Origin of the sequence: Endozoicomonas sp. ALC020, assembly GCF_049275935.1 — a bacterium.
Classification (GTDB): domain Bacteria; phylum Pseudomonadota; class Gammaproteobacteria; order Pseudomonadales; family Endozoicomonadaceae; genus Endozoicomonas_A.
Genome location: NZ_CP184830.1, coordinates 6,559,949 through 6,617,619, shown reverse-complemented (window position 1 = coordinate 6,617,619; position 57,671 = coordinate 6,559,949). Strand labels below are relative to the sequence as shown.

The following is a 57,671-nucleotide window of genomic DNA, read 5'->3' as shown; positions in this document are numbered from 1 at the left end:
AAGCGTCAGGAGACTTGGGTGATCCCAGCAAAGGGCTACCCACAGGAGTAGAACTCAGTTCAGGGTCGATGAGCATATATTCTGTGCGATCAATACGAGAGCGCAGTATATGCACCCGCCAATATTGATTACGGGTGGTAGAGGTCTCTCTCGAACTCTGGGCAATATCTCCCAGCATTTTGAAATAATGTTCATACTTTTTGACCTGTTCGACATTTTCCAGAAGGCTGCCCGAGGAAGCTGAAGCTAACGTCGAAGAGAAAAGAAGGAAAACTACGAATTTGGTATATTTGTTCCAATAATTACGGGACAGAAACAGGTTAAGGAAGAGCACATAAACCGTGATCTTTCCCAGAATAGCCATGGATCCCGAAAATAATTTAGTCAATTTACCGCAGATAGTTCAGTCGTTATTTATTGATGCCTGGCCTTTAGCTTGCCTTTAGAAAGTTTCCCTTCGGTTCTGCTACCTAATGCCACGTGTATCCTTGAACGGTCAAAAATTTATATTTATGAACACTCCAGATTAGACCAGTCTTTCACCGAATAGGATTGTAAATGTTTAATTTATTTTTTGGTTCGTTACTCAAGTGACTTTTTAGCAAACTTTTAAATACTTTAACGAAACTCACGGAATTCTCCGTCCGTAGCTTCTTATCGGGAGCTTAGCCACCTTTGGCAGTCTGGATGGAAATGGTTTATGGAGGACCGAAGCCTGCAAGGGCTTTGAAGAGAGGTTGGAAAGTGTCCCGGATAGTGGTGAGGTGTCAGTGCACCGGGCTTGTCGAAGGTTGTGGCGAAGATTGTGGCACTTTGCTTCAACAAACCTGGCGCGAGCTAACGCCTGGTTGGCACTGGTATATTTTGATGATCAGGTTAACAGACCTGCACGAGCCAGTTGCCAGCGTTTTTGCTGTTCCTGCATGGACGATTTCATCTCTTCATATTGCTTATGAAGCTCTGAGCTTTCCCAGTTCTGTTTCAGCTCCCGGGCTTTGTGTTCAACCCACTTCTGACGAAGTTTGTTCCAGTCATGCCAGGTGCTGCTCACCAGTTCATACTGTTCTTCCAGCTTTTGCAGGGCAATCTGGCATGTCAGTTTCTGGCTGGCATATTTGTACTGCATATCGATCCGGGCTTTTTCAATCCGATAATCACTGACCCGCTTCAGTTTGCCAGTCAGGCCGATTTTCGAGAAGCCGAAGATCAGCCACTTGGTGGGATCAAAATGCCACCAGCGTATGCCGTTGCGGTAATCATACTGAAAAATATGGTGGTAGTTGTGATAACCCTCACCCCAGGTCACCAGAGCCAGGATGCCGTTATCCCGGGCGGTATTTTTATCGGTGTAAGGGCGCTTGCCCCAGATATGAGCCAGAGAGTTGATAAAGAAAGTGAAGTGATGACTCAGCACCAGTCTCAATACCCCGCCCAGAAGAAGCATGGCAATAATATCGCCCATCAGCAATCCTGCCAGTGTTGGTATAAACAGGTTCATCAACAGTACCAGTGGCACATAGTATTTATGCTGCCAGACTACAATGGGGTCTCTTTGCAGGTCCTTGATATTAGAAAAATCACCGGCTTTTGGGTCATAGTCACGAAGCATCCAGCCAATGTGGGAGAACCAGAAACCACGACTTGCAGAGTAGGGGTCTTTGTCGTGATCGTCGACAAAGGCGTGGTGGCGGCGATGACCAGAAGCCCAGTTCATGATGCTGTTCTGAATCGCCATGGCACCCCAGATTGCAAACCAGAGGCGCACTGACCAGTGAGCTTCATAGGCCTTGTGAGACCAGAGGCGATGGTAGCCAGCAGTGATAGCAGTGCCATTAAACATCAGGATTAAGCCGGCAACGATCCATTCACGGAGTTCAAAACCATGGGTAATACCGTACCAGGGAACAAGGGTGACCATGGCAAAAAACGTTAGCGAAAAAAGTAACGTGGTCACCCAAATGCGACGGGGTTTCTCCATTATGCGCTCATAAAGTCTTTGTCTAGGAGTCTTGATTCTCGCACAATGTTGCCAAGCTGTTAAGGCGTAATAGTCGCTGTGATCCCTGGTGCATACTTTTTATTCGTTGGGTTGATCGGTGAGTTGATTAATCAACCAGGCAGCCAGTCTGGCTGTGCGCAGGTCTTGATCAAATTCAGGGTTGTATTCAGCAATATCCATTACCCTGACTTTTGCGCAGTCCTTGATGGTCTGCAGAAGGGTTGCTGTCAGGTCCAGTGGAATGCCCCTTACAGCCGGAGCACTGACCCCCGGAGCCTGGTAAGAGGGAAAGGCATCCAGATCAATGGTTAAATAAACATGATCCACCATAGAGGTGAAACAAGTGAGTTCTTCGATCAGAAAATCGAGGTTATCCCGATGAATCTGATCATCGGTGATGTAAGCCACATTGAGCGCATCGGCCCGTTCGAACAACGCCTGAATGTTACTGCTGCGGCTGATACCAAGACACAGACAGTGAAAATCGAGATTCTGATGCTCGCAGAACTGAGCCATCTGCCAGAAGGGGGTTCCGGAACTGGCGCCTTTCTCTGGCTTTCTCAGATCAAAGTGGGCATTAAAATTGATCACGCCAATATTCAATCCTTTGGGGGTCTTGTGATCCTGGGTCAGAAAGTCTGCCAGACCTTTAAAGCTTCCCCAGGCTATTTCGTGTCCCCCCCCCAGACCAACAGGCAGCAAGCCTTCCATGAGGGCTTTCACCAGTGTTTGACTGAATTGATTCTGTGCACCCTCCAGATCGCCATCCTGACAGTGGACGTTACCCAGCTCATAAAGTCCATCGTCCCGGTTCCAGGGGAGATTGGCGAGGCATTTTCGAATCAGGTCCGGGCCATTGGCGGCACCCACCCTGCCATGATTGCGCCTGACGCCTTCATCACAGGCGAGCCCCAGCAATGCCAGGCCGCTGGAGCCTGAGTGTTCTGAGAAGGGTTTAATCTTCTGGTGCCAGCGTTGTGTCTGCTGCGGGTCGCCATCGTAATCTACCCATCCGTTCCAGATTTCGGGTTCTACAGGTTTTAACTCAGACATGAGAAGTAGGCACTCTTACTGTGAAATACCGCCCCTTAGGGCTTCAGCAGCATTCAGTGATCCGGGGAGGCGGTAATACCGGTTCAAAGCTGTTTTTGTCTCAGGCTCCCGGCATCATCTGGTTTCACCGTTACGAAGCGCGAGCGAAAGTTTTTCTCCGAAGAGGCAGGCTACCAGCACCATGGGTATGTCTGACTCTCGAGGTTTTTCAACTGGAGGGAGTCGTGGTTTGTTCAGAAAATAAAAAGCTACTCGCAATAATGTAGCAACTGTGGCGCTGTTCTCCACTGATTTCGTGCCTTCTTCACGGCTCTCACATTAAACAATCTTCAGGAATTGTAACTTCAAACTCATCTGACACACCCGGATTGTCGGAAGGAGACAGTCGTACATTACTACGGTCATTTTGATTCCTGTCCAAGAATTGCAACTTTATACCAAACGGAACCAATACGAATTCGAAGCGTTTGAGCTTCAACATCGAAGCTTTCGATCTTAATCCGTGTGCTCAGATACCTCCCACCACACCTGTGTGCCATAAAATGCAGATCATCCAGTTTAAAAATGGTTGCCGTCTCACAAGAACATGATTCATAAGATAAGGGAGACGTAACTTTGTAGACCTGGTATGCGTATACAGGTAATGATATGAGAAAAACTGATGCCAAAAAGAGCTTTCTTAAACTCATCTAACACACCTGAATTGCTAGGAGCCTGACCGAGAATAGACTGCCCTACGCGGTAACTGCTCCTGTGTTTCTCTAGCTCCTGCATCCATGCAGTCGTGCGGTTGCGATAAATTGGTCTAAAAATTTCTCGCAATCCTCGCTACGGTCGCTCAAGTTCGACAGCTAGGTTGATGAGCGCCTGGAATGAACGTTTACCTGCCGGATTTCGACGCATGAGCTCTCTGCAGGGTTGCTTTGCTGACTGTAAAAGACTTATGCAAAAAAATAGGCGGTTGCTGTCCATAAACAAGCCGCTAGTGAAGCAGCAAATATTGCCGGAATGATCTGAGACTTAACATGATCCATCAGGTCACAGCCAGTGGTCATCGAGCTTAATATGGTTGTGTCAGATATAGGTGAACATTGATCTCCGAACACACTTCCGTTCAATACTGTGGCGAAACATACCATCATAAACAGCTTTGGATTTGCTAATGACTGTGATTGCGCGATGGCCCAGGCAAGAGGCATGGTAAGGGGGAAGGTGATTGCATAGGTTCCCCAGCTGGTACCCGTTGAAAAGGCAATGATCATAGTCATCAGCTGTAAAATTACCGGCAATAACCAATAGGGAAGCTGCTCGCCGAGTAGCGACACGACATATGATCCTCCGCCAACTTCCTTGCTGATACTGCCAATGATCACCGCAAGCATCAGGATGACCGAAGCAACCACCACACCTTTTAACCCATCACCAAAACCTTCAACGACATGGGTTAATGACATACCTTTAGCGATGGCAATGGAAGCAGAGAGCAATAAAGCGACTCCGAAGGCCCAGTTAACTTTTGGAGTGCCCAGGTAGATGAACGTTAAGACAGCGATAGCAATCAGACTGACCAGAGGAATAATGAATTCCAGAACATTCGGCCTGTAATTTTCGGGGACTTTCGGTGTTTGTAGTTCGGTGGTGCTGAGGGGTGTTGCACCTGGAGCGTCCAGCTGACCGGTTTCCAGAGCCCTTCTATGTGCCTTTTTCATGAGGGAACCGGAAAAACAAGTAATATTCAGACACAGTAAAAGTGTTCCGGTAACGGCCAAAATACTATAAAAGCTGAAAGGCACACTGCTAAAGAAAAAAGCTAAACGATCCGCTTCCGTTGCCAGAAATGATACACCGGGCACAAAAATTAATGCCTGCACGTAAGTAGGCCACGCGTTGAATGCCAGTACAGAAGCAATGGGAGAAGCCGTTGAGTCGACAATGTAACTCATTTCTTCATGGCTGACTTTCGCTTTATCAGCAATTGGACGTATAGTAGTACCTACCAGTACGGTACTTATTGTCCCACCCTGGAAAAAGAGAACACCCAGTAGCCAGGCGACTATTTTTGCGGAACGTTCACCCTTTACAAAGTGTTTGGTCATAAAGGTGGCAAATGCTTGTGCAGCGCCCGTTTTGGACCAAACCCCCAAGAGGCCGCCAAGAAGCCATAAATACAGCAATAGTATTGATGCAGTGCCTTTTTTAGCCAGGTTGGGAATAATCACTTTGTCAGTCAAATCGTATTGACCGAGCATAATTGCACCAACAATGATGCCACCCAATAAGGCTGTTAATGGCTCTCTGGTGATCAAGCACAAGGCTATTGTTACTAATCCGGGAAGAAGCGACCAAAAGCCATAATGAAAAGTCGGCTCGAGCAATTCGTGATTGCCTTCATATTTGTGGCTAACATTAACTGCAGCCAAAACCCCTAACACAAAGATTATCAACGCAAAAACATTATAATTCTTCATTGACTATACCTTTTTTGCTAAAAGAGCTCAGATGGATTCAAGCAATAAGTGCAATAGCCTGCTCAGTTTAGACCTTAGCCGGGTTCGTCTATCGAGAAACTTTTCTGGCATAATTTCTGGTGTGGCTCTTGTGTTCAGCTTACAGGGGGCGGCAGAAGCGATCGCTCTGGCCGGTTGCGGAATCGGGTCAATCAGTGCAAGAAACGTCGTGCTGCCGGAGGATCGTCATTTGAGTGGTTTGCAGGCAGCGGCTGCTTCAGCGCGAGAACTCACAGGTTATTGTTCTTCTTCTTCTTCTTCTTTAAACACCGTTATAGCCTGGCCTTCATCACCGGCATAAACAACAACGATTTCTGCAGGCTCATCCGATGTGTTCACTCCGTAATGCCACTCATCTACCATCTCAACCAGCGCATCACCGGCTTTCAAGTTCAGTTGCTTGCCATCAGACAATCGAATCACCGTTAATTCACCTTTAACCAGGTAGCCTGCATTGATAACAGGGTGCTTGTGAATGGGCAGTCTTGAGCGTGGGGCGATGGTAATACGCAGTACACGGACTTCAGGGTTCTCAAGGGTGACACTTTTCAGAAGGGTACCATCCCAGCTGGTTGTGCTGTGAGCCAGCACTTCAGTAGAAGACTTGCCAGCAGAAAAAGTGAAAGAACTACCAAGAGTCAGAAATAGAACCGCGCTTCTGAAAACGGTTTTCATTATGATTTTACTCTGGGGAAGTTTAATAATTTTACATCAAATAAAGATGAATTCTGACCTGTTCAGGTGCAGGGGGGGTGGCAGTTTTAATTATCCTTATGCAGGCACAGTAGTCTATTTGTTGATATTGATCAGTGCGATATCGACAGGGGGGGATTTGTAGCCCTAAGGACATAACTGACAGGCTTATTCAGCCGATATCCTGCCGATCACAAAATTAAAATAACAGATCTCAGTTGGTCAACAGACTGACTTCATCAAGCAGTTCTTTCAGTCGCTCCATTTTTTCCTGACTTAAACCCTCGGTTAGACGGCTATAACTGTTTTCCACCATAGGGGTCATCTCGTCCAACAGTTTCCTGGCTTTAGGAGTAGCTTTGACCAAAATACGTCTATGGTCTTCTGATGATTTGCGGCGGCTGACATAATCCTGTTGCTCAAGACGCTGGATAATGCCTGTCAGACTCGGGCTCAGAATGCAGCAGGCATCAGCCAGCTGTTTGGTCTCCATCTCGTCGGTGTCGTTCAGAACCCGCATCACGCGCCATTGCTGTTCGGTAATGGAGTGTTCTTGCAGCATGGGACGGAAGAAGCTCATGGCAGCCTCTCTGGCCTTAAGCAATTTGAGTGGTAGAGAATCTTCGTACTTGCGCATCGTGTTCAGTTTACAGCTAATAACTATGATTGGCGGATTGTGTGCATCTTGTTCAGGATAATCAAGACAATGATGTAATTAATTACACCGTATTTATCCGTACTCGAAAAAATCTACAGGTAATCATAGTCGTTTCTCTAAAGGGGGGATGTGGCCGGAGTGTTCGCTTTCATGGGGGTGTCGGAAATATATAGGATTGTACACGTGCGGATGAGTATATTCTGAAGTACAGGCTCCTGGCCTGATAGTGTGAAAAATAATCAATGGGTGTGCAGTTCTGGACGATACTGATATATTGAAGCAGACTTCAGGTCGTTAAATACCTGGGTTTTAGTTTCAATCGGAATCCTGCATATTATATGGGTATCACTCTTTTTGATTGCGCTGACATGACAACAACAAACACCCGGGAGTGCTGATCATGGCAACGGTAGCCTTTATCGGTCTTGGTAATATGGGAGCGCCCATGGCGGCTAATCTGATCAGGGGCGGTCACGATGTGAGTGTATTTGACCTTGTTCCCGAGGCAGTGAGTTCTCTGGCCACTCTGGGAGCAAGAGCAGCAGCCAGTGCAGAGCAGGCATGTTCCGGAGCCGGGTTTGTTATTTCCATGTTGCCCGCCAGTAAGCATGTAGAAAGTCTCTACCTGGATCAGGGTTTGCTGGATTCCGCTCCCACTTCTGCCATTCTTGTCGACACCAGTACCATTGATGCGGACACCGCCAGAAAGTTGTCGGCTGCTGCTGCCGGGAGAGGGAGGTCAATGATTGATGCGCCTGTGTCCGGTGGCGTTGCTGGTGCGACTGAAGGTACTCTGTCGTTTATGTGCGGAGCCGCCGACCCTGAAGTGTTTGAAAAGGTGAAACCGATACTTCTGGACATGGGTAAGAATGTTTTTCTGGCCGGTGGACCAGGAGCTGGTCAAGTGGCCAAAGCCTGCAATAACATGTTGTTGTCCATCTCAATGATTGGTACCTCGGAGGCGCTTAATCTTGGAACCAAAAATGGCCTTGACCCAGAGGTACTTTCCAACATCATGCTGGCCAGTTCAGGAAAAAACTGGGTACTGGAGGTTTATAATCCATGTCCTGGTCTGATGGAAAACGCTCCGGCCTCCAGGAATTATGAGCCGGGATTTATGAGCGAGCTGATGTTGAAAGATCTTGGGTTGGCAATGGCGGCTGCCACTAGCAGTGAGGCTATGACCCCTTTGGGTGGCCTTGCTTATGAGCTGTATAACCGCCATGTTTCCGGGGGAATGGGCAAGAAAGATTTTTCCAGTATCTTCCGGGCCATAGAAAGCTTGCAGCCAGAAAGTTAATCATTGGCTGCTGCGGATACCGGATGTTTCAATTTTAATAAGACGCTGCTTGTACAGCCCACCCAGTGCCATTTTAAAGGCACGTTTGCTGGCTCCGAAGACCCGTTTGATTTCAGCAGGATCGGTTTTATCGTTCATAGGAAAAAAACCTCCGGCAACTGCCAGTTTGTCCATAATCTGTTGACTGAGAGAGTCCAGCGCCTGTTGATCAAAGCCGGGCTTTTTCAGACAGAGGTCTATTTTTCCATCCGGTCTGATACGCTTGATATAACCCTGTACTTTATCACCCGGTTTGACTGAGTCGTTTGCTTCCTGGCTGAAAAGCAGTCCCTGGTGTCTGTTATTGATAATGGCCATATAGCCAAGGTCGGTTTTATCGTAAATCAAAAGGGATACAGGTTGGCTGTTCTGGTACTCTCCTGCTGAGCGATCAATGAACTTATGCAGCCTTGAGGATCCTACGATGCGTCTTGTTTCTTCGTCCTGGTAGAGATAGACAACATAGTGTCCACCTTCGCGCATACGGGTTTTTTGTTCACGAAAGGGGACCAGCAGATCCTTGCCCAGATTCCAGTCCAGAAAGGCTCCAATCGGATTGACTTCTTTGACTTTCAGCGCTGCAAACTCACCAACACAGGCCAGTGGTGTTTCTGTCGTTGCGATCAAATGGTCGTCGGAGTCAAGGTAGACAAAGACATCCAGTTCATCTCCAATATTGCAGTCTGCAGGGGCATGCCTTTTGGGTAGCAGGATTTCATCAAACTGTCTGCCATCCAGAAATACGCCGAAGCCTGCTTTACCGACGACTTTCAGGCGATTTTTCTGGCCAACTTTAACGTATTTTCCGGACATATCTGTGCCTTTGAGCGAAAGGTGAGAAGTCAGAGTTTTTTCTCCCAGAACAGGGCGTGTCCGAGCTGTTCATCCAGTTCGAAACCCGAGAAGCCAAGCTTTCGGTAAGCAGCCTGTGCTACATGATTCCCTTCCACAACTTCCAGCGTGATTTTGCAGCACTCTTTTTCTCTGGCGATCTGTTCAATTTTTTCGAAAAGTTTTCTGCAAAGGCTTTGACCTCTGAATGACTCATTAACGACCACATCATGGATATTGATCAGAGGTTTGCAGGCAAAAGTAGAAAATCCTTCCAGACAGTTGGCCAGAGCGGCTGGTTGTCCATCAACCAGACAAAGTACCGAAAATGTGAAAGGACGTTTTGACAGTTCCTGAATCAGATGTTCTCTGGTGAAGCTGCTTAGTGGCATTCCTCCACCCATCGGGTCTCTGGCGTAGTGGTCGAGCAATTCAATAATGGCCTGACCATGATCAGGGTTTGAATAATCGGCTACGAAAATATCGGGCATGAAAATGACTTCTGGTAGATAAAGCTAAACAATCAGGAAAAGTATTCTTGCATAACGGGCCTTGAATGGATAGCAGTCTGACAGGGTTCCGAGTCATCTTATCAAGTAACAGTGAAGAGTAACTTCTGTGGCTTATGGCCCGGAACTTTTTATTCTCTACCGGGTCAAAATTATAACGATTAGCGAGAAATCTAACATGGAGGTTAGAATTATGACCCCTTCCTGTGTAGCCGGGGCAAGCGGATACCCGGTGTCTTTAAGGCCTGAAAATACTGCGCCAAGTCGCGTTGGTGCTATCTGGCGCACCATCACCGGCGCATTCAGATGTGTTGGCTGCACGAGTGATGATGCTGTGTTGCCCGGTAACCAGAGATATTCAGCAAGTCCTCCAACGGATTTGAAGGACAGAGACGTTAAAGGAATATCTTCAAACCCCCTGGATTTACCAGGCACTGATGACCATGCAAAGGCGTTTAAAGAAGTTGTTCGCAGAATTAAGACAGACCAACAATCATTGATCATGGAAAAGGTTAATGCCATTACCAAAGATCATCTCAAACAAATTGTCCAGTGTTGTCGCAAGCCAGAACAAATCACTGATGAACAACTCAGCTTTTTTAAAACTGATACCTTTGCCTATGCAGCGCTCCGTGCATTTCGGGAAAAGAAAATCAGCGGCAATGAATTTGCAACCCTGGTCACCCTGCAGGGCGTTTACCTGGAAGGTATCCGGGATATAAAATCATTTGAAATTGTGCATCATAAGCTGTTTGACGGTAACAGAAACGCTAATGAAGCCAACTGGGGCATCATTGCGCTTTCACTAGAAAGGTCAAAGTGGTTTTTTAACGGTTCTTCTTTTGATGTGAGTTCCATCATCGAGAAAATGAAGCGTTTGCTTGAAAAAGCACCTCCGGTTGAGGCAAGTTTCTGGAGCTGCACGTATCCGGATTCCTCAGATAAAGACAAAGGGCTGCGTACGATGTATAAAGTCCTGTCAAACAGAAACTTCAACGTTTTATTAGTTGACTGGTGGTGGACTGGTTGGGTGATATGCCCATCCATCACGTTGCGACAGGCTTTTATTGACAGTTTTTGTCAGGAAGAAGCCCATAAAATCAATCCAGTGATCGGGGCCAGTTCGCTTGAAGATATCAGAACCGGCGGGCTGAAAGGATTCAGAGACATGGCTATTCCGTTTCCTGGTCACCCTTTGCCAAAAACTGCTGACCACATAGTTGCTCAATGGATTCTCGAGTTTATGCAGCATGATTTTTATCATGCAGTGCGAGCCAGTATGTTAAAAAATGCGGATATCCATTTAATCATTGCCATTGCCGATGTTGTGAGAAAGATCAAAGCATCCTTCAACAATGAGTACCGCAGGGTAACCCGGCTTTTTCAGCAGCGGGAAGAAGAATTTGAACACTCTATTTCCAACCAGCTACAGAAACAACGAGGCAGAATGAGAAACGATTGGCAGAAGAGTGAAGAGGTGGTCAGTATAAAAAATACACTCGAATATCTGAAACGGACCAGAAAAGCCCTGGGCCAGTTTGCATTTAACCTTGAAGATCTGGATACCCATAAACCAACGTGGGATATAAGTTCGTATAATTATGATAAAGAACGATGCAGAGAGCACTTGTCAAATATTCTGCTTCAATTGAACAGCGGTTCGGGAAAACCCTGGAGTGAGTTACTGAGTGAAACCGATGCTGGTATTGTCGGTCAGTGCATTATTCCGATGATTTCCGGTAATTTGTCTAATCCCCTGGAGTTGTATAATCATTTCTGCCGCAAGATTGATTCGGAAATAAGTTCTGGTTCCAAAAAGCATCTCTCAAAAGAAGAGAAACAGAAATACCTGGCCAGAAGTAAAAAGTTGATTGAACCGCTGAATCCATCGGTTAAACTGGATCAGTCGCAATGGCCAATTTTTCTTCGGGAAACAATGAAAAATGGAGTGCATATTCCAAACTCCGAGCTTGATTAATGAATAAATGAAATTATGCAATTTGTTGATTTTTTTTGATTGAACATACAATCAATTAAAACATCCGGTACGGTCAGCGTCTGACCCAGTGACTTTCATACAGGCAGTTGTTTGGATAGTAAACGTCTAATGTCGTGCTAAACCCCTTATGGGTATAAATGACAGTGGATTCTGCACATAGCAAACGGTTATATTTATATCCCCTATCGATATATTTGATATTTCTGTGATGTTATGGATCTGAGCCTGTACCCGCAATTAATAGCCATGGTCGTTGTTTTCCTGGGAGCTTTGATCCAGGGCATGATTGGTTTTGGTATGGCAGTGGTAGCCGCTCCCATTCTTTTTGTTGTTGCGCCATCTCTGGTGCCGGGCACTCTGATCTGCATGGCAATGTTGCTGTCTCTGTTGACGTTCAGAAAGTATCGGGGGGCACTGGATCTGGCAGAGATGAAGTATGCTGTGGCTGGCAGAGTTCCGGGCTCACTGCTGGGAGCTTATCTTCTGGTAGTGGCCTCCAGAGAGCATATGAGCCTTTTTATAGGTGTGGCTGTTCTTATGGCTGTCATTGTGAGTCTGTTTTCTGTAAAAGTTCGGGCAACCAGGTCCAGTTTGTTTGTTGCCGGTGTTATTTCTGGCATCACAGGTACAACATCATCTATTGGCGGACCTCCGATAGCTCTGGTCATGCAGAATGAAACCGGGGACAAAATTCGGGCCAGCATGTCCATTTATTTTGTTTTCAGCAGTGCGATCTCACTGATATTTCTATCAGCGGGTGGCATGGTGGGGCTCGATGACTTTAAGGATGCCCTGATGCTGGTTCCACCCGTATTGTTGGGGAGTAAAATTGCTTCCCATCTATCTCACCGGATTGATCAAAGAATGATTCGCCATGCCTTGCTGGTTCTTTGCAGCATTGCCGGTGTCAGTGCTATTGCTTCCGGTGTTCGATAATCGATCTTTTCAGGTCATGCAGAGCCTGCGTGCTCTGCTGGTAGCGGCTGGTTGACTTTAGTTTTGGTGTCTATTACGATCCTAGGGATGCGCTGATTTGTCTTGGCTTGCGGGCGCTATAGAAATACCGCTAAAAGAAGGGTTTATGAACGAATTCATGAAAAACCACTCTGTTTAGCACAGGGTGGTTTTTTTTTGCCCTTGAAAAAGAGGTCGTTTAATCGACCTGAAGGCTGAAACTTTCGAGTGGGCAGTAGATACCTGATCAGGTATTTATAACCAGCTCTCACGCAACCCGCCAAGGCAGAAGAACTGATTGAACTCACTGAGTATAACTCAGGCAGTCATGCACTGATTGTATCTGAATCAGGCAGGAGTGATGATGATAGAACTGAAAAACCTTACCAAGGTGTTTAAAGCAGGAGGCAAGGAGGTCAGGGCTCTGGATGACATTAATCTCAGTGTCCCGGAAGGGTCAATCTACGGTGTGATTGGCTCAAGTGGTGCTGGTAAGAGTACGCTGATTCGCTGTGTCAATATGTTGGAGCACCCCAGCTCGGGTCAGGTCATAGTGGACGGTCAGGATCTTACTCATCTGGCCGGAAAGGGCCTGCGCCTGGCTCGTCACAATATAGGGATGATTTTCCAGCACTTCAATCTACTGTCGAGCCGAACGGTTTATCAGAATATTGCTCTGCCACTGGAACTGGCCGGTGCCAGTAAGCCTGAAATAGAAACGGCGGTGGCTCCTCTGCTGGATTTGACCGGTTTGAAAGAAAAGCGGGACAGCTATCCATCCCAGCTTTCAGGAGGGCAGAAACAGAGGGTGGCTATTGCCCGTGCCCTGGCCAGCAAGCCCAGAGTTCTCCTGTGTGATGAAGCTACCTCGGCACTGGATCCTCAGACTACGCGATCGATTCTGGCACTTTTGAAGGATATTAATCGTGAGTTGAAAATCACTGTGTTGATTATTACTCACGAGATGGATGTTGTTAAAACCATTTGTGATCGGGTTGCGATACTAAGTCATGGTCAGCTGATAGAAGAAAATGATGTCGAATCTTTTTTCCTGAATCCAGAAACGGAACTGGCGAGAGAGTTTGTCCGCAGTGCTATCCACGAAAAGCCGGCGGCTGAAGTGGAAAGTCGTTTTCAATCAGAGCCAAAAGAAGGCTCAAGGCCGGTTGTGCGGATTACCTTTGTCGGGCAGCGGGTAGTGGAGCCCCTGATTACCCGGGCGGCGAAGCGGTTTGGTACTGATTTTGTCATTCTGCAAGCTGACATTGAAACCGTTCATGGTAAGTCCATGGGGTTTCTGATGGTAGAAATTATGGGCGAGGAGTCAGACGTTGAGGCTTCCATGAAATTTCTTAAAGACAATGTGCAGGTGGAGGTAGTGGGCTATGTCAGCTGATTCCTGGCTTCTCCTGGGGAAGGCGCTTTGGGAAACCCTTTACATGACAGTAGTTTCTGGCGGACTCAGTTTCCTCTTTGGTATTCCGTTGGGTGTGTTGCTATATATTACCAAGCCCGGACGTATTAAAGAAAATGCAGCTTTAAACTCAGTGCTGGGTGCCGTCGTTAACGCTACACGTTCTGTGCCGTTTATTATACTGCTGGTAGCGATTATTCCTCTGACTCGCCTGCTGGTAGGAACCTCTATCGGGACAACGGCCGCGATTGTGCCGCTGACCCTGGCAGCTATCCCTTTTGTTGCCCGTATTGCTGAAGGTGCTATCAATGAGGTGCCTTCTGGACTGGTGGAGGCAGCCCAATCCATGGGCGCAACGCCTTTGCAGATTGTCAGTCGGGTATTGTTGCCTGAAGCACGTCCCGGGCTGATTAATGGTATGACCATTACTCTGGTGACCCTGGTCAGTTATTCGGCCATGGCGGGAGCCATTGGCGGTGGTGGTCTTGGTGACCTGGGTATCCGCTATGGCTACCAGCGTTTTGATGGCGTCATCATGCTCGCCACTGTGGTGGTGCTTATTGTGCTGGTTCAGTTGATACAGAGCATTGGCGACCGTTTGCAAAATTATTACGACAGAACTCGCTGAGTGTTTGTGAATTAAACCATTGCATGGGACAGGTTGTTTCAGTGCTTTGTCCCGAACTGGTTGAATGGAGAAGTGAAGAATGTTTGCAGTCAATAAATTAAAAGCACTTGCAGGCGCAGTGCTTATGGTCGCCAGTGTCCTGCTGGCGGGGTGTGGCTCTGAGAATTCCCCGGAAGGTCCTTTGAAGGTAGGCGTTATGGCAGGTCCGGAGGCTGACGTTATGAAAGTGGCCGCTGACATTGCTAAAAAAGATCATGGAGTGGATGTTGAATTGGTCGAATTTTCTGATTACGTCTCTCCCAATGTGGCTCTGGCAGATGGTTCTATTGATGCTAATGCCTTCCAGCACAAACCTTATCTGGACAGCATGATTCGTGATCGTGGTTTCAAGCTGGCGGCTGTAGGTAATACTTTTGTGTATCCGATTGGCGCATACTCCAGAAAAATCAAGGATATCAGCGAGCTCAAAGATGGAGCCAAAGTGGCTATTCCAAACGATCCAAGCAATGAAGGCCGTACACTGATCCTGCTGGATAACAAGGGCTTCATTAAACTCAAAGACGTCAGTAATCTTGAAGCGACACCGGCTGATATTGTTGAAAATCCTAAAAACCTTCAGTTCATTGAGTTGGATGCTGCCCAACTGCCTCGCTCTCTGGATGATGTTGACCTGGCTTTCATCAATTCAACCTACTCTGTGCCTGCAGGTCTGCTGCCAGGGCGAGATGCACTGCTGGTTGAAGGTAAGGACTCACCTTATGTCAATCTGATTGTGGCACGTGAGGATAATAAAGGGGATCCTCGCATTCAGACTCTGGTTGAGTCTTACCATACTCCGGCAGTGGAAGAAAAAGCCAGGGAGTTGTTTAAAGGCAGTGCAGTTCCTGGCTGGAAGTAATTTGTTTTCCTCAAAAGATCTTGAGTAGCTTGTGAGAAAGCCCGCTGATTTCAGAGGGCTTTAGCTTGTTTGTTCGGATTTTTAGGGTTGTTCTCTGGGTTATTTGCTCTTGTTTTACGAAAGTTTCCGTGGTGCCTATTCCGCAGGGCGTAAAGTTTGCTAAGATAACCCGTTATTTTCTTGTGTCGGCCCGTCAAGTCAGCGCTGCTCATCCGAATTATGGGATCGAATGAGTAAGCTGGCTCGCTCGGGAGCTCTTTTCCTTTGCATGAGGCGGGGGGACTTCATGGCTGTAGTTGCCAAAAAGTCATCCATGATTTTTTTCTCGGATCCATCTGACCACTACTGTCACAGGGTTCGTATTGTTCTGGCCGAAAAAGGGGTCGCGGTAGATATTCAGGATGTGAACCCTGAAAATCTGCCTCAGGAACTGTCTGATCTCAACCCGTATAATAGTCTTCCAACTCTGGTTGATCGTGAGCTGGTGCTTTATGAGCCGAGCGTCATGATGGAGTATCTGGATGAGCGTTTTCCTCATCCACCACTGTTGCCGGTTTATCCGGTCAGCCGTGCCCAGAGCCGTCTGATGATGCACCGCATCCAGAAAGATTGGTGCAGCCTGGTAGATGCTATTACGGATCCAAAAACCAAAGAGACGCCTGCGGCCCGTGCTCGTAAAGAGCTTCGTGAAAGCCTGTTGTCCGTAGCGCCTATTTTTGCTGAAAAGCCATTCTTTATGAGTGATGAGTTCACCCTGGTGGACTGCTGTGTAGCCCCAATTCTCTGGAGGCTTCCCGCGATGGGCATTGAACTGCCCAAGCAGGGGCAGGCGATCCTGGATTATGCTGAACGTTTGTTCGAGCGCGAATCCTTCAAAGAAAGCCTGTCTGAAATTGAAAAAGAGATGCGTGAAACTCTTTGATTTGAACTAGACCCTGGCAGTCTGGCTGCCAGGGCTAAATAATCTGGCCAAGCAGCCATGAGCTGAGAGTATCTTCGAATCTTTGACTGTCAGACGATTGTTCCAGGCAGCCGATGCTCTTGGCAGATTAGAAGTGTTTTCTCTGTTTCAGGGGCTGTCGCAAAAATGGTGCACTTCGCCGATACGGTGTTAAAAAGTGACCTGCTTTGCTTGCTGCTTTTCGAAACCCTTATCCACGGAGAGGGTCAGGGGACTTCTTCTATAGTGGCTATTGATGGCTCCTGGGTCAGACAGTTGTCGGGAGTTAGTCTGGATGGAGACATATTATGACAATGACCAGCAGTCGCCCTTATATTGCCAGAGCAATCTACGACTGGATTCTTGAAAATGACTGCACCCCATACATTCTGGTGGATACTGCCCGTAAAGGGGTAGAGGTGCCCAGAGAGTATGTTAAGGATAATCAAATAGTCCTCAATATTTCCCCGGCAGCAGTGCGTGCCATGCATATGGGAAATGATGTTATTACCTTTGATGGTCGCTTTGGTGGTGAGGCATTGACCATAGTGGTTCCTGTTGAATCGTTGATGGCCATCTATGCCCGTGAGAACGGTCAGGGTATGGTATTTGAAGTTGAGCCTGTTGCCGAGTCGGAAGAGCATGTGTCTCCTCATTTTGAGCTGGAGGCTGTGTCGGGTCCGGAGTCTCAGGAAGCCTCCGTTGAAAAAGAAGAGCGGTCCGAAAAAACTCCCCGTAAGCCTGGCAAGCCGAATCTGAAAGTTGTTAAGTAAGTCGGGGCTTAAAACTCTGCGGTTTATTTTTTGGTTTGGTTTTTCTGACCAGGCTGGCTTCGCTTTAGCAGGGTGTTCTGGTTATTATTTCCCGGTGTTTGGTAATCGGAATAGTTATACCAGTCGTGCTTTCTAACTCCCGTGATGAGCGTGAGGCGTCATAGCCTTAGCTATGGCGACGTCGCCAACGCAGGATTAAGGCTCAAATCTTCAGCCCAACAGGGAGTTAGAAAGTTCGATTGGTATTAGAAGAGGTGTTGATGAACCTGGCTATTATTAGCGGAAGCCACCGTAAGGAATCCCAGAGTGCTCGTATCAGTCATGTGCTCAAACTGCGTGCACAGGCACTGGCGCTGTTTGATCAGGTAGATATTCTTGATCTGGCAGAAAATCCTCTGCCATTGTGGGATGAGTCCATCTTTTCTGGCAATAAAGAGTGGAAGTCCCTTTTGGCTCCCTGGAAAGCCAGATTAAACGACAGTGATGCGATTATAGTGGTGTCGCCGGAGTGGAATGGCATGGTTCCTTCAGGTCTGAAAAACTTTTTCCTGATCTTCGGGGCGCAGCAGTTAGGACATAAGCCAGGCCTGATCACAGCTGTGTCTGCTGAGCAGGGCGGTTCTTATCCCGTTATGGAGTTGCGCTCAAGCAGCTATAAAAATTGTCGTCTCTGCTACATTCCAGATCACCTTATTGTACGAAATGTGGCTTCTGTTATGACGGGTGAAGATGCAGAAGCTGATCGCCAAATGCAAGAGCGTATGGATTACAGTCTTGTTGTCCTGAAAGAGTATGCACTTGCGTTGAAAGGTGTGCGTGAAAGCGGTGTTATTGATCACAAGACTTTCCGGAACGGTATGTGAGTTTCATTCAGAGTGCGTTCATTGCGCTCTTCCCCCCTCCTCTTCGGTGGTTATTCTCTCGTCTGAAAATGTGCGCTTGATAGGCTGAGAAATCCCGGATTTTTGGTTGCAGGTCTGAAATCCTTTTCTAAGCTATGGTCATGGTTATACAGGAGTGTTTTATGAAGCGCAGCAGTCTGCTTCTCATTCTGGCTATCATCGTTCTCCTGATCGGACGATCAAGCCCTGTTACCAAAGATAGTCGTTCAATTACGACGAAAGACGCTCCTCGTATGAATCTTATGGATTCTTTTTCGGAACTCTGCAGTAGTCTCTTGGTTGAACTCACTAGCCTTTATTCTGCTTGGACGCCCATCTCATAAAGTTTAAAAAAAGCTGCTTGCCGTTATCGCCGGACACTTCAGGGTGAAACTGTACGCCAAGTATCGGGCGGTCATTGATGCTGATCGCTTCTACGTCGTAAAACTCCGACTCTGCCAGGATCCTTGTGTTCGCTCCTGCCTGAATGCCCTCGCAATGATCCTCTTTAAAGAGAGGGAGTGCTGGAAGGTCTTCAAAAAGGCCATGCTTTTCAAGAATAATGATGCTGTCTTGATCTCGTCTTTCCTGTCCCCTGAAGACTTGGCCACCATGTATCAGGGCGATTGCCTGATGACCAAGGCATATACCGAGGGTGGGTGGGAGAGGTTCCCGAAGGAATTCAAATTGTTGCATTAACGCCTCTGTTTTCTCAGGGCTGTCAGTAAACAGGAATGGACCGCCGGAAATAATGACGGCTGTTGCCTGTTTGAAATTGAATTGATTGGCGCTTTTCAAAGCAATAGTTTTGGAAGCTGTGCCCAGACTGGAAAGGGTCTTTTTTATCTCGGGAGTTGTGTTACTGCCGCAATCAATAACGATGACCTGGTTGGTTTTGATCTGATTCATCATACTCTCGGGAAATAAGGATGAGCGTTTATCAGGGGCTTTATACCAATTGAACTTTCTAACTCCCTATTGCGCTGAAGATGTCACTGGGAAGAAATAAAGGAAGAGGGAGCAAGGCGCAAGGCTTTCCCCTCATTCGATTACTGAATATATTCAAAGACTTTGACTATTTTCTGAACACCGCCAGTGTTTCTGGCAATATCCACTGCTGCCTGTGCCTGTCTGGGAGTAGTCAGTCCCATCAGGTAGACAGTGCCTTTTTCTGTATTGATCTTGATGCGGTCTGCAGAAACTTCTTCACTCTGGATCAGGTTCGCTTTCACCTTGGTGGTCAGCCAGGAGTCATTGCTCTGTTCAAGCAGGCTGGCATTACTGCCCAGAGTGAGTTCGTTGTAGACCTTGTCAACTTCTTTCACATTCCCGGCGGTTTCTTCTGCAAGGCGCTTAAGTTCATTACTGGATACCTGTCCGATTAAAAGCACGGTGCCATTGAAGCTGACGATTTTAATCCGGCTGTCTTTAAACCGTTCATCGGCTTTATTAATGTTAACGGCGGCTATGGTTTCGATGGTCTGGTCGTCTATCAAGTTGCCCCATGAGCGTTCAGTGGGGTCTGTTCGGATGGGGTCTTCATTGACGCTGCCGACAATGGTCGCACAGCCCCCCAGCAGAAAGAGTGAGCTAGTTAAAATCAGAGCGTTTAAACGCTTCACCTTGTTACCTCCTGGTGGGGGATGAATTAAACGTAGTCAGTCTTATAGTCAAAATAGTCTTTCATCGAGACTTACTCTCCGGAAAACAGGAACTCATCGACCAGGTCACACAGGCAATGAACGACCAGTTTATGAACTTCCCGAATACGTGGAGAGCTATTATCCGGAACCCGGATTTCAATATCTTCCGGATGCAGTAATCTCGCCATATCGCCACCGCTTTTACCCGTCAGGGCAATGACCTGGATATCGCGATCATGAGCGGCCTGAATAGCTTGAACGATATTGGGACAATTGCCCGATGTCGAGATCGCTAAAAGAATGTCGCCTTGTTGCCCCAGTGCCCTGATTTGTTTTGAGAAAACTTCGTGAAAGCTGGTGTCATTAGCGATTGAGCTTAATATCAAATTGTCGGCGCACAGAGACATGGCTGGTAATGAAGGTCTTTCTCGTTCATAACGATTGAGCAGCGCGGAAACAAAATGCTGGGCATCTCCTGCGGAGCCGCCGTTTCCGCAGGCCAGGATTTTTCCTTCGTTAAGAAGGGTTTGCACCATAAGCTCGGATGCCTGGGCGATCAGGGGAGGCAAACAGTCAGCGGCACGAATTTTGGCGTCAATGCTGTCTGAAAAATGTTGTGTAATGCGCTCATGCATGTCTCAAAATCCCGAATAGTTCGACGCCGTGCGTTTCGCAACTGGCATTTTCTTTCGCTATGGGCATTAGAAAACCGTGAAAGCCTCATGAGTTCATGGCTAGCCAGGTACTTAATAGATCAGTTAGTTTACCGTGATTTTTTTTTCATTACCCCTTTTAAATACCATCATCCATTGGGGAAGTTAAGAGCGAGTGATGTTTACGCATTTTATCAGTTGTCAGGTTGCATACAGGTTTAAAAAATACCTTTGATCCATTCTATAGGCTTTTCGGAGTTTGCGTCATCATGGATGGATGCATTTTTGAGCAAAAGTGCATCGAAGCGGCAAAGCCTGTGCTGGTGGTTCGAGTGCAGGGCGAGAAAGTGATTGGCTGCTTTTCTGATTTTATTTTGCTTGCGGTAGGTAATGGACTCGGCAGCTGAACCAAATTGTGACTGTGATCTGAATCGGACTTCTACAAAAACCAGTGTTTCTTTTTCGAGCATGATCAGATCTATCTCTCCTGCTTTGCAGGCATAGTTTCTATTGACCAGCTTCATGCCCCGGGCTTTGAGGTATTCCAAAGCCCGGTTTTCTGCGCAAAGCCCCTTATTATTGAGAAGCTTTAATTGCCAGAACATCAGCTTTCCTTTGAATCGAAACAGGCAGTGCTCTCAGTCGACCATCCCGGAAGATTTGCCAGGAAAGCTCCCTCACCACATGGTGTTTGTTGTTAATGCTAAGCATGCCTGTCAGTCCTTCCAGACGACTGCCTGGCAGACTGGCAAGTTGTTGCAGGCGGGGATACAACTTAAAAGCGTCAGCTCCCATGGCGTAAAGACTGCCATACTGGCCTTTTGAGCTGCTCCAGGTGGCTTTTATATTGGACTCGAGACTGCTTTTCTGGCCAGGCAGGTACCAAGTCATTACAGGGATTCTGAGGTTGTTCAGATCCTGATCTCTGCCAGGGTCGACTCTACCGGAGTATGCGCTGGAAGTGGCATAAACAGGCAGCTTGCCAGCGAACTGGTAAGAGAGGGCAGGCTTGAGCTGGCGAGCTTCCTTGGGGTGGGAAGGCATGTAGATCATGTCAATATCGTGTCTTCTGCGGGGAGTAAAGCCCAGTGGCTCTCTCAGAACTCTGCTCAACTCTTTGGCACGTTTCTGGCTTTCGTCAACCAGCAGCGCCTGACCAGCCAGTTGGCTGAATTCGGTCTTGTTGTTGAATTTAGTAACACCGGCCACCTCGCCACCGAGTTTTGTCCATTCGGACACAAAGCTGTTGGTGGCTCTGTCACCCCATGAAGTCTCCGGGCGAAGTATCAGTACACGATGGTGTCCATCCAGAATGCCGCGGCGGGCCACAGCTCTGCCTTCATCTTCGATGGATAGACCGTACTCGAAGAAGCTGTTCTTTTGTCCGGGGTTGCTCCTGCTGTCTTCGAGGTTGTTCAGTGCAAGAATTGTAAGGTTGTCGGGCGTATTTTCTTTTAACAGGCCGACGTTAGTTTTATCCAAAGGACCGATGATCAGTTTGGCACCTTCATTTTTGGCTTGGTTAGCCAGCTCGACAACGTTCTTGCCGTGAGTGTCCAATATGCTGACTTCGGGTAGGGTCTCATCAGCAAGATTCTGGTGATAAGCAGCGAGAAAGCCGTCGCGAATGGCTCTGCCTGCAGAGGCCAGTGGGCCGCTGACAGGAAGAAGAAGAGCAATTTTGTCGGGCTGCTGAGTGTTGGCTGTCTGAAGCGCACTGATGTCTTTCGGCAGGTAGGTTGTTGCAGGGTGGCCAGGCCAGCGAGTTCGCCAGTGGCTCAAGTCGGCCAGTTGCTCGCTCACGGATTTGCCCGGGCGGTAAATCAGGGCAAGTTGCAGCCAGCCTTTCATGGTTTTGTTGTTAGTCTGACTGTCCAGGCTGATCAGGCGCTCTTCAGGTGCGTTAAGCAGGGTTTCCCAGAAGGCGTTGCGGCTTTTGGGTTGTTGGTCGAGTTCACTTATGTTGGACAGCATGCTCCATTCATCCAGCGCTGCAACGTACTCCCCGAAGCGGTTATACGCGCGTGCTTTGAGGATATGGCTTTGATCCAGAAGCCCGGTATTGCTGCTGTTAATGACGACAGCTCGATCCAGCCAGACAAATATTTCCCGGTTCTGCCCTGCCTGCTCAGCAATGCGGGCTCTTGCCACGGCCATTTCTGCTTTCAGAGTCTCGGGTAGCTCTTCATAATTCAGGCTGTCCAGAATGGTTTTTGCCCTGCCCATCTGGTTGTTGATCAATTGCCCGGCGGCCTTGATTTTGAGTCTTGCGCTCTCCGGAAATGAGCTGCGTTCGGCTCGTTCCAGCAGTTGGTCTGCTCCTTCCGGGGCCAGTTCGTGGGTGGGTGCAGGCAGTTCAGCAACTTTGCTGGGCTGTAATGAGCACCCCGTAAGCACTGCGCTGATCAGCAGTGTATTGATGAGAATGCGTTTGGAAAGGTTCTGGCTCATAAAATCGGAGTCAACGACCGAACTGTTTTTGATCTCCCTATTCTACCTCAACAGGGTCATTGCGTCAGCCTGATGGGCGTGGTTTGAGAAATCAGTTAGCTAAGGATTCTGTCAACGACGATATGATAAGAGTAAACTCATGGTCGTTTGATTCTTAATACTTCCCTTGCTATGAACGACCTTCATACTGGATAAATTGGCTGGCAGGATATGTCTGAAAGTGCACTTTTTGTTGTTTCGACCCCCATTGGTAATCTCGATGATATGACACCAAGAGCCACTGAGGTGCTGAAGCAGGTGTCAGTGATTGCGGCGGAAGATACCCGACACAGTCGCAAGTTACTCAATCACTTCGGGATCGATACCCCCATGATTCCCTGTCATGAGCATAATGAACGGCATCAGGCAGAGGTGTTGCTGGCTCGATTGCAGCAGGGTGATTCTGTGGCATTAATCAGTGATGCCGGAACGCCCCTGATTTCAGACCCGGGTTTTGTATTGGTGCGAATGGTCAGGGAGCAGGGTATTAAAGTGGTGCCTGTGCCAGGTGCCTGTGCGCTTGTGGCGGCTCTCTCGGTCAGTGGTTTGCCAACAGACAGGTTCTACTTTGAAGGCTTTCTACCGGCCAAATCCTCTGGTAGAAAGAAAAGGCTCGAAGCGCTGGGTGCGATGACCAATACCTGGGCTGTGTACGAATCTACACACCGAATTCTGGATAGCCTTGCTGATTTTCGGGAAGTGTTGGGTGGAGACCGGTACGTTGTGTTGGCCAGGGAGTTGACCAAAACATTTGAGACGGTGCTGGCGGGCAAGGTAGAAGCGTTGGAGAAAATACTGCAGGAAGACTCCAATCAGTGTCGTGGCGAGTTTGTGGTTTTGGTAGAGGGGGCTGAGGAGCAGAAGCAAGAGGCTGTTGATCCTGAAACCGCTAAATTACTGCAACGGCTGCTGCAGGAGTTGCCCGCTAAAAAAGCCGCTGCCGTGATTGCAGATGTTTCCGGGTATCGCAAGAAGCAGCTCTATGAGCTGTCACTCGCAATGAAATAAGTTGTAATTGATTCAGATAATAAGTTTGTGAAATGAACGAATTGCAGTGAGGGGAATCATTCGGTAGTATTCGCCGCCTCGAGTTGGCCGGGCAGTCGCTGTCAGTTACTGTTTCAGTATCTGGTGGAGGAAAGTCCGGGCTCCAAAGGGTACGGCGCCAGGTAACGCCTGGGGGGCGAGAGCCTACGGAAAGTGCAGCAGAGAGCAGACCGCCTAAGTCACCATGCGGTGACCGGTAAGGGTGAAAGGGTGTGGTAAGAGCGCACCGCGTGACTGGTAACAGTTCACGGCATGGTAAACCCCGCCTGGAGCAAGACCAAATAGGAATCCTGAAGGTGTGACCCGCACTGGATTCGGGTAGGTTGCTTGAGGTGCCTGGTGACAGGCATCCCAGATGAATGATTGCCCAGACCTGTCTTCAGGTTGGACAGAACCCGGCTTACAGGCCAACTCGAGATTTACTTTTTCTTCCGCTATCCATTACCCGAATCTAACCGGAAACGGCTTTTTCAGGTGTCACTGACCGGTCAGCAGATCGCTGGTGCTTTGGGTATCAAAATCGTCAATTGTCTGAAATTTTTACAATTTTTTTCGGGCGCTTTTCCTGCTTCATGGGCTTAAACAGCTCTCCTCTTCAAGCTGCTCATTTTTATGCGCTTTTTTAATGCAGGGCACTGTGTGTGAGGTCTCTGGAGGAGTCAATTATTTGACCCATCAGACAGATTCTGACCTTGACGTGGGTTTTTCAGGTTTCTATAGTGTGCTTCAGTGGAGTAAAGTGGATAAATGTGGAGTTAAGTGTGCATTACGTGGAGAAAAGGGATGTCGGTTAACACGTTTTCTCTTCGGACTGTGGCCTGCCATTCTGGCTGAATTGACTAGAGGGAAGCGGTTTGTTTCGTGGGGTTAATGCCATCAACCTCGATGCCAAAGGGCGTCTTGCAATACCTACCCGTTATCGGCAGGTGTTGAAAGATCGTTGTGAGGGCAGTCTGGTGGCGACCATTGATACCGATGAGCCCTGTCTCCTGATTTATCCACAGGATGAGTGGGAGGCTATTCAGGCAAAGATTGAAGCCCTGCCCAGTTTTCATCCGATGACACGCCGAATACAAAGACTTCTTATTGGTCACGCTACCGACATTGATATGGATGGCAGTGGACGAGTTTTAGTGCCTCCCTTGCTCAGGGATTATGCGGGTATGGATAAGCGCTGCATTTTGCTGGGACAAGGCAAAAAATTTGAACTGTGGGATGAAGCCTGCTGGAACCAGAGACGAGATGATTATCTTCACGAAGCCAGTGGGTCCGCTGAAGTGCCGGCTGAGCTCCAGTCTTTGTCCCTCTGATGGGTATTTGTCCGGACAAGATAGATGACATTGCAAGAGCAATCAGATCAGCATATTACTGTGCTGCTAGAAGAAGCGGTTGAAGCTTTGGTTACAGATCCTGACGGGCTCTATGTCGACGGGACATTTGGTCGTGGCGGTCACAGTCGTGCAGTCCTGGAAAAGCTGTCTGACAGAGGCAGGCTGGTAGGCATCGACAAGGACCCGAGAGCGATCGCTGCAGCCCGGGAGCTGGCTGAAACGGATAGCCGTTTTTCCATTTATCATGGCTCTTTTGCTGATTTGGAAGAGGCCCTTGATGGTCAGAAAGTAGAAGGTGTTTTGCTTGATCTGGGGGTTTCTTCGCCGCAGTTGGACAACGCCGAGCGAGGTTTCAGCTTCATGCAGGATGGTCCGTTGGATATGCGGATGAATACCACGCAGGGAGAAAGTGCAGCTGACTGGATTAATCGTGCGCAAGAGCAAGAAATCAGCAAAGTGATCTGGGAACTCGGCGAAGATCGTTTTTCGCGCAGAATTGCCCGGGCCATCGTCAGGGAAAGGGAAGGAGAGCCTATTACGACCACGAAACGTCTGGCAGGAATTATTGCTTCTGCCAGTCCTTCCAGAGAGAAGAACAAGCATCCGGCTACCCGTGCTTTTCAGGCCATCCGCATCCATATCAATCGCGAACTGGATGATCTGGTGGATTGTCTGGATGCTGCATTGGAAGAGCTCAAACCAGGTGGGCGTCTGGTGGTTATCAGTTTTCACTCACTGGAAGACAGGATTGCCAAAAGGTTTATCAGAAAACAGTCCAGAGGCGATGAGTTGCCGCGCTGGATTCCGGTGACGGAAGATCAGCTTAACAAACGAATGCGGCCCGTCGGTAAAGCGATCAAGCCCGGCGAGCAAGAGGTCAAAGCTAATCCAAGAGCGAGGAGTGCCGTCATGCGAATTGCTGAGAAGCTAATCTGACAAGGCTGTAAAAATGGACAGACAACCGCTGCAGGCTTTGTTTCGCAAATCTGGTTTAGTCAGTGTGATGTTGCTGGCCTGTGTTCTTGTGTCAGGGGTGGCTGTGAGCTTTGTCAAGCATGAAAACAGACTGCTTCACAATGAACTTCAACAGGCGTTTGAGCAGAGAAACAAAGCCCAGGTTGAATGGGGGAAGTTGCTTCTGGAGCACAGTTCCCTGACCAGTCCGGGGCGAGTGGAAAGAATTGCAAGGGATGAATTGAACATGGAAGTGCCTGATGCTGGAAGTATAAAAATGGTGATGCCGTGAAGACTGCAGCAAGACCGGCCAGTGCCAGCAGGAAAAAACAGGCTGGCGAGGAAAAGGCTCTGCCTTACCGCTGGCGAGTAAAGCTTTTGCAGATCTTGTTTATAATGGCTGGCCTGGTGATTGGTTATCGTCTCGTAGATCTTCAGGTTTTAAATCGTCATTTTCTTCAGAGCGAAGGTGATAAACGCGCTGTTCGCCATGAGTCCATACCGGCTCATCGGGGCGTCATATTTGATCGAAACGGTAAGATTTTGGCGGTAAGTGCCCCTGTGATGACCGTATGGGCTGACCCTCAGGACTTGATCAAGGCACCAGAGCACTGGCATAAGCTGGCATTTGCGCTCAAGGTTGATGAAAGCTGGCTGGCAAAAAAGGTAACAAGCAACGCAGCAAAGGAATTTATCTATCTTAAACGTCAGATGACACCGGAGCAGAGTGAGAAAGTCGAAGCTCTGAAAGTGCCCGGCGTGCATATTCTTGACGAACAGCGACGTTACTACCCTATGGGTGAAGTGACGTCGCATCTGGTGGGCATTACCGGTATTGATGATAAAGGTCAGGAAGGGCTGGAGCTGGGATATGATCATTGGTTAACCGGCTCCGAGGGAACTCGCAGGCTGCTGAAAGATCGCCGGGGTCGCCTTGCCAGAGAGGCCGAACTCGTGAAAAGCGCCCAACCCGGTAAGGAATTGATGCTCAGTATTGATTCCAGGCTCCAGTATATGGCTTATCGTGAGCTGAAAAGTGCTGTAGAAAAGGCCAAAGCCACAGCCGGCTCGCTGGTGATGATGGATGTCCAGACCGGAGAGATTCTGGCTATGGTCAATCAGCCGTCCTACAACCCGAATAATCGTACCGGGCTTCAGCCTTACCGAATGAGAAACCGGGTGATGACTGACCTGGTGGAGCCGGGCTCTACTCTCAAGCCTTTTACTGTCGCGGCAGCCATGGAGACCGGCAAGTATGATCGCTATACCCGGATTAAAACCGGCGTTGGCTACATGCGTGTTGGACAAAATGCGGTTAAGGATGTCAGGGGGTTTGGAACCATTGATGTCGAAACTGTTTTGAAAAAGTCCAGCAATATCGGCGTGAGCAAGATGGCACTGGATATCGGTGTCGATAAGGTTGTAGATCTGCTGCGCCGCGTAGGTATCGGGCAGAGCCCGGGAACGGGTTTTCCCGGAGAGAGGGCTGGGTTTCTCCCTTACAAGGATCGCTGGAGCGACATTGAAGTGGCTACCCTGTCCTTTGGTTATGGCTTGACAGTCACGCCATTACAGCTGGCGCAAGCCTATTCTGTGCTGGGGTCTGGTGGCTTACTCAGGCCAGCATCACTGATCAAGCGTGATGTGGCACCTGATGGTGTTCGGGTTATGGATGAAGATGTAGCACACGATGTTATGGAAATGCTTGGCAAAGTGGTGGGTAAAGGAGGGACTGGTTGGCGCGGTGCCGTCAAGTCCTACAATGTGGGTGGCAAAACGGGAACGGTTAAAAAAGTGGGTGGCAGTGGCTACCTTGAAGATCGTTACGTGGGTCTCTTTGCCGGTGTGGCTCCTGTGGGAAATCCTCGCATTGCTACTGTTGTCATTATTGATGACCCGGCTGGTCAGGATTACTACGGTGGCGTCATAGCCGGTCCGGTGTTTTCCAGGGTCAATGGTCAGGCTTTGCGGATGCTGGGTGTCAGACCCAGTGAAGAAAAGGTACTGACAGCTAAAAGACCCGGTCTGGAGCAGACCGGAGTTATGAAAATGAAACAGGATGGAACATGACCTCGTGTCAAATGACGTCTTTAAATGAAGTGCTGGCGGAGCTGAATCATCCTCCACTGGATGAAGACAAGACCCTCACAGGACTGACCCTCGACAGCCGCAAGCTGATCGGGGGTGAGCTGTTTCTGGCTGTGCCAGGGCTGAGTTCTGACGGTCGGGCGTTTATTGGTGCGGCCTTGGAGGCGGGCGCCTCTGCAGTGCTGGTTGATTCAAGTGGGGAGTCATTTTCTGAGACTGAATTTCTGGTCGGTAAACCTGTTATTTTTATCGAAAACTTAAAAACGCACATTAGCTTTCTTGCCGATCGATTCTATCGACAGCCGTCCACAAAGCTGAAGCTGATTGGCGTGACAGGAACCAATGGCAAAACCTCAACCTGTTGGTATGCAGCGCAGCTACTCTCTCTTCTGGGTGAGCCTTGTGCGGTGATGGGAACCCTGGGTAAAGGTCTTCCAACTGAGCTGGAACCCTGTCTGAATACTACTTCAGACCCTGTATCGACACAGGGCTTTATGGCTGAACTGGTGAGCAGAGATGTGTCTTCCATGGCCATGGAGGTTTCTTCTCATGGGCTGCATCAGGGGCGCGCAGATCAATTAGCGTTTGAAGTAGGCGTTTTTACAAATATCAGTCGTGATCATCTTGATTATCACAAAACGATGGACGCTTATGCAAAAGCCAAGGCTCTGCTTTTTGCCAACGGTCGTGTCAAAAAAGCGGTGATTAATCGGGATGATGACTACAGCGAACTGATGCTGTCCAGTTGTTCCGGTGATACTGAAGTTTTTACTTTCTCTACGACCTCTGATCTGGCGGATATTAAGGCTCGAAATATCCGCCTGGATGCAGGTGGAGTCAAGGCTGATCTTGATACGCCCTGGGGTAAAGGGCAGTTGAGGACGTCTCAGCTGGGTCGTTTCAGTCTCGAAAATCTTTTGGCTGTTATCGGGGCGGTATGCTGTCAGGGTTATTCCCTGGAGCGAGTGCTTGAAAAAGTGCCTCAACTGAGCACGGTGCCGGGAAGAATGCAAAGGTTGGGTGGTGGTCAGAAACCGGTGGTAGTGGTGGATTATGCTCATACTCCGGATGCCCTGGTGAGTGTCCTGAAAGCGTTGAGAGAGCACGGCGCTGCAAAATTAATTTGTGTCTTTGGTTGCGGTGGTGATCGTGATCGGGGTAAGAGGCCGCTTATGGCCCGAGCTGCTATCGAGGGTGCAGATGAAGTGGTCGTGACCAGTGATAATCCCAGAAGTGAAGATCCGGAAGAAATAATCAGAGATACACTGGCAGGAGTTGACCTGACTGGTATGCCAGTGACATCTGTCAGCAATCGCGCAGAGGCTATTCGACAGGCTGTCAACAAGGCTGCTGTCGGCGATATTGTTATTATCGCAGGCAAAGGACACGAGGATTATCAGGAGGTTAACGGCGTCAGGCATCACTTTGATGACAGTGAAGAAGCTGCAAAAGCCTTGAATCTCTGGCAGCCATCAACGTGTTCAGCCAGTGAGAGGGTAATATGATTCGTCCATTTACCCTTTCTGAAATAACCCATGAGCTTCAGGGGATTCTTCTGAGGGGGGATTCTGGTGCTGATACCACTATAACCGGTATAAGCATTGATACCAGAACCCTCGAGCAAGGTAATCTTTTTGTCGCCATCAAGGGCCCTCGGTTTGATGGTCATGCCTATGCGGATCAGGCTGAGGTTGCAGGCGCTGCGGCGGTCGTGGTTCAGGTGCCAGTTCCAGGTCTGGGAATTCCCCAGATTCAGGTCCAGGACACTGATCAGGCACTGGGACGACTGGGGCAGTTTAATCGTGAGTGTTTTCATGGCCCTGTCGTGGCAGTAACAGGAACCTGTGGCAAGACATCGGTCAAAGAGATGCTGGCCTCTGTCTTCGAGCAGGTTGGTAAGGTTCTGGCCACCCGGGGGAATTTAAATAACGCTTATGGTGTGCCTCTGACCCTGTTCAGGCTGGAAGCAGATCAGCAGCATGCAGTGATTGAGTTAGGAACCAGTTCCCCTGGAGAGATTGATTACATCACTCGCCTGACCGAACCGGATGTTGCCATCATTACCAATGCCTCAGAGAACCATCTCAAAGATTTGTTAACGCTTGAGGGCGTTATTCATGAGAAGGGTTTTATTCTCGACGGTCTCAAAAAAAATGGTATTGCCGTACTGAATTTAGATGATCCCAGCTTTCAACGCTGGAAACAGAGGGCTTTGAGACAGCCTGATCGAAAAGTGTTGTCCTTCAGTCTGAATAAGCGAGAAGCCGATGTGTTTGCCTCAGAGGTGTCTTCAACGTCTGAAGGTATGAACTTCAGGCTGCATATTGTAAGGGAAGGGGTTGAAAAACAGTCGATCGTCAATTTGTCTTTCTGGGGAAAACATCAGGTTCAGAATGCCTGTTGTGTGGCCGCAGCAGCGTCTGCCGTCGGACTAGGGCTGGACATTATTGTCAGTGGACTGGAAAATGCCCGGCCTTATCAACAAAGAGGGACTCGTTACCCCCTGTCGGAGGGCCTTCTGGTCATCGACGAAAGTTATAACGCCAGTCCGATTGCCACTCTCGCTGCCATCGACCAGCTGGCAGACTGCGAGGGTAAAACCATCATGGTACTGGGAGACATGCTGGATCTTGGTGAGGTGAGTGAAGCCCGGCATGTTGATGTAGGTGAGTATGCTGCTACCCGGCATATTGATTGTTTTGCTGCCTATGGTGAGGCGACTGTCGCCTCTGTTGATGCATTCAGTCGTGAACTTCGCGGGGCTCAACGAGGCATGAAGGCAAAACATTTAAATGATAAAGAGGCTCTCTCGAACTGGGTAAAAAGTCGAATACAGGCGTTCAGAGAGCAACAGGCGGATTGTCCCATCACGGTTCTCGTCAAGGGATCGAATGGAATGAAAATGTTGGATGTAGTCAGATCCCTGGTGGGATCAGAATTTAAGGGAGAGCGCTGCTGATGCTGCTCTGGCTTGCGGAATTTCTAACGCAATACTATCACGGCTTTGCCGTTTTTAAATACCTCACACTCAGAGCTATTCTGGGTGTGCTTACTGCATTGGGAATGGGGCTCTGTCTCGGGCCCTATATGATTCGTCGGCTGAGCTACCACCAGATTGGTCAGGCAGTGCGTGATGATGGTCCACAATCTCACCTCAGCAAGGCTGGAACCCCGACTATGGGTGGGGCATTGATTCTGGTTTGTATTGCAGTCAGTACGCTACTATGGGCCAATCTGAGCAATCGCTATATCTGGGTAGTTTTGCTGGTAACAGCGGTATTCGGAATTGTTGGCTGGGTGGACGACTACCGTAAGGTGGTGGAAAAAAATTCAAGGGGCCTGCCAGCGCGCTGGAAGTTTTTCTGGCAGTCGGTCGCTGGATTGGGAGCAGCTGTCTTCCTTTACGCTACGGCTAATTCACCGGTAGAGACCAGTCTGATTGTACCTTTCTTCAAAAATATCGTCATTGATCTTGGGCCCTTTTTTATTGTACTGGCTTACCTGACCATTGTCGGTTGCAGTAATGCTGTGAATCTGACAGATGGTCTGGATGGTCTGGCGATCATGCCTACCGTTCTGGTGGCTTCTGCACTGGCAGTTTTTGCTTATGCCAGCGGTCATGTGAATTTTGCCCAGTACCTGCTCATTCCTTTTGTGCCTGGCTCGGGAGAGTTGGTGGTTTTTTGTGCCGCTATCGGTGGCGCGGGTCTGGCGTTTCTCTGGTTTAATACCTATCCCGCACAGGTTTTTATGGGGGATGTAGGTGCTTTGGCTCTCGGAGCAGCATTAGGTGTACTGGCAGTCATTGTGCGTCAGGAAATTGTGCTGGTCATTATGGGGGGGGTTTTTGTGATGGAGACGGTATCGGTGATTCTCCAGGTGGCTTCGTTCAAGCTCACCGGGCGCAGAATATTCCGTATGGCTCCACTGCACCATCATTTTGAATTGAAGGGTTGGCCTGAGCCCCGGGTGATTGTCCGCTTCTGGATTATTACCCTGATTCTGGTCCTGATTGGTCTTGCGTCACTGAAGATTCGTTAACACACTTTGCTCGGGAAAAAATCCGCGTGTCAGCACTGATAAGCTCAAATCGTACAAGGGTAGTCGTAGGACTCGGCAAGACCGGAATGTCCTGTGTGCGATATCTTGCTGAAAGACAACGCCCATTTAAAGTGATGGATACCCGGAATAACCCGCCAGGCATAGACGAACTCAAAACTGCTTTTCCGAATGTTCCTGTCCATCTGGGTGGATTGAACACTCAGTGGCTGAATGGAGCCGATGAGTTGATTCTCAGTCCCGGTATTGCTCTGGCTACTCCTGAGATTGCTGAGGCTGTAAGTAGAGGTGTTGAAGCCGTTGGTGATATTGAGCTGTTCTGTCGCGAGGTGAATAAACCTGTCGTTGCCATAACTGGCTCTAACGGCAAGAGCACGGTCACAACTCTGCTGGGAGAGATGGCTCAAGAGGCCGGTTTGGGTGTTGCTGTGGGTGGCAATATTGGTACTCCAGCTCTTGAGCTTCTTGAGAAAGAAAATGTCGATCTCTATATCCTGGAATTGTCCAGCTTCCAGCTGGAAACCACTCATTCTTTACGTGCAGCCGCCGCGACGGTACTGAATATCAGTCCTGATCATATGGATCGTTATGAGACCATGATGGACTACCATAAGGCAAAGCAGCGTATATACCGTGGTTGTATACATGCGGTATACAACAAGCAGGATGCTCTGACTGTGCCTCTTCTTCCCCAGGCTACTCCCGCAACAGCGTTTACTTCCGGCAAGCCTGATTTACACGACTATGGCCTGATCGGGGATGAAGAAGGTATGTGGCTTTGTAAAGGTGTCGAAAGACTCATCAATACAGCGGTCATGAAGTTGCCGGGTCGTCACAATCAATTGAATGCACTGGCTGCCCTGGCCCTGGGTGAGTCAGTGGGTATCCCGATGACACCCATGCTGAAGACTCTGAGCCGCTTCACAGGTCTTTCTCATCGATGCCAATGGGTAGCGGAAAAAAACGGTGTGGTCTGGATTAATGATTCCAAAGCCACCAATGTCGGTGCATCGGTTGCGGCCATTGAAGGTCTGGGTGAGACCCTGACCGGAAAAATTGTTCTCATTGCCGGTGGGGACGGCAAGGGGGCAGATTTTAATCAGCTGAAACAGCCATTACAAAAGTTTGGTCGTGAGCTTGTGCTGATAGGGCGTGACGCACCTGATATCGATAAAGCCGTCAATGGCGTTATCCCGGTTCAATATGCTGAGGGTCTTGCTGCTGCAATAGATCGTGCCTTCGAGGTCAGTGAAAGCGGTGATGCTGTCCTGCTGGCTCCCGCTTGTGCCAGTTTTGATATGTTCGAAAGTTTCGAGCAGCGTGGCGATAGCTTTATGACTCTGGTCAGGGAGCGTCTTGCATGACTCTACACCAGAAGTTTCTCAGCGAAATAAGATCGCCTTTTACAGGCCGCCGTGGCAGTGTTCTTGATCTGCCGCTGCTGGGTGCTGTGCTGGGACTTCTTGTGATTGGTTTGATTATGGTCAGTTCCGCTTCTATGGAAGTGGCGGGCAGTCTTTATTCCAATCCGTTTTATATCCTCATCAAGCAGGCTTTTTTTGTTTTCGTCGGACTGTCGCTGATGGGTGTCATTTTGATGGTTCCGGTGACAACTATTGAGAAATACAGCTGGCTTTCACTTTTTGGTGGTCTGGGGCTGCTGCTGGCTGTGTTGGTTGTGGGTCGGGAGGTCAATGGCAGTGTTCGCTGGATTCCTCTGGGCTTTTTCAATCTGCAGGCATCAGAAGCGGCCAAATTGATGATTGTCGTTTACCTTGCGGCCTACCTGGTGCGTCGGTTGGAGGAAGTCAGAACCAGATGGACAGGCTTTTTCAAGCCTATGACTATTCTTTTTGTCTCATCTCTACTGTTGCTGATGGAGCCAGACCTTGGAGCGCTTGTGGTGTTGATGGGCGCTTCCATGGGAATGATTTTTCTGGCAGGCGCCAGACTCTGGCAATTCGTTATTCTGTTCCTGGTGCTGGTTGGGTCTATTGCCGCCCTGATTGTTTTTGAACCTTATCGCATGGCACGCCTGGCTTCTTATATGGACCCCTGGGCCAATGCTTTTGGTAGTGGCTATCAGTTGACTCAGTCCCTGATTGCTTTTGGGCGAGGTGAATGGTTTGGTGAGGGATTGGGTAATAGTCTGCAAAAGCTGTTCTATTTACCGGAAGCTCATACAGATTTTGTCTTTGCCGTTCTGGCTGAAGAGTTTGGTGTCCTTGGAGCAGTCTCTGTCCTGACTCTGATTCTGTTTATTTCCTGGAGAGCGCTGCAAATCGGTTACCGGGCAGAAGCAAAAAAACTACTGTTTCATGGCTACGTTGCCTATGGAATCGGCTTGTTGTATAGCAGTCAGGCGTTGATCAATATTGCTGTAAATACCGGGTTGCTGCCCACAAAAGGTTTGGCCTTGCCTCTGATCAGTTATGGGGGTAGTAGCCTGTTGATAAACTGCCTGGCTTTTGGATTGTTGCTGCGGATTGATTATGAACGACGGCAGTTTAATGTCACAACAGATAATAAAAGCAGGGGAGTGTCATGAGTACTAATGACAAACCTACTGTTTTAATAATGGCGGGTGGTACCGGTGGGCATATTTTCCCGGCGCTGGCCACTGCCAGAGAACTTGAGAGGCGTGGCTACACTATTCACTGGTTGGGTACGGCCAACAGTATGGAAGCTGAACTGGTGCCGCGCCACGGATTTGAAATCAGCTTTATCCCGGTCACCGGATTGAGAGGTAAAGGCTTGAGCTTTTTACTAAAAGCGCCCTGGAAGCTCGCTGTTTCACTGTTTCGTGCCTTGAAAGTGATTCGAAGCTGCAAGCCTGTGTGTGTTCTGGGAATGGGTGGCTTTGCAACAGGACCGGGTGGGGTGGCCGCACGTTTGTCGGGTGTTCCCCTGGTGGTTCACGAGCAGAATGCGATTGCAGGCTTCACGAACAAGGTTTTATCAAGAGTTGCCCGCAAAGTATTGTTGGCTTTTCCCGGTGCTTTTGGTCCAGAGAGTGGCTCTGGCAAATTTATTCTGACCGGTAATCCGGTGAGAGCCGATATTGCAAATCCGGATTTACCTTCCCAACTGAATGGCAGGGCTCTAAGGCTGTTGGTGGTTGGTGGCAGTAGTGGCGCTGTAGCCATCAACGAGCTGGTTCCAAAAGTACTCACCCGGTTTAAAGGTCGCTTCGAGGTTTGGCATCAAACTGGCAGAAATAATCTCGATGCTACCCGTGAGTCTTATCGTGCTTTGGGTGTGGAGGGGCGCGTAGAACCCTTTATCGATGATATGGCTGGTGCCTATGAGTGGGCTGATCTGGTGATTTGTCGCTCTGGAGCCCTCACCGTTTCAGAGCTGGCGATGGCCCGAAGAGCGGCCCTGCTGGTGCCTTATCCCCATGCTGTTGATGATCATCAAACGGTCAATGGTCAGTACCTGGTTAATCAGGGGGCCGCCATGATGGTGCAGCAGAAAGAACTGAGCGAAACCTGTCTGATCAATATGTTAGAGAATTTTGTGGGCAATCCTGAGCAGCTGGTGACTATGGCCAGGGCTGCAGGCAGTGTCGCCAGGCCTATGGCGGCTGTGGAAGTAGTTGATCATTGTCTGGAGGTGGCTCATGCCCGCTAATAAGCCTATTTTTCCTGTGGCTCCTATACCTGAAATGCGTCGTATAAAAAATATTCATTTTGTTGGCATAGGTGGTTCGGGCATGTGCGGCATCGCAGAAGTGCTTAAGAACCAGGGGTATCAGATCTCTGGATCAGATATTCAACGCTCACCGGTAACCCAACGTTTGGAAGATCAGGGAATTAAAGTCTTTATTGGTCATCAAGCTGCGAATGTTGAGGGGGCGGATGTAGTGGTCACTTCTACAGCAGTCGCTTCGGAGAATCCAGAAGTGGTTACGGCAAGAGAGCTGCGTGTACCCGTAGTCCCCAGAGCTGAGATGCTGGCGGAACTGATGCGCTACCGTCATGGTATCGCAGTGGCAGGCACCCACGGCAAGACTACCACGACCAGTCTGTTGGCCTCGGTGTTGGGCTATGGTGGTCTGGATCCTACTTTTGTGATTGGCGGTCGTCTGAATTCAGCCGGTACCAATGCCAAGCTGGGAGGCAGTCGCTACCTCGTGGCAGAAGCGGATGAGTCAGATGCATCTTTCCTGCATCTGCAACCGATGGTTTCTATTGTCACCAACATTGATGCAGATCATATGGCTACCTATGAAGGAAGCTTTGACAAGTTAAAGAAAACCTTTGTGAGTTTTCTTCACAACCTGCCATTTTATGGTCTGGCTGTGGTCTGTACAGACTGCCCTGTGGTAAAAGAACTGTTACCATTAATTAAACGACAAGTTATTACTTATGGTGAAAGTGAGGGGGCCGATTTCCGGGCTGTTAATATTCAGCAAAAGGGTATGAAGACCTCTTTTGAGCTGGAGCGGAAATCTAAAGGCAATAAAAAGGTAAAAGTTGAGCTGAATATTCCAGGTCGTCACAATGTTCTCAATGCACTTGCCACTTTTATAGTTGCATCGGATGAAGGAATGCCTGATGAAGTGATCTGTGAAGGACTCAGGCAGTTCCAGGGTGTTGGCAGACGATTCCAGGTGCAGGGGTACTTTCAGACTGAGTCTGCCCAGATGATGCTCGTTGATGATTATGGGCACCACCCGACAGAGGTGGCGGCAACGATCAAGGCTATCCGCGCTGGATGGCCAGACAGGCGGCTGGTTATGGTTTATCAGCCACACCGCTATTCGAGAACCCGGGATCTTTACGAAGATTTCGTTGAGGTGCTGTCCCAGGTGGATGTCTTACTTTTGATGGAAGTCTATCCGGCAGGAGAAGAGCCGATTCCGGGTGCAGATACACGAAGCCTCTGTCGAAGTATTCGTCAAAGAGGCCAGCTGGAGCCTATCTTTATCTCCAGTCCTGATGAAGTTAGTACTGTTTTGCAAGGTGTTGTTGAAGACAATGACCTGGTTTTGACCCAGGGGGCCGGAGATATCGGTGCTTTGGCTGTGAGACTGACAACAGAGCTGGGTGAAAAACTGGACGATATAATTCAGGACGGAAAGGTAGCTTAAAGATGTATAGCCAGGACCAGGGTCAAGTTGCCATTGATGCAGACAGTGATGAGCTTAAAAGAGTATTCGGTAAAGTCGCGGTATTACTGGGTGGTTGTTCAGCTGAGCGGGAAGTAAGTCTTGCATCCGGTAAGCGAATCTTTGAAGCCCTGAAAACCAGTGGCATAGATTGTTGTCTTATTGATCCAATCGAGGGGCTGGTCTCACAGCTGGTGGAACAGAAGCCTGATCGCGTTTTTATTGCTTTGCATGGTCCCCGCGGTGAGGATGGTACGGTGCAGGGACTGCTTGATCAAATGGATATTCCTTATGCGGGCAGTGACATTATGTCTTCAGCATTGGCCATGGACAAATACAGAAGCAAACTGCTCTGGCAAGCGGTTGGTTTACCCACCCCGGACTTTATGCTGATTGAGCAGGCTGAAAACCTTGATTGCTGTGCAGAGATATTGCCGGCTTTTGTAAAGCCCAGTCTGGAAGGCTCCAGCGTGGGGATTACAAGGGTTGATCGGGAGCAGGATCTGTTGCCAGCCTGGGAGCAGGCTTCAAAATACGGTGGTTCTGTGCTGGTGGAGCAGTTTATTGATGGTCCTGAATATACGGTTTCGATTCTCAATGGTCAGCCTTTGCCTGCTATTCGAATCGAATCGGCAGAGTCTTTTTATGACTATGACGCTAAATATGTTTCAGGAAATACTCAATACCACTTACCCAGTGGTCTGTCTGAAAGCAAGGAGCAAGAACTTCAGGCTCTGGCACTGACCGCTTTTGAAACGCTGGGCTGCTCTGGTTGGGGTCGAGTCGACTTTATGCAGGACGAAAGAGGACGCTTCTGGCTGCTTGAGGCAAATACTGTACCTGGTATGACTGAAACGAGTCTTGTTCCTATGGCCGGAAAGTCAGTGGGTTTGAGCTTTGAAATATTGGTTCTGGAGATTCTGAAGTCGTCCCTGTTACCGGCTCGTCAGAAAGAGGGTGGAGGAATAAAGGGAAGCAAAGAGCTTGTTCAAACTGAATCAGAAGCCACTTGACGACTCTGGCAGGCGCGGTCGTGGGGCGAGTCGGGGAATAGAGAAAAAGCTGGCTCGGCCCGGATTGTGGAGACGCTGGTTAGGATTGACTGTCATCTGTGTTCTGGCCGTGTCTTTGCTCTGGATTTGGCCGACATTGATGATGTGGGTTAATCAGCCGATAGCACGGGTGGAAGTGCGTTCTACGTTCAATTATCTGGAACGTGGTGATGTTGAAAAACAGCTGGCCCCCTGGTTGGTCAATCGGTTTTTTTACCTTGACCTGGAAGAGATGAGAAGGGCTGTCCTGGATATGCCCTGGGTAAGGGAAGCCAGTCTGCGACGTGAGTGGCCGGATACTCTGATCGTCAGTCTGGAAGAGCGAAAACCGATTGCCCGTTGGCAGGATGACGGTTTGATTGATGAAGACGGAGAAGTTTTCAGACCGGGATCTCTGGAGGCCTTCAGTAAGCTGCCAAAGCTGTCAGGGGTGGAGGATCGTTCTCAGGATGTAATGCAGCAATACCTGGCGTTTAGTCAGGTGATCAGGCCCCTGGGAGTTGCCGTTAGAGAGTTGCGGCTCAGTACAACGGATTCCTGGTGGCTGAAAGTAGATCACGTTGATGTCAATCTCGGGCGTGATCGCAGAATGGAAAGATTGCAGCGTTTTATCAGGTTGTATTATGCAAGGCTCGATGATCGCTGGCAGGATGTAAAGCGCGTTGACTTGCGCTATTTGAATGGGGCTTCGGTGGCCTGGAAATAGTCATGAAAACGTCATTATGCGTTTTCGTGGCAACACTGGAGTAGTGGGTTCGGCGCACTGACTATTTTGGTCAGAGTGGTTTGGGATGATAGATGCCATGACAGCGGCAGATAACGGAAATTTAATAGTCGGACTCGACATTGGAACTTCCAAAGTTGTAGCGATCGTCGGTGAGATAACCGCAGATGGCCAGCTGGAAGTGATCGGGATCGGCTCACATACCTCACGGGGTCTGAAGCGTGGTGTTGTTGTCAATATTGACTCTACAGTCCATGCCATAAAAAGGGCGGTGGAAGAGGCTGAGTTGATGGCCGGTTGTCAGATTCACTCCGTTTACGCCGGCATCGCAGGTAATCATATACGCAGCCTGAACTCCCACGGAATTGTTGCTATCAGGGAGAGAGAGGTTACCAGTGCCGATATTGACAGGGTGATTGATGCCGCCCAGGCTGTTGCTATTCCGGCAGATCAGCGAATTCTTCATATTTTGCCTCAGGAATATGTGATTGATACCCAGGAAGGTGTGAAGGAACCATTGGGCATGTCAGGAGTGCGTCTGGAAGCGAAAGTGCATCTGGTGACCTGTGCTGTCAATGCAGCGCAGAATATTGAGAACTGTATTAAACGATGTGGTCTTGAAGTAGACGACATTATTCTGGAGCAGTTGGCTTCGAGCTATTCAGTGCTTTCAGAAGATGAGAAAGAGCTCGGTGTGTGCATGGTTGATATTGGAGGTGGCACCACCGATATTGCTATCTTCACTGAGGGAGCCATACGACATACGGCAGTTATTCCTATAGCGGGTGATCAGGTCACCAATGATATTGCCATGGCTCTGAGAACACCCACTCAGCATGCTGAAGAACTTAAGATCAAATATGCCTGCGCTCTTACCCAACTGGCGCGTGCTGAAGATATGATCAAGGTTCCGAGTGTTGGAGACAGGGCAGCCAGAGAGCTGTCTCGACAGTCGCTGGCAGAGGTGGTTGAGCCAAGATACGACGAGCTGTTTACACTGATTCAGGCGGAATTGAGACGAAGTGGTTTTGAAGATCTCATTCCGGCCGGTATCGTGCTGACGGGTGGTACGTCCAAAATGGAGGGTGCCGTAGATCTGGCAGAAGAAATTTTTCACATGCCGGTCAGGCTCGGCATGCCTCAGGCCATTCAGGGGTTGACAGATGTCGTTTGTAATCCTATTTATGCAACAGGTGTCGGCCTGCTTCACTATGGTTTGAAAGCTCAACAGGAAGGGCGAAGGGAAACGGCCAGTTTCAGCAGACAGGAAGAAAGTCTGTTCAATCGGCTTAAAAAATGGTTTCAAGGTCAATTCTGATTGAGGGTTGGGTAGCAATCAACAGAATTAATCCTGCAGAAGGCAATGGCTGATTGTCATTGGCTAAACAGGAGCACACTGCATGCAGGGTGTTCCTGCAGGAAAGTGATTGAAGTTTAATGGCATTTAATATTCAGAAAATATCCTGTTTACGGTGACAGAAAGGAGAGAGCCATGTTTGAACTGGTGGATAATGTTCCGCAGGAAGCGGTGATAAAGGTTGTAGGCGTAGGTGGCGGTGGCGGTAATGCAGTCTGCCACATGTTGAACAGTCGGCTGGAAGGTGTTGAGTTTATCTGTGCTAATACGGATGCCCAGGCTCTGAAAAAACAGCACCTTCAGGCTCATACCCATCTGCAACTGGGAGCCAATATTACTCGTGGCCTCGGGGCTGGAGCAAATCCGGAGGTCGGTCGTGATGCAGCGATGGAAGACAGAGACCGTATTTCTGAAGTGTTGGCGGGCTCTGACATGGTTTTCATCACTGCCGGTATGGGAGGAGGTACAGGTACCGGTGCTGCTCCGGTTGTGGCTGAAATTGCCAGAGAGATGGGGGCTCTGACCGTAGCGGTGGTGACCAAGCCGTTTTCTTTTGAAGGTCGCCGCAGAATGACAGTGGCTGAAGAGGGGCTGAATCAGTTAAAAGAGAGCGTAGACTCCCTGGTCTGTATTCCTAATGAGAATCTTCTGCCTGTTTTGGGTCGTGATGTCAGTTTGCTGAACGCTTTTGGTGCAGCAAATGACGTACTGCTGGGCGCAGTTCAGGGTATTTCAGAATTGATTACCCGTGACGGCCTGATTAATGTTGACTTTGCTGACGTCCGGACTGTTATGTCTGAAATGGGCATGGCTATGATGGGTACAGGTTCAGCCACAGGCAGCAACAGAGCGATTGAAGCGGCCGAGCGAGCTATCCGAAGTCCTCTCCTGGAAGACGTCAACCTTCAGGGGGCTCGCGGAGTGTTGGTTAATATTACTGCTGGTCTCGATCTTTCTGTGGGTGAATTTCATGAAGTGGGTGACACTGTTCGTGAATTTGCTTCCGATAATGCCACCACTGTAGTAGGTACAGTTATCGATCCGGAAATGACGGATGAATTAAGAGTGACTGTTGTTGCCACTGGTCTGGGAGACAGTGACGAAAAGCAGGAACAGTCCCTTAAGGTGGTTGATGGTTCCAAGCCAAGGGCGACCCGTCCAGACGGTACCCTGAACCTCAAGGAGCTTGATATTCCTCCTCATGTTCGCAAAAAAGCAGCTGAACAGCCCGAGGTAGAGGAAGCTGAAAAGCCCCGCAGGCAAGCACCATCAACTGACAATGTGGATTACCTGGATGTACCGGCGTTTTTGCGCCGACAGGCTGATTGAATCAATGACCGGTTGTGTCATGTGTAACTTTTGTTACAATGAGTCGTTGCATTCAAATAACAGGGGCCTTTGAGGTCGCGGAATAGCGTTATCATGATCAGACAGCGTACCCTGAAAAATATTATTCGAGCTACGGGAGTGGGGTTACATTCCGGTGAAAAGGTCTATTTGACTCTTAAGCCGGCTCCCGTCGATACCGGCATTATCTTCTGTCGCACAGATCTTGATCCTGTGGTGGAAATTCCTGCTCGTGCAGAAAATGTCGGAGAAACTACCCTGTGTACCTCTTTGCAGAAAGACGGTGTTCGGGTAGACACCGTTGAACACCTGCTTTCGGCAATGGCTGGTCTGGGAATCGACAATGCCTATGTCGAATTGAGCGCCCATGAAGTTCCGATCATGGACGGTAGTGCGGGACCTTTTGTTTTCCTGATCCAGTCTGCTGGTATTCAGGAGCAGGAGGCAGCCAAGAAATTTATTCGTATCAAGAAAGAAGTGACCGTCACTGATGGTGAGAAAACAGCTACTTTCAAGCCTTATGACGGCTTCAAAGTCAGTTTTACTATCTATTTTGACCACCCTGTTTTCAAAGGTCGTTCACAGACCTCTGAGATTGATTTTTCCAGTACTTCTTTCGTAAAAGAAGTCAGCCGTGCCCGTACCTTCGGATTCATGCGTGACGTTGAGTATCTGCGTTCACAGAATCTGGCTTTGGGAGGCAGTGTTGACAACGTTGTAGTGGTTGATGACTACCGTATTCTTAACGAAGACGGATTGCGCTACCATGATGAGCTGGTTAAACACAAGATTCTGGACGCCATCGGTGATCTGTACCTATTAGGTAATAGTCTGGTTGGCCAGTTCGTTGGCTACAAGTCCGGGCACGAATTAAACAATAAGCTGGTCCGTTCTCTGCTGGAGAATGAAAAAGCCTGGGAAGTAGTGACATTTGAGGATACTGAAGTGGCACCGATTTCCTACCTTAAGCCGGCTGCGGTTACTGCTTAACTCATATAGTCACCTTTCATTGAAGGTCGCAGAAGCGACCTTTTTTGGAATCTGTGCTGGTTAAATGAGGCATCTGGTTTTTAAAGATTTACCTGAATCTGAAAACCATCAAGAGTGAAGAAAACAAGAATGTGGGAGAACGACAGCAAAGTGACTTTTTTACCAGGGTCAAATATTGCTGACATGGTTGTGTCGATTCTCCATGACTGAATAGCGCTATCCTGTTTCAAGACAGGATGTGGATATGACGCTCTAACGCCTTTTGCATTGAAGCCCGGGTGATGAGCAGTGATTTCCATGATAATGAGTTAATAAGGTTGAATCATTGGGAGTACAGGGCTTCCTAGAATGAAAGTCATTGTTGTAAAGCAAGATCACTCTCGAACACAATCGTTCAGAGTCACAAGCAAGCGGCTGGCACTGGCTGCTTTTTCCGCGGTTTTTCTCTGCATGATGCTGGGTGGGGGTATTACCTATCTTTTCCTCAATTCGAAATCTGGCGTTGTCCTGACTGAAGAGGGCTTGCAAGAATGGCGGACAGTCCTGAGCGGACAGAGAAAAGAAGTTGAAAATGTTCGTTTTGCTGCAGAACGTCAAATTGATGCCCTGACCATTCGTCTGGCAGAGTTACAAGGGCGGATTACCCGACTGGATGCTGTTGGCGAGAGACTAACCATTGCTGCGAAACTGGATGATGGCGAGTTTTTCTTCGATGAAGTGCCGGCTATTGGTGGCCCGGAAGCGCTGCCTTCCAATGAATCTATCTATTCAATGCCCCCGCTTATTGATGCTATTGATCAACTTTCTGAGCAGATAGACAGCAGAGAGCAGCAGTTTGATATTCTGACCAGCCTGGTCTCTAACAGGACCATGAGTAATGATGTCTTTGTGGCAGGGCTTCCTGTCAAGAAAGGTTGGCTTTCTTCTCGTTTTGGTCAGAGAGCAGATCCTTTTACCGGAAAATTATCCTGGCATTCAGGTATTGATATGGCCGCTGTAAATGGTTCTGACATTATTGCTGTGGCTGCCGGTGTCGTGACCTGGTCAGGTGATCGCTCTGGCTATGGGCTTATGGTTGAGGTTAACCATGTTAATGGCTATGTGACACGATATGCGCACAATTATTCCAACGAAGTCAAGGTGGGCGACATCGTTACTCGAGGTCAGGTTATTGCTAAAGTAGGAAGCACAGGTCGTTCAACAGGGCCGCATGTTCACTTTGAAGTGATTCGCAATGGTAAGCATGTGGATCCACAGCGCTACATTTATCGGGCAAGCAAGTGATCTTTCCTGACAAGAACAAAGCGCTCCTCATATTGCTGGTATTTCCGATCCTTTTTCATGACTTGTTTTTTCGATGAATCTCACTGCCCGATTATTCAGTGCTGATCCTGCGAGTTGTCAGCGAAAAAGTAGCGCTCTTCCCTTGAAAGACTTCTTTCCAGTCCCTATATCCTTTACTGATGAGTGTAAATGTCTGTAAGGTTTGGATTTTTCTGCCTTTAATCCAGATTGTTGCAAGCGTCTGGCGTTGACGTCAGTCAATAAAAAACCATCTTAAGCTTTACGTTTATGGCTTATAAAACATTAAGGGCCAGATTTATAGCTAATATGGATGAGACTTTTGTGTGATTGTCATAGAATATTTGGCTGTTCTTAAGCTTGTCTGCCCACCCGGGATTGTCGGCAAGAGAGGCAGCCCCGGAATCAGAGTGAGACTGTAACCAATCTATGTTAGCTTCGTTAGTCAAAAAAATTATCGGCAGCCGGAATGATCGCCAGCTGAAACGCATGGGCAAGCTGGTCAAACAGATCAATGCTCTGGAAGATCAACTGTCTGGTCTCAATGATGAAGAGCTCAGGGGGCGGACTCAGTCCCTCAAGGATCGCTATCAGCAAGGCGAAAATCTTGATGACTTGCTGCCCGAGGCCTTTGCTGTCGTCAGAGAGGGCAGTAAACGCAGCATGGGCATGAGACATTTTGATGTCCAGCTGATCGGTGGCATTACTCTTCACGAAGGTCGCATCGCCGAGATGAGAACCGGTGAAGGTAAGACACTGATGGCGACACTGCCTGTTTACCTGAATGCCATCACAGGTAAGGGTGTTCATGTTGTTACCGTTAATGACTATCTTGCTCGTCGAGACGCCCAGTGGATGAGTGCTCTTTATGAGTTTCTTGGCCTGACAGTCGGAGTAGTCGTTCCCCAGCAGTCTCCTGAGGAGAAAAGGGCTGCTTATCAAGCTGACATTACCTACGGAACCAACAATGAGTTTGGCTTCGATTATCTTCGTGACAATATGGCGTTTCGCAAGGAAGATAAGTTTCAGCGTGAATTGCACTATGCTGTTGTCGACGAAGTGGACTCCATCCTGATTGATGAAGCCCGAACGCCACTCATTATTTCCGGTCCGGCGGAAGATTCCTCTGAACTCTACAAACAGATGAACAAACTGGCTCCTCAGCTGAAAAAACAGGAAGAAGAACTCGGAGAAGGTGAAGAGCCAACCGGTCATTACCTGCTGGATGAAAAGACCCGTCAGGTTGAGCTGACCGAGATCGGCCATTTGTTTATTGAAGAGCAATTGCAGAAGCTGGGACTCCTGCCTGAAGGAGAGAGTCTCTATTCTGCCCATAACCTGAATATGCTTCATCATGTGAATGCAGCGTTGAAAGCTCATGTCCTTTTCATGCGAAATGTTGAGTACATTGTGGCCGACGGCGAAGTGCTGCTGGTTGATGAACACACGGGAAGAACCATGCCGGGCCGTCGTCTCTCTGAAGGTCTGCATCAGGCACTGGAGGCTAAGGAAGGACTGAATATTCAGGCTGAGAGTCAGACCCTGGCCTCGACAACCTTCCAGAACTACTTCCGACTCTACGAAAAGCTTTCTGGTATGACCGGTACAGCGGATACAGAAGCTTTCGAGCTTCGCCAGATTTATGGTCTGGACGTTATTGTTGTCCCGACCCATAAACCGATGGTACGTGAGGATGGTAACGATCTGGTTTATCTGACCATTGAAGAAAAGTACGAAGCGATCATTGCAGACATCAAGGAAACCGTTCAGCAGGGGCGTCCTGTTTTGGTGGGTACTGCATCTATTGACGCTTCCGAACTCTTGTCCAATGCCTTGAATAAGGCCAGGATCCCTCACAATGTTCTTAACGCCAAATTTCACGAGAAGGAGGCCGAGATCATTGCCCAGGCGGGGCGTCCGGGTGCTATTACCATTGCTACCAACATGGCGGGTCGTGGAACTGACATAACCTTGGGTGGTAGCTGGGAGGCCGAGCTATCAGCCGTTAAAAATCCAGATCAGCAGCAGGAAGACCAGATCAAGTCTGAATGGCAGAAGCGCCACAAGGCCGTTCTGGCAGCCGGTGGTCTGCATATTATCGGTACTGAACGCCATGAATCCCGCCGTATCGATAATCAGCTGCGTGGCCGGTCCGGTCGTCAGGGGGACCCGGGTTCTTCCCGTTTTTACCTGTCTCTGGAAGATAACCTGATGCGTATCTTTGCCTCTGACCGGGTGAAGAACTTTATGAAAGCACTGGGTATGGAAAAAGGTGAAGCTATCGAGCACCGAATGGTGACCAATGCGATTGAAAAAGCCCAGCGCAAGGTTGAGGGTCGTAACTTCGATATTCGAAAGCAGTTGCTGGAATATGATGACGTCGCCAATGATCAGCGCAGAGTGGTCTACAAACAGCGTGATGAGCTTCTGAATTCTGAAAACGTGCAATCCAGCATTGATAGCATGAGATCTGAAGTGGTCAACGATGTCATTTCCCAGCACATCCCACGCGAGAGTCTTGAAGAGCAATGGGATGTGAAAGGTCTCGAGCAGAAGCTTGGGGCTGAACTGGCTATCCATTTGCCGATCCAGAAGTGGCTGGATGAAGATGACAAGCTGGAAGAAGAAGGTCTGAGAGAGAAGATTCTGGCTGAGGTCATCTCCAACTACAAGCAGAAAGAAGAACTGGCGGGTGGCGAGTCCCTGAGGAACTTCGAGAAACATATCCTGTTGCGTGTACTGGATGACAAGTGGAAAGAACACCTTGCGACCATGGATCACCTGCGTCAGGGCATCCACTTAAGAGGTTATGCCCAGAAGAACCCCAAGCAGGAATACAAACGTGAAGCCTTTGAGTTGTTCCAGTCCATGCTGGAAGATATCAAAACGGACACCATTCGTATCCTTTCTCATGTTCAGGTTCAGCAGGATGACAAAACCGAGGAAATGGAGGAACAGCGTCGTCAGGAACTGATTCGTCGTATGCAGTTTCAGCATGAGCAGGCGCATGTTATGGAAGATCATTCAGGGAAAGAAGGTGAACTGCCAGAAGGTGTAACCGAACCTTTCGTTCGAGAAAGTCGCAAAGTCGGTCGAAATGAACCCTGTCCCTGTGGCTCCGGCAAGAAGTATAAACAGTGTCACGGTAAAATAGTTTGATATTGACCCGTTATTTTAAAGAAAACAGGCCGCTTTGCGGCCTGTTTTCTTTTATGGACTGTTTTAAACCGGCTGATTTATCGAGGCATTGGGGTATAATTAATTTTTACTATCATTCGGCCAGTTAAGAAGTCCAATGGAGCAACTTGTTTTAAAGCCCATTTCCCGCGTGCAAGGGGAAGTCTCTATTCCTGGCTCAAAAAGCCTGTCCAACCGTATTTTACTGCTTGCTGCACTGGCAGAGGGTACAACCACCATCACCAATCTTCTGGATAGCGATGACGTTCGCTATATGCTGAAGGCTCTGAAAGCAATGGGTGTCCAGTATCGACTGTCAGATAACAATACAGTTTGCAAAGTCATCGGACTGGCTGGCCCGCTCGGTTCTGGTGAAAGCCTGACTCTGTTTTTGGGAAACGCCGGCACTGCCATGAGGCCATTGACGGCAGCCTTGTGCCTGGGGCAAGGAGAATACACCCTGACGGGTGAACCCCGAATGTATGAGCGACCTATCGGCGATCTGACTTCCTGTCTTGAGCAGGCCGGTGCAAACATCGAGTACCTGGGTGAGAAAAACTTTCCACCTCTGAAAGTCCTTGGTTCGGGCCTGAAGGGAGGAGAAGTCAGCATCAGGGGAGATATCTCCAGTCAGTTTCTGACAGCAATGCTCATGGCAGCACCATTAGCATCAGATAAAACGGTCATCACGATTGAAGGTGAACTGGTTTCCAAACCCTATATCGATATCACTCTCTCGGTTATGGAGCGCTTTGGTGTTAATGTCCAGAATAATGAATACCAGAACTTCGTCGTAGAAGGGGGGCAGGCTTACCGATCCCCGGGTGAAATTATGGTAGAAGGAGATGCTTCCTCGGCTTCTTACTTTCTGGCAGCTGCAGCAATCGGAGGTAAGCTGAAAGTTCATGGAACCGGTAATGCCAGTGTGCAGGGCGATGCCCGATTTGCTGAAGTACTGGAGCAAATGGGCGCTAAAGTCACCTGGAGTGACAACTGGATTGAAGTAGAAAAAGGTGAGCTTAAAGGTGTGGATATTGATCTGAACCATATCCCAGACGCAGCCATGACCATTGCTACTACTGCTCTGTTTGCCAGGGGCCAGACGGCTATTCGAAATATTTACAACTGGCGGGTCAAAGAGACTGACCGGCTTTCAGCGATGGCGACCGAGCTTCGTAAAGTGGGAGCTGAAGTTGAAGAAGGTGAAGATTACATTGTGATTAATCCCCCTGAGCAGATTCAGTCTGCAGTCATTGATACCTATGATGATCACAGAATGGCCATGTGTTTTTCCCTGGCGGCATTCGGTGGCAGTCCAATTACCATCAATGATCCTGGCTGCACCTCAAAGACCTTCCCGACTTATTTTGAGATATTTGAAAAAATCGTTGGATAATGAATAACAAAATGTAAATGGTTAGCTATAAGTGTATTTCGCACAGGGTCAGTTGAATCAATGCTCTCTGACCCGATTCTCTGTGTCCGTTATCAGGATTATTCAACCCGGGGGGTAGCCGGGTTGAAGGGATGGCGTGGGCAGCGAATTGGAATGAAAAAAGAGGAGATGGAGAAACCATGGCAGTAGGATCAGGAAGCTGGCCGGAAATGCATCCAGTAAAAGGCTTTCGTCTGGGGACAGCAGAGGCAGGTATCAGGAAGCAGGATCGTAAGGATCTTGTGATTATGAACTGGGATCAGGGTGCTTCTGTTGCCGGTGTTTTCACTCTAAACCGTTTTTGTGCTGCTCCGGTCCATCTGGCCAGGCGTCGCATTAACCGTTTGCCTGAGTATTTTGTTATTAATACTGGCAATGCTAATGCGGGTACCGGTGAACAGGGAATGGCGGATGCCACCGAGGTCTGTCGTGCATTGGCTGAATTTGCCAGGGTGCAGGAAGATCAGGTGCTGCCTTTTTCAACCGGTGTGATTGGCGAGCCTCTCCCTGTTGGCAAAATTGTTTCTGGCCTGCCCACTGCTTTCTCGGATTTGAGTGAAGATGGCTGGCACAGAGCCGGAGAAGGCATACTGACGACCGATACCCGCCCCAAAGGTGCCAGCCGACAGTTTGAAGTTGACGGTAAACGTTACACGGTAACGGGAATCAGCAAAGGGTCGGGCATGATCAAGCCGAATATGGCCACCATGCTGGCTTTTATGGCCACAGATGTTTCCGTAGATGAGACTGTTTTACAAAGCCTTCTGTCTGATGCTGTTAATTTGTCGTTCAATAGAATTTCAGTAGATGGTGATACTTCCACCAATGATTGCTGCATGCTGGTAGCCACGGGCAAGGCCGGAAATGAATCCATAATGCAGTCTCAGGGGCCTTTGTACCAAGCTCTGAAAGAGGCTGTTGAAGAGGTAGCTATGACACTCGCACAGGCTATTGTCAGAGATGGAGAAGGCGCTACCAAGTTTGTAACCATTCAGGTTGAACAGGCGAGCAGTGTCGTTGATGCCCTTGAAGTTGCTTATACCATTGCCCACTCTCCACTCGTCAAGACTGCATTATTTGCCAGTGATCCGAACTGGGGCAGGATTCTTGCTGCGGTGGGAAGAGCTGAGATCGAAGAGCTAAAGATTGATAAGGTTTCCATCTGGCTAGACGACGTTTGCATTGTGCAAGATGGGGGTGTTGCCTGCTCTTACACGGAAGCGGAAGGTGAGCGTGTAATGAATCAGGAAGAGATACTGATCCGTGTTCAGCTGGGGGCAGGTACTATCACGGAAACACTCTGGACTACTGATCTTTCCCATGAGTATGTTCGAATCAATGCTGAATATCGAACTTGAAAACAGGGCAGTAGGTGATGTCTTCAGAAAATCAGGCGAGTGTCAGGAAGGTGGTGCATGTTGCGGTGGCAGTTATTCGCGGGGATGATGGACGAATTCTTATAGCACGGCGACCGAATGATAAGCACATGGGTGGCTACTGGGAGTTTCCGGGTGGCAAGGTGGAAGAGGGAGAGTTCGTTACGGCAGCCTTGAATCGTGAACTTAAGGAAGAACTGGATGTTGAGGCAAATCAGTTCCGAAAGTTGATTTCGATTCGGCATGATTACCCGGACAGGTCTGTCTGTCTCGATACCTGGTGGGCGAACGATATCATTGGCCAGCCTCGTGGTAATGAGGGTCAGGAGATCCGATGGGTCGATCTGAAAGAGTTACCCGAGCTGAACTTTCCTCCGGCTAATGGTCCCATCGTTACGGCAGTCCTGTTACCAAATCGCTATATGATCACCGGTAAGTTTGATGTGGCTGCTGAGCTTCTGGAAAAAGTGAGTTACCAGCTTGAGCAGGGAGTAGAGCTGATACAGTTTCGGGCTCCATGGCTGGATAAAGGAACCTATCAGCATTTAGCCAGAGAGCTGCATCACCTTTGTCGGGAAACCGGGGCCAGCTTGCTTCTTAAAGGTGAGCCTGAACTACTGGCCAATAGCTGGTGTGACGGTATCCATCTTACCTCGAAACAGCTTCAGCAGGAGGGTGTTGATTGGCGAAGTGCTTCTCGTTCTGGTCAGTGGCTGGCAGCTTCCTGTCATAATCAGGAACAAATCGATCGGGCGGTATCACTGGGTGTCGATTTTGTAACACTCTCTCCGGTTATGTCGACACAGACGCATCCGGGCTGTGAAACCTTAGGAATGGAAAAAGCTGCAGAGCTGACAGAGCGTTGCCCATTGCCTGTGTTCTGGTTGGGGGGGATGCAGCTTGCTGATCAGGAGCAGTTCATAGACCGGGGAGCCCAGGGGTTGGCTGCCATCGGTGCTTTCTGGTCGCAAACTTATTGAGGCCGTATACTAGTCTTAATTTAAGATTAAAGACTTCTTGCAGGGAAGCAAATGTCTCACTCTAATATCGGACCTGGTGGCAACAAATCAACATCAGTTTTGCCCGCTGATTCAACATTCCAATCCCCGTCAACTGCTGGCAGTGACTCACTGGGTAGAACAGTAGGTTCACTGGGGAATCTGCCTGGTACCGAAGGGCTGGATGAAGAGGCCTCAATGCTGGGGCAGCGTCCTGTTCAGGATCGGGCGGTTGCTTATTTCGAAGAGACCGGGCAGGTTGGCAGAAATATTCTTCCATCCATTAATGACAGGCCCTTTGGTGAATATTGGGAGGAGCTCCCCGGACAGGTCTACCGGGGAGTTGTTGATCACCGGTTCATGCGGATCAAAACAGATTCGAGAGGGGCCGGGAGAGAATCAGATTCTACTAAAGCTGGAAAAAAGGAAGAGTTTTGGCATGTCAAAACACTCGGGTATGAATCGGGTGCTGAAAAGTTTAAACGGTTGCTGCAAAAAGTGATCCACCTGATCACTGGAAAATCTTACAAAGCCCGTTTTTATGATGATCGAAAAGTGTTGGCCCAAAGGGAGTGCCTTGCTGCCGAAGCCTACAAACAAGTGATGGGTTACGGGCAAGAGTACATTCATCGCTACAGTCTGGACGAAAAAAATCAGGATCATTGTGTAGCTTCTAAAGACCTGAAAGGCTTCTACCCTGGCAATACCTTCTTTCAACAAACATTATTCCCTTCTATTTGTCAGTTTACTGATGATCATAACCCGGTTACCAATCTTGTCATGAGGCGATTTCTTCTGGGCGATCAGGACTATCTGAAACTTGATAATTACCTCTTCAAGCATGCCGAAGATGACGAGCTGCTGACTGGTAAGTTAGTCAGTATTGATTTCGGTATGTCCTTTTATAATCGATTTTCCCTCCCCAGGAACTGTTCCATTGATGAATTTAGCCAGAGGCTTTTGCGTCCTTCAAAATTGCACAGGTTTCAATATCGAGGTAAGAAGACACTATTGACAATGGTTGAGCAGATGCCGCCAGAGCAAGTGGGAAGATCGATAAAGTTAGCTTTGGAGAGAATTACCAGACTGTCGGATCAGCAGTTGAGCGAGCTGGCTGAACATATGCACCAGCCAGAGCTTCGTGAGGTAATGTATCAAGTCCTCAAGTTCAAACGCTCTCAGGCAGAAGCCCTGTTGAACCTGAGATCCTGGCCTGTGAAACCAGGAGCTGGTGGGGGCTCATCAGTGCTTTAAATGGTCATCAATGTCGCTGGTCATCAGATCATCGAAAGCAGGGTTTCCGGGTATCGAACGCTCTTCATTCGCCCAGGCTCCAAGATCAATCAGCTTGCATCGTTGAGAGCAGAAGGGTCGAAACCCGTTTTCTTTCTTCCATTCTACTTTTTTGCCGCATTTCGGGCACTTCACAGTTGTTGGCATTGAATTACTAAACCAGAAGGTGGAGTGGCCTCCTGCTGGAAGCCACAGGGAATTACTGTTTGTTCCCGGGAGGTTGGGGAGCAACCGGGGTCTGCGCTTTCTGCTTTTCAATACCTGAATCACCCAGCAGGCCAAAGGTCACGGTATAAAGCAGCGAGGGATCGACATCACCGAAGGACTGGTAGCCGATGAATTCACCCTGTTCATTGAGTAGATTCGAATTCGGGAAATTCAGCTTTAAGACCTCAAGGGTTTCATTCGCGGGCTCTATCAGGCCCAGTCGCTGATAACCTTCCACCATGATACCCAGTGCGGGTTCTACCGCCGGGGTCTTCTGCATATTTTCAACAACATACTTGCCACGGTTCACAGCCGCTACATAGGCTTTGCGTTTCAGGTAGTAATTGGCTGCATGAATCTCATAATCAGCCAGACGATTTCTCAGGGCTACCATCCGCTGACGGGCATCTGGTGCGTATTTGCTGTCCGGGTAGCGCGTCAGCAATTCACGAAACTCATTGAAGGATTGGCGAGCCTGACCAGGATCACGCTTTGTGTTGTCTAATGGCAGGTAGCGCTCGATGAGACCCATGGAGGCCGTGTTAGAAGCCAGACCTTTCATATAATAGGCATAGTCTGCATTGGGGTGCTGCGGGTGCAGGCGAAGGAAACGATCCGCTGCTGCTCTGGCGGCTTCAGGCTCTACATTCATGAAATAGGCATAAACCAGGTCCAGCTGAGCCTGTTCTGCAAAAGAGCCGAAGGGGTAGCGTGACTCCAGTGTCCGCAGATACTCTACAGCCTTTGTATAACTCTGGTTATTCAGGGACTGGTTGGCCATCTGGTAGAGTTCGGCCTCAGTCAGGGATTCCGGAAGCGTCTTTTTTTCGGGGCTTGATGAGCATCCTGCCAGAACCACCGCAGCAAGGATCAGAAATATCAGGCGCGAATATGTGGTTTTCAGTATTGTCATGGTATTTACAGTTTCCGTACTCCGGCATGATTGTGAGGAAATAGGGTGTACAGGCCTCCCCTGAACTTATAACAGGGAGGCAGGCCGATAAAGTTTTGAGCATAGCTCAGCCAGACCTGATGATGTGATAAACTACCCGCCTTTGATCAACTAATTTAAACACAGTCCGCTGTAAAACGAAAAGAAACTGGTTCTATTAATAATCATTCAACTGCTTTCGGGAGGTTGGAAATTTTTATTAACCTGTTCCGGTGCAGCATCTGGCCTTCGGCGGCTGAGATTTTTTGTCCGGGAGCAGGGTCGGGAATAATGCCCGCTCAGGCTCCTGTTACTTGAGAAGTAGTTAATGAGTGAGCGGATCAATCAGCAGGTCGTCGTACCTGATGAACTTGGGAGCAAGAGACTGGACCAGATTGCAGCCAGCTGCTTTCCGGACTTTTCCAGGGCACGCCTTCAGGAGTGGATCAAGAATGGCGATCTGCGAGTGGATGGCCAGAAGAAAAAGCCTAAAGACAAGCTGGTCGGTGGCGAGAAGCTGACTCTCAGCGTTGAAGTCGATGATGAAGAACGTTGGGAACCTGAAGATATTCCATTGAAAATCATTTACGAAGATGATGTCATCCTGGTCATTAATAAACCGGTGGGACTGGTAGTTCATCCTGCGGCAGGAAATTACTCAGGTACCTTGTTGAATGGCTTGTTATATCATTATCCGGAGATAGCCTCTGTACCCAGGGCCGGAATCGTGCACCGTCTGGATAAAGATACTTCAGGACTGATGGTGGTAGCCAAAACTCTGGCCGCTCATACCGATCTGGTGGCTCAGCTTCAGGACCGAAGTGTCAGTCGAGAGTATGAGGCCGTGACTCAAGGTGTTATGACGGCGGGCGGGACGGTTAATGAACCCATTGCCCGTCACCCGACCCATCGTCTTCGTATGGCGGTGGTGCCCGGTGGCAAAGCCTCTGTAACTCATTACCGGGTTCTGAAGAAGTTTAATGCTCATACCCATGTCCGCTGTAAACTGGAAACGGGCAGAACTCACCAGATCAGAGTGCATATGAGCTATATTCGCTTCCCGCTGGTAGGGGATGATCTGTATGCTGGCCGTCTGAGAATTCCCAAGGGGTGTTCTGCCATCCTGGAAGAGACTCTGAGGAGCTTCAAACATCAGGCGCTTCACGCCAGAAAGCTGGGTCTTATGCACCCGGTGTCCGATGACTACATGGAGTGGGAAGCGCCCTTACCGGATGACTTTTCAGCGCTTCTGGAAGTATTAAAAGAAGATGTTAAAGAGTCCTGAGCAGGATTTGCTGTTTTATGAGTGAACTCATGCTCCCAGGGCGTTGCAATAGAGAGAACTGAACATGTCTGAAGATCGTTACCTGCTCCCGGACTGGTCTGCGCCAGAAGGTGTCAGGGCTTTTGTCACCCTCAGAACCGGCGGGTACAGTCAGGGAGCTTTCAGCAGCTTCAATCTGGGGCTGCGGTCTGGTGATGATCCTGATGTGGTAGCAAAAAACAGAGCATTGCTCGACGACCATTATCAATGGCGGTACAGGCCGCAGTGGCTCAAACAGGTTCATGGTACTGATGTAATAACGGCCCAGCCGGATAACTCAGAAAGAGAAGGTGATGCGGTTTGGACAGATAAGCAGGGGTTGCCCTGTGTCGTCTTAACTGCAGATTGTCTTCCGGTTATTTTTTGCAACTCGTCCGGCACCCGTGTTGCCGTTTCTCACGCCGGTTGGAAAGGGCTTCAGGCTGGTGTACTGGAAGCCACAGTTAAAGCTATGGGCGATGAGCCTGGCCAGGTGATGGCCTGGTTGGGTCCAGCTATCAGTCAGTCTCATTTTGAAGTGGGACCTGAAGTTCGCGACGCTTTCCTGAATTCTGATCCGCAAATGGAAACGGCTTTTATTCCCGGTCAGGGTGATCGCTGGTATGGGGATCTCTATGAACTGGCAAGGCTTCGGTTACATAAATTGGGTGTAACAGAAGTCAGTGGCGGCAATTTCTGTACTTATAAGGAAAATGACCGTTGGTTCTCTTACCGAAGGGATGGCGTCCAGTCTGGACGTTTAGCCACAGCGGTCTGGATTGAATAAGCAGGAAGAGCTCTCAATGAGAGTTCTTCCTGTCATTGACAGCTAGCTGTAATAGCGCTGCCTCAGTCCTTCAAATAAATTGGCCAGATCAGGCGCTGGTGCAGGTGACTCTGCGGGAGCGCTTTCTGACCAGGATCTGTGGATATGATTGGCATCATCATTCTGCTTATAAACTCTCTTCAGGTAGTGGTTGTAGTTTCTGCTGGCAACAGTGTCTACATGATACCAGTGGGCTTTCGTTCGACTATGAGTGATATCCAGCAGCACATAGCCTTTCTCGCTCTGGTTGGTCCATTTAAGGTTTGGCAGAGCACCGTCAAGGGCCGCTGACGCTATTTTGGCAAGACCCGTCTTTTCAGAAAATCCGGATGTAACTGCGGGGGTTCCAAATTCTCCACCCAGTGCGCCAAAACCTGAAATCCGTCCGTAGTGAGGGAAGCGCGGTTCAGGTGCCAGATCAAATGCCCACGAGCTGTGAGTATCACCGGTCAGTACCATCAAGTTATTAATGCCCTGATTTTGAATATGATCAAACAGACGCTGTCGGGATGCCTGATAACCATCCCATTGATCCATAAGGATAGGAAGGTCCGGATTGAGAGTGAGCTGTGACATCATGACCTGCTGTCCCAGTGCCCGCCAGCGAACCCCTTCATTCATGGATTGACTTAAGCCATTATGCAACCATTGTTCCTGATCTGCTCCCAACAGGCTTCTTGATGGATCTTTAGCGGCTTTGGCATTCAATGGCAGAGCCTGCCGGTCTCTGCCAGTCAGTCGGGTATCCAGCATAAAGAGATCCATCAGGTCACCAAAGCGGAACCTTCGATAAATGGTTCTTTGTCCAAACTGGTCAACAATACCACTCTCTCTGATAGGCATCCATTCAAAGTAAGCCTGAATTGAATCATTGCGGCGTGATTCCCAGGCTCCTTCACCCAGGTTATGGTTTTGAGCTCCACCTTGCCATGAGTCATTGGCGGATTCATGATCGTCCCAGACGCAGATGAAAGGATGCTGACGGTGAACTTCCTGCAAATCCGGATCGGATCGATACTGGGCGTAGCGTTGTCGGTAGTCCTGAAGTACTGTTATTTCTTTCGCAGGAATCGGGTTCCGGCCAAGGCCGTTGTTTGTCCCATAACCACCAGGACCATACTCATAGATGTAGTCTCCAAGGTGCAGTACGGCATCCAAATCAGGTCTTCGGGCTATTTCCCGGTAGACGTTAAAGTAGCCCGCCGGGTAGTTGGAGCAGGAGCAGAATGCCAGTCGCAGACTGTTCAGGTGGCCTTCTGGCAAGGTTCGTGTTCTGGCCACCGGCGAAGGTTTTCCATTGGAAAAGAATCGGTAGTAGTAAACAGTGCCAGACACCAGACTGTCTGCATCAACCTTAACGGTGTAGTCAACATGTGGTCCGGTAACGCCTTCGCCGGACCGGACTATCTGGTTCATCTGCGGGTCAAGGGCCATTGCCCAGGAATAGGGAACGATAGCCTGTTGAAAGTCCGGGTCTGCATCGGGTGTGATCCGGGTCCAGAGGATCACTCTATCAGCCAGAGGATCGCCACTGGCTACTCCGTGCTGAAAAGGTTGGTGGCTGCTCGCAAACGTCTTGAGCAACGGCAATGTAGCAATCCCCAGGGCGGCTCCCTGAAAGAAACGTCTTCTTGTTATAGCCATATTCAATCCATGACAGGTGTTTTTTAAAATTGTCATGGCAGGATAAAAGCGCAATGTGTCAGTATGAAGAAGGTTTGTTGACAAAGTCTGAGAAAGAGCAAAAATCAAAATGGGTTGTTAATCAAAAACCAAAGCCGTTGATCTGATCTGTTGTCGAATGTCTGTTTCGAGTGATTCATGGCTGACGAGATTTCGAAGCAGGGCTGGCTTAAAAAATGAAACTCACTGCGATCTGCATTGGTAAAACAAAGCGTC

At 48.9% G+C, this 57,671-nt stretch carries 51 protein-coding genes and 1 other RNA gene (2 of these 52 running past the window's edge); 36 read left to right on the top strand and 16 right to left on the bottom strand.

The window, feature by feature from the left end:
- The 6 genes from ACOJUO_RS24795 to hpaR all read right to left on the bottom strand — a co-directional run.
- Positions 1-388: the 5' end (the start) of a hypothetical protein gene (locus tag ACOJUO_RS24795; protein WP_422138493.1), read on the bottom strand. The gene continues 4,811 nt to the left of window position 1, outside the view; only the first 388 of its 5,199 coding nucleotides appear in the window; it begins with the start codon at positions 386-388; the stop codon falls past the left edge of the window.
- 483 nt (positions 389-871) lie between these two features.
- A complete protein-coding gene (locus ACOJUO_RS24790; RefSeq protein ID WP_422134548.1) occupies positions 872-1,978 on the bottom strand; it encodes an acyl-CoA desaturase in 1,107 nt (368 codons plus the stop codon).
- A 99-nt stretch (positions 1,979-2,077) separates the two neighbouring features.
- On the bottom strand, positions 2,078-3,052 hold the full coding sequence (gene hutG, locus ACOJUO_RS24785; RefSeq protein ID WP_422134547.1) for a formimidoylglutamase: 975 nt from the start codon (positions 3,050-3,052) through the stop codon (positions 2,078-2,080).
- A 941-nt stretch (positions 3,053-3,993) separates the two neighbouring features.
- Entirely contained in the window at positions 3,994-5,520 is a 1,527-nt protein-coding gene (locus tag ACOJUO_RS24780) for a Na+/H+ antiporter NhaC family protein (RefSeq protein ID WP_422134546.1), read from the bottom strand.
- Between the two features lie 276 nt (positions 5,521-5,796).
- A complete protein-coding gene (locus ACOJUO_RS24775) occupies positions 5,797-6,234 on the bottom strand; it encodes a cupin domain-containing protein (RefSeq protein ID WP_422138492.1) in 438 nt (145 codons plus the stop codon).
- 232 nt (positions 6,235-6,466) lie between these two features.
- A complete protein-coding gene (gene hpaR, locus ACOJUO_RS24770; protein ID WP_422134544.1) occupies positions 6,467-6,889 on the bottom strand; it encodes a homoprotocatechuate degradation operon regulator HpaR in 423 nt (140 codons plus the stop codon).
- A 421-nt stretch (positions 6,890-7,310) separates the two neighbouring features.
- On the opposite strand from hpaR, the gene mmsB reads away from it, so the two are divergent.
- Complete coding sequence (mmsB, locus tag ACOJUO_RS24765; protein ID WP_422138491.1) at positions 7,311-8,210, top strand: 3-hydroxyisobutyrate dehydrogenase; 900 nt, start codon at positions 7,311-7,313, stop codon at positions 8,208-8,210.
- On the opposite strand, the gene ACOJUO_RS24760 is transcribed toward mmsB, so the two are convergent.
- Complete coding sequence (locus ACOJUO_RS24760) at positions 8,211-9,062, bottom strand: S1 RNA-binding domain-containing protein (protein WP_422138490.1); 852 nt, start codon at positions 9,060-9,062, stop codon at positions 8,211-8,213.
- A 29-nt stretch (positions 9,063-9,091) separates the two neighbouring features.
- Complete coding sequence (locus ACOJUO_RS24755; protein WP_422138489.1) at positions 9,092-9,571, bottom strand: GNAT family N-acetyltransferase; 480 nt, start codon at positions 9,569-9,571, stop codon at positions 9,092-9,094.
- A 211-nt stretch (positions 9,572-9,782) separates the two neighbouring features.
- Here ACOJUO_RS24755 and ACOJUO_RS24750 point away from each other — a divergent pair, with 211 nt between their 5' ends.
- The 8 genes from ACOJUO_RS24750 (at position 9,783) to ACOJUO_RS24715 (ending at position 18,058) form a co-directional block, all read left to right on the top strand.
- Positions 9,783-11,567, top strand: a complete 1,785-nt coding sequence (locus ACOJUO_RS24750; RefSeq protein WP_422138488.1) for a hypothetical protein — start codon at positions 9,783-9,785, stop codon at positions 11,565-11,567.
- Positions 11,568-11,801: 234 nt separating this feature from the next.
- On the top strand, positions 11,802-12,524 hold the full coding sequence (locus ACOJUO_RS24745) for a sulfite exporter TauE/SafE family protein (RefSeq protein ID WP_422138487.1): 723 nt from the start codon (positions 11,802-11,804) through the stop codon (positions 12,522-12,524).
- 382 nt (positions 12,525-12,906) lie between these two features.
- A complete protein-coding gene (locus ACOJUO_RS24740) occupies positions 12,907-13,938 on the top strand; it encodes a methionine ABC transporter ATP-binding protein (RefSeq protein ID WP_422137127.1) in 1,032 nt (343 codons plus the stop codon).
- Complete coding sequence (locus ACOJUO_RS24735; protein ID WP_422134538.1) at positions 13,928-14,584, top strand: methionine ABC transporter permease; 657 nt, start codon at positions 13,928-13,930, stop codon at positions 14,582-14,584. Before ACOJUO_RS24740 ends, ACOJUO_RS24735 begins: the two co-directional genes overlap by 11 nt.
- 79 nt (positions 14,585-14,663) lie before the next feature.
- Positions 14,664-15,482, top strand: coding sequence for a MetQ/NlpA family ABC transporter substrate-binding protein (locus tag ACOJUO_RS24730; protein WP_422138486.1), 819 nt, complete (start codon positions 14,664-14,666; stop codon positions 15,480-15,482).
- Between the two features lie 286 nt (positions 15,483-15,768).
- On the top strand, positions 15,769-16,404 hold the full coding sequence (locus ACOJUO_RS24725; RefSeq protein WP_422134536.1) for a glutathione S-transferase N-terminal domain-containing protein: 636 nt from the start codon (positions 15,769-15,771) through the stop codon (positions 16,402-16,404).
- 326 nt (positions 16,405-16,730) lie between these two features.
- The gene (locus ACOJUO_RS24720; protein WP_422134535.1) at positions 16,731-17,195 is read left to right on the top strand and encodes a ClpXP protease specificity-enhancing factor; all 465 of its coding nucleotides are present in this window, start codon (positions 16,731-16,733) and stop codon (positions 17,193-17,195) included.
- A gap of 260 nt (positions 17,196-17,455) precedes the next feature.
- Positions 17,456-18,058 (top strand): NADPH-dependent FMN reductase, encoded by a 603-nt coding sequence (locus ACOJUO_RS24715; RefSeq protein ID WP_422134534.1) that lies wholly within the window; start codon positions 17,456-17,458, stop codon positions 18,056-18,058.
- 327 nt (positions 18,059-18,385) lie between these two features.
- Here the strand turns inward: ACOJUO_RS24715 and ACOJUO_RS24710 are convergent, their stop codons facing one another.
- The 5 genes from ACOJUO_RS24710 to ACOJUO_RS24690 all read right to left on the bottom strand — a co-directional run bounded on the left by ACOJUO_RS24710 (position 18,386) and on the right by ACOJUO_RS24690 (position 22,823).
- Entirely contained in the window at positions 18,386-18,988 is a 603-nt protein-coding gene (locus ACOJUO_RS24710) for a glutamine amidotransferase-related protein (RefSeq protein WP_422134533.1), read from the bottom strand.
- A gap of 137 nt (positions 18,989-19,125) precedes the next feature.
- Positions 19,126-19,698, bottom strand: a complete 573-nt coding sequence (locus tag ACOJUO_RS24705) for a BON domain-containing protein (protein WP_422134532.1) — start codon at positions 19,696-19,698, stop codon at positions 19,126-19,128.
- Positions 19,699-19,769: 71 nt separating this feature from the next.
- Positions 19,770-20,354, bottom strand: coding sequence for a phosphoheptose isomerase (locus ACOJUO_RS24700; RefSeq protein WP_422134531.1), 585 nt, complete (start codon positions 20,352-20,354; stop codon positions 19,770-19,772).
- A 236-nt stretch (positions 20,355-20,590) separates the two neighbouring features.
- Entirely contained in the window at positions 20,591-20,977 is a 387-nt protein-coding gene (locus tag ACOJUO_RS24695) for a YraN family protein (protein ID WP_422134530.1), read from the bottom strand.
- Positions 20,949-22,823 (bottom strand): penicillin-binding protein activator, encoded by a 1,875-nt coding sequence (locus ACOJUO_RS24690; protein WP_422138485.1) that lies wholly within the window; start codon positions 22,821-22,823, stop codon positions 20,949-20,951. The genes ACOJUO_RS24695 and ACOJUO_RS24690 overlap by 29 nt, the downstream gene beginning before the upstream one ends.
- Before the next feature lie 210 nt (positions 22,824-23,033).
- On the opposite strand from ACOJUO_RS24690, the gene rsmI reads away from it, so the two are divergent.
- From rsmI to ACOJUO_RS24570, 24 genes are all read left to right on the top strand, one after another.
- Entirely contained in the window at positions 23,034-23,870 is an 837-nt protein-coding gene (rsmI, locus tag ACOJUO_RS24685; protein WP_422138484.1) for a 16S rRNA (cytidine(1402)-2'-O)-methyltransferase, read from the top strand.
- 79 nt (positions 23,871-23,949) lie between these two features.
- An RNA gene (gene rnpB, locus ACOJUO_RS24680) (RNase P RNA component class A) lies at positions 23,950-24,328 on the top strand.
- Between the two features lie 435 nt (positions 24,329-24,763).
- Positions 24,764-25,219, top strand: coding sequence for a division/cell wall cluster transcriptional repressor MraZ (gene mraZ, locus ACOJUO_RS24675; protein ID WP_422134527.1), 456 nt, complete (start codon positions 24,764-24,766; stop codon positions 25,217-25,219).
- A gap of 24 nt (positions 25,220-25,243) precedes the next feature.
- The gene (gene rsmH / locus ACOJUO_RS24670; protein WP_422134526.1) at positions 25,244-26,176 is read left to right on the top strand and encodes a 16S rRNA (cytosine(1402)-N(4))-methyltransferase RsmH; all 933 of its coding nucleotides are present in this window, start codon (positions 25,244-25,246) and stop codon (positions 26,174-26,176) included.
- A 13-nt stretch (positions 26,177-26,189) separates the two neighbouring features.
- Positions 26,190-26,486, top strand: a complete 297-nt coding sequence (gene ftsL / locus ACOJUO_RS24665) for a cell division protein FtsL (protein WP_422134525.1) — start codon at positions 26,190-26,192, stop codon at positions 26,484-26,486.
- A complete protein-coding gene (locus ACOJUO_RS24660; protein ID WP_422134524.1) occupies positions 26,483-28,264 on the top strand; it encodes a peptidoglycan D,D-transpeptidase FtsI family protein in 1,782 nt (593 codons plus the stop codon). The genes ftsL and ACOJUO_RS24660 overlap by 4 nt, the downstream gene beginning before the upstream one ends.
- An 11-nt stretch (positions 28,265-28,275) precedes the next feature.
- Positions 28,276-29,787: a UDP-N-acetylmuramoyl-L-alanyl-D-glutamate--2,6-diaminopimelate ligase gene (locus tag ACOJUO_RS24655; protein ID WP_422138483.1), complete on the top strand. Its 1,512-nt coding sequence runs from the start codon at positions 28,276-28,278 to the stop codon at positions 29,785-29,787.
- The gene (locus ACOJUO_RS24650; protein ID WP_422138482.1) at positions 29,784-31,241 is read left to right on the top strand and encodes a UDP-N-acetylmuramoyl-tripeptide--D-alanyl-D-alanine ligase; all 1,458 of its coding nucleotides are present in this window, start codon (positions 29,784-29,786) and stop codon (positions 31,239-31,241) included. Before ACOJUO_RS24655 ends, ACOJUO_RS24650 begins: the two co-directional genes overlap by 4 nt.
- Positions 31,241-32,323, top strand: coding sequence for a phospho-N-acetylmuramoyl-pentapeptide-transferase (gene mraY, locus ACOJUO_RS24645; protein ID WP_422134521.1), 1,083 nt, complete (start codon positions 31,241-31,243; stop codon positions 32,321-32,323). The genes ACOJUO_RS24650 and mraY overlap by 1 nt, the downstream gene beginning before the upstream one ends.
- Positions 32,324-32,349: 26 nt before the next feature.
- Positions 32,350-33,705 (top strand): UDP-N-acetylmuramoyl-L-alanine--D-glutamate ligase, encoded by a 1,356-nt coding sequence (gene murD / locus ACOJUO_RS24640; protein WP_422134520.1) that lies wholly within the window; start codon positions 32,350-32,352, stop codon positions 33,703-33,705.
- Positions 33,702-34,889, top strand: coding sequence for a putative lipid II flippase FtsW (gene ftsW, locus ACOJUO_RS24635; RefSeq protein ID WP_422134519.1), 1,188 nt, complete (start codon positions 33,702-33,704; stop codon positions 34,887-34,889). Before murD ends, ftsW begins: the two co-directional genes overlap by 4 nt.
- On the top strand, positions 34,886-35,974 hold the full coding sequence (gene murG / locus ACOJUO_RS24630; protein WP_422138481.1) for an undecaprenyldiphospho-muramoylpentapeptide beta-N-acetylglucosaminyltransferase: 1,089 nt from the start codon (positions 34,886-34,888) through the stop codon (positions 35,972-35,974). Before ftsW ends, murG begins: the two co-directional genes overlap by 4 nt.
- The gene (gene murC / locus ACOJUO_RS24625) at positions 35,964-37,436 is read left to right on the top strand and encodes a UDP-N-acetylmuramate--L-alanine ligase (RefSeq protein WP_422138480.1); all 1,473 of its coding nucleotides are present in this window, start codon (positions 35,964-35,966) and stop codon (positions 37,434-37,436) included. The genes murG and murC overlap by 11 nt, the downstream gene beginning before the upstream one ends.
- 2 nt (positions 37,437-37,438) lie before the next feature.
- Positions 37,439-38,467, top strand: a complete 1,029-nt coding sequence (locus tag ACOJUO_RS24620) for a D-alanine--D-alanine ligase (protein ID WP_422138479.1) — start codon at positions 37,439-37,441, stop codon at positions 38,465-38,467.
- Positions 38,439-39,212, top strand: coding sequence for a cell division protein FtsQ/DivIB (locus ACOJUO_RS24615; protein ID WP_422138478.1), 774 nt, complete (start codon positions 38,439-38,441; stop codon positions 39,210-39,212). Before ACOJUO_RS24620 ends, ACOJUO_RS24615 begins: the two co-directional genes overlap by 29 nt.
- 97 nt (positions 39,213-39,309) lie before the next feature.
- The gene (gene ftsA / locus ACOJUO_RS24610; RefSeq protein ID WP_422137126.1) at positions 39,310-40,548 is read left to right on the top strand and encodes a cell division protein FtsA; all 1,239 of its coding nucleotides are present in this window, start codon (positions 39,310-39,312) and stop codon (positions 40,546-40,548) included.
- 174 nt (positions 40,549-40,722) lie between these two features.
- Complete coding sequence (gene ftsZ, locus ACOJUO_RS24605) at positions 40,723-41,916, top strand: cell division protein FtsZ (protein ID WP_422134514.1); 1,194 nt, start codon at positions 40,723-40,725, stop codon at positions 41,914-41,916.
- A gap of 93 nt (positions 41,917-42,009) precedes the next feature.
- Complete coding sequence (lpxC, locus tag ACOJUO_RS24600; protein ID WP_422138477.1) at positions 42,010-42,924, top strand: UDP-3-O-acyl-N-acetylglucosamine deacetylase; 915 nt, start codon at positions 42,010-42,012, stop codon at positions 42,922-42,924.
- 348 nt (positions 42,925-43,272) lie between these two features.
- A complete protein-coding gene (locus ACOJUO_RS24595; protein ID WP_422138476.1) occupies positions 43,273-44,208 on the top strand; it encodes a M23 family metallopeptidase in 936 nt (311 codons plus the stop codon).
- A 447-nt stretch (positions 44,209-44,655) separates the two neighbouring features.
- Positions 44,656-47,385: a preprotein translocase subunit SecA gene (gene secA / locus ACOJUO_RS24590; protein WP_422134511.1), complete on the top strand. Its 2,730-nt coding sequence runs from the start codon at positions 44,656-44,658 to the stop codon at positions 47,383-47,385.
- Between the two features lie 136 nt (positions 47,386-47,521).
- Positions 47,522-48,799, top strand: coding sequence for a 3-phosphoshikimate 1-carboxyvinyltransferase (gene aroA, locus ACOJUO_RS24585; protein WP_422138475.1), 1,278 nt, complete (start codon positions 47,522-47,524; stop codon positions 48,797-48,799).
- Positions 48,800-48,978: 179 nt separating this feature from the next.
- Entirely contained in the window at positions 48,979-50,196 is a 1,218-nt protein-coding gene (gene argJ, locus ACOJUO_RS24580) for a bifunctional glutamate N-acetyltransferase/amino-acid acetyltransferase ArgJ (protein ID WP_422138474.1), read from the top strand.
- Between the two features lie 17 nt (positions 50,197-50,213).
- Positions 50,214-51,194, top strand: a complete 981-nt coding sequence (locus tag ACOJUO_RS24575; protein WP_422138473.1) for a Nudix family hydrolase — start codon at positions 50,214-50,216, stop codon at positions 51,192-51,194.
- A gap of 51 nt (positions 51,195-51,245) precedes the next feature.
- Positions 51,246-52,466 (top strand): hypothetical protein, encoded by a 1,221-nt coding sequence (locus ACOJUO_RS24570; protein WP_422138472.1) that lies wholly within the window; start codon positions 51,246-51,248, stop codon positions 52,464-52,466.
- Here the strand turns inward: ACOJUO_RS24570 and yacG are convergent.
- Together yacG and ACOJUO_RS24560 are read right to left on the bottom strand one after the other, a co-directional pair.
- Positions 52,455-52,652 carry a DNA gyrase inhibitor YacG gene (gene yacG / locus ACOJUO_RS24565; RefSeq protein WP_422134506.1) on the bottom strand — a complete coding sequence of 66 codons (198 nt, stop codon included), beginning with the start codon at positions 52,650-52,652 and terminating at the stop codon, positions 52,455-52,457. The genes ACOJUO_RS24570 and yacG overlap by 12 nt on opposite strands.
- Before the next feature lie 52 nt (positions 52,653-52,704).
- A complete protein-coding gene (locus ACOJUO_RS24560) occupies positions 52,705-53,625 on the bottom strand; it encodes an outer membrane protein assembly factor BamD (protein ID WP_422134505.1) in 921 nt (306 codons plus the stop codon).
- A gap of 346 nt (positions 53,626-53,971) precedes the next feature.
- Here ACOJUO_RS24560 and rluD point away from each other — a divergent pair, with 346 nt between their 5' ends.
- Both rluD and pgeF read left to right on the top strand, forming a co-directional pair.
- Complete coding sequence (gene rluD, locus ACOJUO_RS24555) at positions 53,972-54,928, top strand: 23S rRNA pseudouridine(1911/1915/1917) synthase RluD (protein ID WP_422138471.1); 957 nt, start codon at positions 53,972-53,974, stop codon at positions 54,926-54,928.
- A gap of 64 nt (positions 54,929-54,992) precedes the next feature.
- Positions 54,993-55,733, top strand: coding sequence for a peptidoglycan editing factor PgeF (gene pgeF, locus ACOJUO_RS24550; protein WP_422138470.1), 741 nt, complete (start codon positions 54,993-54,995; stop codon positions 55,731-55,733).
- 42 nt (positions 55,734-55,775) lie between these two features.
- Here pgeF and ACOJUO_RS24545 read toward each other — a convergent pair whose 3' ends face one another.
- Positions 55,776-57,416 (bottom strand): alkaline phosphatase D family protein, encoded by a 1,641-nt coding sequence (locus ACOJUO_RS24545; protein ID WP_422134502.1) that lies wholly within the window; start codon positions 57,414-57,416, stop codon positions 55,776-55,778.
- 215 nt (positions 57,417-57,631) lie between these two features.
- Here ACOJUO_RS24545 and ACOJUO_RS24540 point away from each other — a divergent pair, with 215 nt between their 5' ends.
- Positions 57,632-57,671, top strand: partial view of an MOSC domain-containing protein gene (locus ACOJUO_RS24540; RefSeq protein WP_422134501.1) — the beginning only. The gene runs 500 nt beyond the window's last position; the window shows 40 of its 540 coding nt (coding positions 1-40); its start codon is at positions 57,632-57,634; its stop codon lies off the right edge, out of view.

Bases quoted from the DNA above. Each gene is read 5' to 3' on its own strand.
- ACOJUO_RS24730 (WP_422138486.1), top strand. From the start codon at position 14,664: ATGTTTGCAGTCAATAAATTAAAAGCACTTGCAGGCGCAGTGCTTATG.
- pgeF (WP_422138470.1), top strand. From the start codon at position 54,993: ATGTCTGAAGATCGTTACCTGCTCCCGGACTGGTCTGCGCCAGAAGGT.
- ACOJUO_RS24745 (WP_422138487.1), top strand. From the start codon at position 11,802: ATGGATCTGAGCCTGTACCCGCAATTAATAGCCATGGTCGTTGTTTTC.
- ACOJUO_RS24755 (WP_422138489.1), bottom strand. From the start codon at position 9,571: ATGCCCGATATTTTCGTAGCCGATTATTCAAACCCTGATCATGGTCAG.
- murC (WP_422138480.1), top strand. From the start codon at position 35,964: ATGCCCGCTAATAAGCCTATTTTTCCTGTGGCTCCTATACCTGAAATG.
- ACOJUO_RS24545 (WP_422134502.1), bottom strand. From the start codon at position 57,416: ATGGCTATAACAAGAAGACGTTTCTTTCAGGGAGCCGCCCTGGGGATT.
- ACOJUO_RS24560 (WP_422134505.1), bottom strand. From the start codon at position 53,625: ATGACAATACTGAAAACCACATATTCGCGCCTGATATTTCTGATCCTT.
- ACOJUO_RS24700 (WP_422134531.1), bottom strand. From the start codon at position 20,354: ATGCATGAGCGCATTACACAACATTTTTCAGACAGCATTGACGCCAAA.
- ACOJUO_RS24760 (WP_422138490.1), bottom strand. From the start codon at position 9,062: ATGTCCGGAAAATACGTTAAAGTTGGCCAGAAAAATCGCCTGAAAGTC.
- ACOJUO_RS24780 (WP_422134546.1), bottom strand. From the start codon at position 5,520: ATGAAGAATTATAATGTTTTTGCGTTGATAATCTTTGTGTTAGGGGTT.
- ACOJUO_RS24575 (WP_422138473.1), top strand. From the start codon at position 50,214: ATGTCTTCAGAAAATCAGGCGAGTGTCAGGAAGGTGGTGCATGTTGCG.
- ACOJUO_RS24750 (WP_422138488.1), top strand. From the start codon at position 9,783: ATGACCCCTTCCTGTGTAGCCGGGGCAAGCGGATACCCGGTGTCTTTA.
- ACOJUO_RS24570 (WP_422138472.1), top strand. From the start codon at position 51,246: ATGTCTCACTCTAATATCGGACCTGGTGGCAACAAATCAACATCAGTT.
- yacG (WP_422134506.1), bottom strand. From the start codon at position 52,652: ATGCCAACAACTGTGAAGTGCCCGAAATGCGGCAAAAAAGTAGAATGG.
- ACOJUO_RS24715 (WP_422134534.1), top strand. From the start codon at position 17,456: ATGAACCTGGCTATTATTAGCGGAAGCCACCGTAAGGAATCCCAGAGT.
- lpxC (WP_422138477.1), top strand. From the start codon at position 42,010: ATGATCAGACAGCGTACCCTGAAAAATATTATTCGAGCTACGGGAGTG.
- aroA (WP_422138475.1), top strand. From the start codon at position 47,522: ATGGAGCAACTTGTTTTAAAGCCCATTTCCCGCGTGCAAGGGGAAGTC.
- murG (WP_422138481.1), top strand. From the start codon at position 34,886: ATGAGTACTAATGACAAACCTACTGTTTTAATAATGGCGGGTGGTACC.
- ACOJUO_RS24735 (WP_422134538.1), top strand. From the start codon at position 13,928: ATGTCAGCTGATTCCTGGCTTCTCCTGGGGAAGGCGCTTTGGGAAACC.
- ftsW (WP_422134519.1), top strand. From the start codon at position 33,702: ATGACTCTACACCAGAAGTTTCTCAGCGAAATAAGATCGCCTTTTACA.
- ACOJUO_RS24725 (WP_422134536.1), top strand. From the start codon at position 15,769: ATGGCTGTAGTTGCCAAAAAGTCATCCATGATTTTTTTCTCGGATCCA.
- ftsA (WP_422137126.1), top strand. From the start codon at position 39,310: ATGACAGCGGCAGATAACGGAAATTTAATAGTCGGACTCGACATTGGA.
- ftsL (WP_422134525.1), top strand. From the start codon at position 26,190: ATGGACAGACAACCGCTGCAGGCTTTGTTTCGCAAATCTGGTTTAGTC.
- ACOJUO_RS24720 (WP_422134535.1), top strand. From the start codon at position 16,731: ATGACAATGACCAGCAGTCGCCCTTATATTGCCAGAGCAATCTACGAC.
- ACOJUO_RS24620 (WP_422138479.1), top strand. From the start codon at position 37,439: ATGTATAGCCAGGACCAGGGTCAAGTTGCCATTGATGCAGACAGTGAT.
- rsmI (WP_422138484.1), top strand. From the start codon at position 23,034: ATGTCTGAAAGTGCACTTTTTGTTGTTTCGACCCCCATTGGTAATCTC.
- ACOJUO_RS24710 (WP_422134533.1), bottom strand. From the start codon at position 18,988: ATGATGAATCAGATCAAAACCAACCAGGTCATCGTTATTGATTGCGGC.
- ftsZ (WP_422134514.1), top strand. From the start codon at position 40,723: ATGTTTGAACTGGTGGATAATGTTCCGCAGGAAGCGGTGATAAAGGTT.
- ACOJUO_RS24695 (WP_422134530.1), bottom strand. From the start codon at position 20,977: ATGTTCTGGCAATTAAAGCTTCTCAATAATAAGGGGCTTTGCGCAGAA.
- rsmH (WP_422134526.1), top strand. From the start codon at position 25,244: ATGACATTGCAAGAGCAATCAGATCAGCATATTACTGTGCTGCTAGAA.
- ACOJUO_RS24690 (WP_422138485.1), bottom strand. From the start codon at position 22,823: ATGAGCCAGAACCTTTCCAAACGCATTCTCATCAATACACTGCTGATC.
- ACOJUO_RS24740 (WP_422137127.1), top strand. From the start codon at position 12,907: ATGATAGAACTGAAAAACCTTACCAAGGTGTTTAAAGCAGGAGGCAAG.
- hpaR (WP_422134544.1), bottom strand. From the start codon at position 6,889: ATGCGCAAGTACGAAGATTCTCTACCACTCAAATTGCTTAAGGCCAGA.
- secA (WP_422134511.1), top strand. From the start codon at position 44,656: ATGTTAGCTTCGTTAGTCAAAAAAATTATCGGCAGCCGGAATGATCGC.
- mraY (WP_422134521.1), top strand. From the start codon at position 31,241: ATGCTGCTCTGGCTTGCGGAATTTCTAACGCAATACTATCACGGCTTT.
- rluD (WP_422138471.1), top strand. From the start codon at position 53,972: ATGAGTGAGCGGATCAATCAGCAGGTCGTCGTACCTGATGAACTTGGG.
- argJ (WP_422138474.1), top strand. From the start codon at position 48,979: ATGGCAGTAGGATCAGGAAGCTGGCCGGAAATGCATCCAGTAAAAGGC.
- ACOJUO_RS24790 (WP_422134548.1), bottom strand. From the start codon at position 1,978: ATGGAGAAACCCCGTCGCATTTGGGTGACCACGTTACTTTTTTCGCTA.
- hutG (WP_422134547.1), bottom strand. From the start codon at position 3,052: ATGTCTGAGTTAAAACCTGTAGAACCCGAAATCTGGAACGGATGGGTA.
- ACOJUO_RS24595 (WP_422138476.1), top strand. From the start codon at position 43,273: ATGAAAGTCATTGTTGTAAAGCAAGATCACTCTCGAACACAATCGTTC.
- ACOJUO_RS24775 (WP_422138492.1), bottom strand. From the start codon at position 6,234: ATGAAAACCGTTTTCAGAAGCGCGGTTCTATTTCTGACTCTTGGTAGT.
- ACOJUO_RS24655 (WP_422138483.1), top strand. From the start codon at position 28,276: ATGACGTCTTTAAATGAAGTGCTGGCGGAGCTGAATCATCCTCCACTG.
- ACOJUO_RS24650 (WP_422138482.1), top strand. From the start codon at position 29,784: ATGATTCGTCCATTTACCCTTTCTGAAATAACCCATGAGCTTCAGGGG.
- mmsB (WP_422138491.1), top strand. From the start codon at position 7,311: ATGGCAACGGTAGCCTTTATCGGTCTTGGTAATATGGGAGCGCCCATG.